Consider the following 56150-nt stretch of genomic DNA (forward strand, 5'->3'; position numbering starts at 1 on the left):
TCGTTCCCGAAGGACGCCGTCTCCGAGGTGAACCGGTCACCCGTGAGCTGCATGCCGTCACCCGAATCACCCGCGAAACGGATGACCACCCGGTCCAGACGGCGGACTTCCTTCTCACCGCTTCCCGCGGCTGCGGACTGGGGGGGACGCTGTCCCCCTACGAGCGCCTCGTCGGCCTGCTCGGCTGGGCTACTGACCTGGCTGGTCACTTACTGGACCTCCCTCGGCACGGCGGCTCGGAACCGTCCGGCCCGCCGGAGGTCCCCCGCCCACCCTACGTCCGTAAGGGTCGCCTACCTCCGGCAGATCACATGATGGACGGCAATATGAGACGCGATTCGGCACGTTGCGACAAGACGTCGCGCATCCGGATGCCGTGACGGTTCCCGGTGCTTGCCGGTCATGATTCACCAGCCGCCCGGTTCCCCGTCGGACCCGCGCCCGGGTGGGTGGCGCCGCGTCAGGAGTTCAGATACGTCAGCACCGCCAGCACCCGGCGGTGGTCGCCCTCGCTCGGGGCCAGGCCCAGCTTCTGGAAGATGTTGCTGACGTGCTTCTCGACGGCCCCGTCGCTCACCACCAGCTGCTTGGCCACCGCGGAGTTCGTACGCCCCTCCGCCATCAGGCCCAGCACCTCGCGCTCACGCGGCGTCAGCCCGGCCAGCACGTCCTGCTTCCGGCTGCGGCCCAGCAGCTGCGCCACCACCTCCGGGTCCAGCGCCGTACCGCCCTGCGCCACCCGGACCACCGCGTCCACGAACTCCCGGACCTCGGCGACCCGGTCCTTCAGCAGATACCCGACGCCCCGGCTGGACCCGGCCAGCAGCTCGGTGGCGTACTGCTCCTCCACGTACTGCGAGAGGACCAGGACCCCGATCCCCGGGTACTCCCGGCGCAGCCGCACCGCCGCCCGGACGCCCTCGTCGGTGTGGGTCGGCGGCATTCGCACATCCGCGACCACCACGTCCGGCAGCGCGTCCTGCCCGGCGAGGTCGCCGATCGTCTTGATCAGCGCCTCCGCGTCTCCGACGCCCGCGACGACGTCATGTCCGAGATCGGTCAGCAACCGGGTCAGTCCCTCCCGGAGCAGTACCGAATCCTCGGCGATGACCACGCGCACTCTGTCCTCCACCACGACGCTGTTCCCCCGCTGCTCACTCGCTGGCACGACCCGTACGCCGTCCAGCATCCCAGTAACGGCAGTGACGTCGCGAGCGTGCGCGGGGTTGACCTGAAAGGTGCCGTGCCGTGGATCCGCGGTCAGCCGCGCCAGGGCAGCTCCGCGGTGATCTTCGTCGGGCCGCCCGCCGGCGAGTCGACCACCAGGACCCCGTCGACGGCGTCCAGCCGCTCGGTCAGACCGGCGAGCCCGCTGCCCGACGCCGGGTCGGCGCCGCCGCGCCCGTCGTCGGTCACCTGGAGCAGGAGGCGGTCCTCCGTGCGCCACACGTCGACCGAGGCGCGGGTGGCACGGCTGTGCTTGCTGACGTTCTGGAGGAGTTCGGAGACGGTGAAGTACGCGATGCCCTCGATGGCCTGCGCGGGCCGGGACGGCAGGTCCACCTCCACGGTGACGGGCACGGTGCAGCGCGAGGCGACGGCGGAGAGCGCGGCGTCCAGGCCGCGGTCGGTGAGGACGGCGGGGTGGATGCCCCGGGCGAGGTCGCGCAGTTCCTGGAGGGCGACCTTCACTTCGCCGTGTGCCTCGTCCACCATGCGGGCCGCTGCCTCCGGGTCGTCCGTCAGCTTCTCCTTGGCGAGGCCCAGGTCCATGGCGAGGGCGACCAGGCGGGCCTGCGCCCCGTCGTGCAGATCGCGCTCGATGCGGCGCAGGTCCGCCGCGGCCGTGTCGACCACCACGCCCCGGTCCGACTCCAGCTCCGTGACGCGCTCCGCCAGCCGGGACGGGCTCAGCAGTCCCGCCACCATCACCCGGTCCACGGTCGCCAGACCCCGGATCACCCAGGGGGTCAGGAGGACGATGCCCAGGCCCAGCCCTGCGGTCAGCGCGAGGTCGACGCCCGAGTCGAGGTAGACCTCGTGCTGGGCGTCCCCGTACAGCTGGATGCCCGAGACGCCGGCGTGCGCGGGCACGGCCCAGTGCCACAGCGGGTAGGTGAGCGCCGCCCAGCCCCACGCCTGGAGTGTCAGCGCGACGCAGAACGCGAAGACCGCCCACGGGAAGTGCAGCAGCGCGTACAGCAGGTGGCGCCAGGACACCCCGCTCTTCAGGACCGCGCCGACCCAGGACATCAGCCCGCCCTTCCGGCCCCGCACCGGCGCCGGATCGGCCACGTCCACCCGCAGCAGCGCCCGCGCCCGGGTCCGCTCCAGCATCCCGAAGCCCCGGCACATGACCAGGCCCGCCGCCAGCACCGGAATGCCCAGGAAGGTCACGAGCAGGCCCGCGCCCAGCGAGACCATGGTGATCGCGAAGGTGAAGAGCACGATGCTGATCGGCAGGCTCAGCATGAGGTAGCTGAACTCGCGCCAGGTCCTGCCCTCCAGGGGCGCCCGCAGTGCGGCCGGCAGGACATGCCGCCGCGTGGGGCGGTTTCCGAGGCCGCTTCCCGACCGCTGAGGGTCCCGGGTGTCCGGTCCGTATGCCGTGGCCATGGGGTTCCGTCCGTTTCTTCCGCGTCCGTGAGGGTGCGTGCGTCTGTGTGTGCGCGTGCGTGAATCCGCGTGTGGTCTGTACGTCAAGGGTGCGGGGTGGTGCGCCGCCGCACCATGAGGGCGGTCTCCGTCTCGGAGCGGGGGTTTTCCCTACCCCTTGACGCGCTGCGGGCTCTTCTCGGCGCCCCGGTCGCGCCACGGCAGCTCCGCCGTGACGGTCGTCGGGCCGCCGGCGGGCGATTCGAGTACGAAGACCCCGTCCACGGCGTCCAGCCGCTCGGCGAGCCCCGCCATGCCCGTACCGCCGTCCATCGAGGCCCCGCCCCGCCCGTCGTCGCCGACCTGGATGAGCAGCCGGTCGCCGGAGCGCCACACGTCGACGGACGCGGTACGGGCCCCGCTGTGCTTGCTGACGTTCTGGAGGAGTTCGGAGACGGTGAAGTACGCGATGCCCTCGATGGCCTGCGCCGGGCGCCCCGGAAGATCCACCCGTACGGTGACGGGCACGGTGCAGCGCGAGGCGATCGCGGAGAGCGCGGCGTCCAGGCCGCGGTCGGTGAGGACGGCGGGGTGGATGCCCCGGGCGAGGTCGCGCAGTTCCTGGAGGGCGACCTTCACTTCGCCGTGTGCCTCGTCCACCATGCGGGCCGCTGCCTCCGGGTCGTCCGTCAGCTTCTCCTTGGCGAGGCCGAGGCCCATGGCGAGCGCGACGAGCCGGGCCTGCGCCCCGTCGTGCAGATCGCGCTCGATGCGCCGCAGGTCCGCCGCGGCCGTGTCGACCACCACACCCCGGTCCGACTCCAGCTCCGCGATGCGGCGTTCCAGGTCGTCGGAGGGGGAGAGCAGCCCGCGCACCATGGCCCGGTCCGCGTTGGCCATCAACCGCGCCGTATAGGGGAGCGCCGGCCACACGATGAGGCAGACGAGCGTCACGACGAAGGTGAGGATGCCCCACGGCAGCCGTACGAACGAGTACAGCGCCGCCCGCCAGGCGACCGGGTCGCGCAGACAGGTCCACAGCCACGCGAAGAACCCGTCGTCCTCGCGGCCCCGGGCCGGCGGGCTCGGCTCCTCGACCCGGACGCCCAGGAACTTGCGGGCGCGGGCCCGCTCGGCGCGCCCGATCAGCCGGGCCCCCTGGAGCCCGGCGGCCAGCAGCGGCAGACCGACGACGGTGACCGCGAGGCCCACGCCGATCGCGATCATCAACACGGTGTAAACAAATCCGATGATCGCCATCGGCAGGTTGGCGAGGAGGTGCGCGACCTCCTTCCACGTCCACCGCCCGAAGGCGAAGCGGACAGGAGGCGGCCCGTCGTGGGCGGGCACCGTGGGGCTCATGGTCATACGACCAGCCTGCCGGGCGCGCGAGGCGGATGCCATGGGGCTCGTGGGTGAGGTGAAGTAGGGATATCCCTACCCGTGGGCCCCCGTGGACCACTCGTTCCCCGTCCGTTGCCCGACGCAACTGCTTACCCCTCCTTTACAGGGCCTAGACTCCCGTGCGTACAGATCGTGGACGGGGCTAGGGAGCGAGGGGCGGACGTGACGGGCCTTCCCGGTGCGGCATCGACACCGGCGCGGACGGTGCTCGCGTCGTCGGACTACTTCCACAGCTACTCGGTGGTCGGACTGCTCGCCCTGGTCGGCGTCCTGTTCGTCGCCGTCGCCTTCGGCGCGGGCCGGCTGCTGCGGCCCGTGGTCCCGACGCCGGAGAAGCTGCTCACGTACGAGTGCGGTGTGGACCCGGTGGGGGAGGGCTGGGCGCACACCCAGGTCCGCTACTACGTGTACGCCTTCCTGTACGTGATCTTCGCCGTCGACTCGATCTTCCTCTTCCCCTGGGCGACGGTCTTCGCGGCGCCGGGCTACGGCGCGACCACGCTGGTCGAAATGTTCATCTTCCTCGGTTTCCTGGCCGTGGGACTGCTCTACGCATGGAAGAAGGGCGTCCTCGAATGGACGTGACGAGCCCGTCGTCGGCCGGGGCGGGGGACGAACCCGCCGCCGTACCCACGTTCCTCCCGGAACCGAAGCGCCTGGGCGTCCTGTCCCGGCTCGCACCGGAACCGATGAAGGTGGTCCTCAACTGGGGCCGCCGCTACAGCCTCTGGGTCTTCAACTTCGGACTCGCCTGCTGCGCCATCGAATTCATCGCCGCCTCCATGGCGCGTCACGACTTCATCCGGCTCGGCGTGATCCCGTTCGCGCCCGGCCCGCGGCAGGCCGACCTCATGATCGTCTCCGGCACGGTGACGGACAAGATGGCCCCGGCGGTCAAGCGCCTGTACGAGCAGATGCCCGAGCCCAAGTACGTCATCTCCTTCGGCGCCTGCTCCAACTGCGGCGGCCCGTACTGGGACTCGTACTCCGTCACCAAGGGCGTCGACCAGATCATCCCCGTCGACGTCTACGTCCCCGGCTGCCCGCCCCGGCCCGAGGCGCTGCTCCAGGGCATCCTGAAGCTCCAGGAGAAGATCGCGCGCGAGTCGCTGGGCGAGCGTTACGCCGAGGCCGCGGGCGGCCGCCCGTCGACGGACGCGCTGCGCAGCGGTCTGGTGACGTCGCCTCCGGCCGTGGGGGAGGACAAGTGACCGCCGCCTTCGACCGCCTCCCGGACGCCGTGACCGAGGTGTTCGGCGAGGACGCCACCGCCGAACAGGCGTACGACCTGCTGACGGTCGACGTCCCGCCCGCCGCGTGGATCACCGCCCTCGAAACCGCCCGTGACACCCTCGGCTGCACGTACTTCGACTGGCTGAGCGCGGTGGACGAACCGGGCACGGGCTTCCGGGTGTGCGCGCATGTGGCGGCGCTGCCCGGCTCCGTCGTCCGCCGCCTCCTCGTCCGTACGACGGTGCCGCACGAGGCCCCGTCCCTGCCGACGGCGACCGGTGTGTACGCGGGGGCCGCCTGGCACGAACGCGAGACGCACGAGATGTTCGGCGTCGTCTTCGAGGACCACCCGAACCTGGTCCCGCTCCTCCTCCCCGAGAACTTCGAGGGCCACCCCCTCCGCAAAGACTTCGTGCTGGCCGCCCGCGTGGCGAAGGCATGGCCGGGCGCGAAGGAACCGGGCGAGTCGGACCACGGCGGCCCGAAGCGCCGCACGATGCTCCCGCCCGGCGTCCCGGACCCGAACGAGTGGGGCCCGTTGAAGGGCCAGCTCCCGCCGGCCCCGTCGCGCCCGGCGCGGCGCGCCCGCACGGCAGGCGACGCGACCCCGACGACTCCGGCGGAACCCCGCCCGCGCCGCACTCGCAGCGCGTCCCAGGGCTCGGCGAGCCAGCAGGGGACGGACGCCCCGTGGCACACGGGGGGCGAGAATCAGCCCCTCCGGCGTTTGAGGAGCGGGGGCACGGGGGCGGAGCCCCCGGTTCGGGAAGGGGCGGGTAGGGGAGAGGCCCAGCGCAGCGACACCCCCACCCCCGACGACGCCCAGGACCACCGGACCCCCGACACCCCAGACAACGGAGGCGATCAAGCGTGAACGACGCCCTGGACGTCGCCCTCCGCATCGTCATCGTCTTCGCCGTCTTCATGGTCCTCCCCCTCATCGTCGGCCAGACCGAACACAAGGTCATGGCCCACATGCAGGGCCGCCTGGGCCCCATGTACGCGGGCGGCTTCCACGGCTGGGCCCAGCTCGTCGCCGACGGCGTCAAGTTCGCCCAGAAGGAGGACATCGTCCCCGCGGGCGCCGACCGCAAGGTCTTCCGCCTGGCGCCGGCCGTGGCCCTCCTCCCGTATCTGCTCGTCCTGGTCGCGATCCCGGTCGGCCCCGGAGAGGGCGCGGTCGGCCAGGCCGTCGACGCGGGCCTCTTCTTCGTGCTCGCCGTCATGGGTGTGGGCGTACTCGGCTCACTGATGGCCGGCTGGGCGTCGGCCAACAAGTTCTCCCTGCTCGGCGGCCTCCGCACCGCCGCGCAACTCCTCGCGTACGAGCTGCCGATGCTGCTCGCCGCCGCCTCGGTGGCGATGGCGGCGGGCACGGTCTCGCTGCCCGGCATCCTCGACGCGTTCGAGTGGTGGTGGCTGCCCTGGCAGATCACCGGCGCCCTGGTCTTCTTCGTGGCCGGACTCGCCGAACTCCAGCGCCCCCCGTTCGACATGCCGGTCGCCGACTCCGAGATCATCTTCGGCGCGTACACCGAGTACACCGGCCTCCGCTTCGCGCTGTTCCTGCTCGCCGAGTACGCCGGCATCGTCGTGCTCTGCGGGCTGACCACGGTCCTGTTCCTCGGCGGCTGGCACGGCCCGCTGGGCGCCGACGGACTCGGCTGGGTCTGGACCCTGCTGAAGACCGGCATCCTCGCGTTCGTCGTGATCTGGCTGCGCGTGAGCTACCCGCGCCTGCGCGAGGACCAGTTGCAGAAGCTCGCCTGGACGACCCTCATCCCGCTCGCTCTCGCGCAGATCGCGCTCACCGGCATCGTGAAGGTGGCGATCAACTAGTGCCCCCGATCCCCGGCTCAGGTCTGGCCAAGGGCCTCGCCGTCACCCTGCGGACGATGACGAAGAAGACCGTCACCGCCCAGTACCCGGACGTGCAGCCCGAACTGCCGCCCCGCTCGCGCGGCGTCATCGCGCTGTTCGAGGAGAACTGCACGGTCTGCATGCTGTGTGCCCGCGAGTGCCCCGACTGGTGCATCTACATCGACTCCCACAAGGAGACGGTGCCGGCCGCGGCCCCGGGCGGCCGCGAACGCAGCCGCAACGTGCTCGACCGCTTCGCGATCGACTTCTCGCTCTGCATGTACTGCGGCATCTGCATCGAGGTGTGCCCGTTCGACGCGCTGTTCTGGTCGCCGGAGTTCGAGTACGCGGAGACGGACATCCTGGACCTCACCCATGAGCGCGACAAGCTGCGCGACTGGATGTGGACGGTCCCGGAACCGCCCGCGCTCGACCCCCGCGCCGAGGAACCGAAGGAACTCGCCGCGGCCCGCAAGACGGCCGACAAGCTCCGCGCCCAGCAAGAGGCGGAAGCGGCGCAGCAGGCGCAGGGGGACGACGAGTGATCACCACCCTCGCCGCCGCGACGGCGGCCCCCGGCTTCCTCTCCCCGACGGGTGTGGAGATCGCCTTCGTGCTCGTCGGCATCGCCACTCTCGGCGCCGCCCTGGTGACCGTCACGACCAAGCAGCTGGTGCACGCCGCCCTCTGGCTGATCGTGGCGCTCGGCGGCCTCGCCGTCGAGTACCTCCTGCTCACGGCGGAGTTCATCGCCTGGGTGCAGGTACTGATCTACGTGGGTTCCGTCGTCGTCCTCCTCCTGTTCGGCCTGATGCTCACCAGGGCCCCGATCGGCCGCTCCCCGGACGCCGACTCGGAGAACCGGTGGGCCGCGCTCGTGGTGGCCGTCGCCTCCGCCGGCGCCCTGGTCTGGGTCGTCGTGGACGCCTTCCGCACGACGTGGATCGAGCTGGACGGGCCCGCTCAGGGCTCCACGAAGGTCACCGGCTCCTTCCTCTTCCGCAACTGGGTGCTGCCCTTCGAAGCGCTCTCCGTCCTGCTGCTCGCCGCCCTGGTCGGCGCGATCGTCCTCTCCCGCAAGGGCGGCCGGGCAGCGGACCGGGCCGGCGCCACCCCGCCCCGAGAGGACGCGCGCTGATGCACCTCGCCTATCCCGCGGTGCTCGCCGCCCTCCTCTTCTGCACCGGGCTGTACGGAGTCCTCGCCCGCCGCAACGCGATCCTCGTCCTGATGTCCGTCGAGCTGATGCTCAACGCCGTCAACCTCAACCTGGTCGCGTTCGACGTCTGGCTCCGCGACCGCCTCCACTCCGGCCAGGCCCTCACGCTGTTCACCATCGCCATCGCGGCGGCGGAGATCGGCATCGGCCTGGCGATCGTCCTCGCCGTCTACCGCAACCGGGGCAGCTCCGAGGTCGACCGCCTCCGCGACACCGCCGAGACCGACGAGGCCGAGACCGTCCCGGCCGGCGACGACGAGGCCGACGCCGTCACCGACCCCGAAGACCAGGCCACTGCTGCGGCAGGGAAGGCAAAGAAGGCAGAGGCCACCCCGTGACCACCACGACCCTCGCCGTCCTCGTCCCCCTCCTCCCGTTCCTGGGCGCGGTGGCCGGTCTGCTCACCGGCCGCACCGCGCCCGAGTACGTGCGCCCGCTCGCCGTACTGCCCTCCCTCGTCTCGCTGGTCCTCGCCGCCACCGTCGCCGCGCGCCAGGGCGGCGGCCGGGCCATCGACGCGGCGACCCAGCTCACCCCCACCGGCTCGGTCCCCATCGACCTCGCGCTGCACCTCGACGGCTTCGCCGTCCTCGTCGCCGTGCTGGTCGCCCTCGTCGCGAGCTGCGTGCAGATCTACTCGACCGCGTACCTCCGCGACGACCCCCGCTACCCCTCGTACGCGGCGCTGGTCTCCCTCTTCACCTCCGCGATGCTGCTCGTCGTCTACTCCGGCGACCTGATGGTGCTGCTGGTCGGCTGGGAGGTCATGGGCATCTGCTCGTACTTCCTGGTCGGCCACTACTGGGAGACGCCCGAGGCGCGCGCCGCGTCCCTGAAGGCGTTCCTGGTCACCAAGCTGGGCGACGTCCCCTTCCTCATCGGCCTGTTCGCGCTCGCCGCCGACACCGGCTCCTTCCGCATCACCCGCATCCTGGGCGCCGTCGCCCACGGCGGGCTCGATCACCCCACCCTCATCGCGCTCCTCCTCCTGGCCGGGGTCGCGGGCAAGTCCGCGCAGTTCCCCCTGCACACCTGGCTGCCCGACGCCATGGCCGGCCCCACCCCCGTCTCGGCGCTGATCCACGCGGCCACGATGGTCGCCGCCGGCGTCTACTTCGTCGCCCGCCTCCTCCCCGTCTTCGCCGAGTCCGGCGCGGCCCTGGTCGTCCTCGCCGTGATGGCGGCCGTCACGATGATCGGGTCCGGGCTCGCCGCACTCGCCCAGGACGACATCAAGCGCGTCCTCGCCTACTCGACCATCGGGCAGCTCGGCTACATGTCGGGCGCCCTGGCCGTCGGCGACCGCGGGGCCGCCGTCTTCCACCTCGTCTCGCACGGTGCCTTCAAGGCGGTCCTCTTCCTCGCGGCCGGCGTCGTCATCCACGCCGCCGGCACCAACTCACTGGCCGCCATGTCCCGGATGAGCGGCCTCGCCCGCCGCATCCCGGACGCCTACTGGACGATGACCGTCGCGCTGCTCGCGCTCGCCGCCATCCCCCCGTTCGCCGGCTTCTTCTCCAAGGAAGCCGTCCTCGTCGCCGCCGAGCAGACCGCACTCGGCCACCGGCACGTCGCCCCGGCCGCCGCCGGCTGGACGGTCCTCGTCGCCGGGCTGCTGGCGGCCGTGCTCACCGCCGCCTACGCCACCCGGCTCTGGCTCCTCGCCTTCCGGGGCCGGGGCGCCGAGGCCCCCGACCACGGCAGGCAGCCCGCCGCCATGACCGCCGTCCTATGGGTGCTGGCCGTCCCGACCATCGCCCTCGGGCTGAGCGTCGGCGTCATCGGCGACTGGTTCGACGGCCACCGCCTTGTCCCCTCCCTGACCACCGCCGTCCTGTCCACCGGCGTCGGCCTCGTCGGCGGACTGGTCACCTACGGGGCCTGGCGCCACACCACCGCGCTCGCCGCCCGCGTCCCCATGGGCTCGGTCGTCGCCCACCCGGACGCGGAACCGGCCCTCGTGGAGATCGAGGCCATCGAGGCCCGCACCGCCGCCTACGGCCCGGCCGGGGACGCCCCCGACCCCGCCGACCCCGGACGCCTGCTGCTCGGCCCGCTCCACCGCCACGCGGCCACCGGCTTCCACCTCGACGCCCTGTACGCGGCGCTGTTCGTCCGCCCCGTCCAGGCCGCGGCACGCCTCGTCCGCTTCCTGGACCGCGAGGTCGTGGAGACCTACGTACGCGGCTCCGCCACCGGCGCACGCTGGCTCGGCACGGCCGTCCGCCGCGCCCAGACCGGCAACGTGCAGACCTACCTCAGCGCACTGCTGGCCGGTTCCCTGGTCCTGGCGGCCGCCGCCGTCGTCTACGCCAACGTCAACGCGGGGTCCTGAGCCGTGATCGATATCAGCGCATCCGTGATGCAGTTCCTTCTGGCGTTCGTCGTCGTCGGCCCGCTCATCGGCGCCGTCGCCGCCCTGCTCCCCGCCCCGCCCGGGCTGAAGGGCCGCAGCCCCGACCAGGCCGTGCTCCGCCACGGCGTGACCGTCACCGGGGCCATCCTCCTGGCGACCCTGGTGCTGGCCGCCGGCTTCGACCACGACCACCCGTCGAAGATGCAGGCCACCACCGACATCAGCTGGATCCCGGCGCTGGACGTGCGCATCCACCTCGGCATCGACGGCATCTCGCTCCCCCTGCTCGTACTGACCGCGCTGCTGACCTTCCTCTGCGCGCTCTACAGCTACTTCAAGCTGCCCGAAGGCGCCTCCCCGAAGGCGTTCGTCGCGCTGGTCCTCCTCCTGGAGTCCGGCACCCTCGCCACCTTCGCCGTCCTCGACCTGCTCCTGTTCTTCCTGGCGTTCGAGATGGTGCTCATCCCGATGTACTTCCTGATCGCCCGATGGGGCGGTGCGGGGAGGCAGGCGGCCGCCTGGAAATTCATCCTCTACACACTGCTCGGCTCGGTCGTCATGCTGCTGGGCCTGCTCCTCATCGGACTGAAGAGCGGCACCTTCGACATGGTGGCACTCGCCACTGACAACGGCCGCGGGCTCACCTCGTCCGTGCAGGTCACCGCCGTTCTGGCGATCGGGATCGGGCTCGCCGTGAAGACCCCGATGTGGCCGCTGCACAGCTGGCTGCCCGACGCCCACACCGCTGCCCCGACCGTCGGCTCCGTGCTCCTCGCGGGCGTCCTGCTGAAGATGGGCACGTACGGGTTCGTCCGCATCCTGCTCCCGGTCGCCCCGGACGGGATGCACACCTTCGCCCCGTACCTCGCGGCCTTCGCCGTCGCCGGGATCGTCTACGGATCGCTCGCCTGCCTGGCCCTCGCCCGGCCCGGCGCCAAGGGTGACCTGAAGCGGCTCATCGCGTACTCCTCCGTCGGCCACATGGGCTTCGTCCTCCTCGGCATCGCGAGCATGACCCCCACCGGCGTCAACGGCGCGCTCTTCGCCAACATCGCCCACGGGCTCATCACCGGCCTGCTGTTCTTCCTGGTCGGCGCGGTCAAGGACCGGTACGGCACCGCCGACCTGGACACCCTCGCCGGGGCCACGGGCGCCGCCCTGTACGGCCGCGCGCCCCGCCTCGGCGGCCTCCTCGCGTTCGCCGCGGTCGCCTCCCTCGGGCTGCCGGGTCTCGCCGGGTTCTGGGGCGAGATGCTCGCCCTGTTCGGCGCGTTCGACCCGGCCGAGGGGCTGAGCCGGCCCGCCTTCCTGACGTTCATGTCCGTCGCCGCGTTCGGCACCCTGCTCACCGCCGCGTACCTCCTGATCGTGGTCCGCCGCGTCTGCATGGGCGCCCACCGCGACGAACCTCGGGCGATCGCCGACGTCCAGAGCTACGAATACGCCGCCTGGACCCCCCTCGCGGTCCTCACCGTCCTCGCCGGCCTGTGGCCCGCCGTCCTCCTCGGCCTCACCGACCCGGCCGTGCAGAAGCTCCTCGCAGGAGGCAAGTCGTGACCACAGCGGCCGAGAGCGCCACCAGCCTCGTCCAGTCCGTCGACTGGCTCGCCATCGCGCCCCCGCTCACCGCCGCGGCCGTCGCCCTCGTCGTCCTGGTCGCCGACCTCTTCGTCACCGAGGCCCGCAAACCGCTCCTCGGCTACGGGGCCGTCGCCGGGCTCGTCGCCGCGCTCGCCCTGATCATCCCGCTCCACGACGGCGACCGCTCCACCTTCTGCCTCACCACGGGCAGCCACGCGTGCAGCTACACCGCCGACCACTTCACCCTGGTCATCCAGGCCCTCGTGCTCGGCGGCGCGCTGCTCACCGCGCTGCTCTCGATCGGCGACACCCGCAAGCTCCCGGCCGGCGAGTTCTGGTTCCTGCTGCTGTCGTCCGCCGCCGGCGCCGCGCTCCTCCCGGCCTCCCGGGACCTCGCCACGCTGGTCATCGCCCTCGAAGTCGCCTCGCTGCCCGCGTTCGCGCTCGTCGGCATCAAGCGCGGCGACCGGCGCTCCTCCGAGGCCGCGCTGAAGTTCTTCCTGTCCTCCGTGACCGCCACCGCCGTGATGCTCCTCGGCGTCAGCTTCGTGTACGCGGCCACCGGCACGCTCCACCTCACCGACCTGGCCGGCCGCCTCGACCACGTCGACCCCCAGCTCTCCACCCTCGCCGGGGCGGGCGTCGCGCTGACCCTCGTCGGCTTCGCCTTCAAGACGGCCGCCGCGCCCTTCCACTTCTGGGTGCCCGACACCTACGTCGGCGCCCCCCTGCCCATCGCCGCCTACCTCTCGGTCGTCGGCAAGGCGGTCGGCTTCACCGGCCTCATCCTCGTCACCGTGATCGCCTTCCCGGCGTACGCGGACGTGTGGGGCCCCGCCCTCGCGGTCCTCGCCGCGCTCACGATGACCGTCGGCAACGTGGCCGCGCTGCGCCAGAGCGCTTCCCGCGCGCACGGCGCCGTACGCCTGCTCGCCTGGTCCTCCGTCGCCCAGGCCGGGTACCTGCTCGTCCCCGTAGCCGCCGCCGCGTACGCGGGGGAGCGCAGGATCGGCTCCACCGTCGCGTACGCCCTGATGTACGCCGTCGTGAACCTCGGCGCGTTCGCGGTGGCCGCCCTGGTCGCCCGTACCCGCCCCGGCAACCGTCTCGACGACTACCGCGGCCTGTACGCCACCCGGCCGCTCACCGCGCTCGCGCTGGCGTTCTTCCTGCTCTGCCTGGCCGGGCTGCCGCCGGGCATCATCGGGCTCTTCGCCAAGGTCACGGTGTTCTCCGCAGCCGTCGACGCGGGCCTGGGCTGGCTCGCCGTCGTGATGGCCGTCAACGTCGTCATCGCGCTGTACTACTACCTGCAGTGGACGGCCGTCCTGTTCCGCGCGCCCGCGGACGGGGAAGAGGCCGCGGAAGGGGAAGAGACCGCGCCCGCCGTACGGCACCGCGTTCCGGCGCCCCTGACCGCCGCGATCGTCCTCACCGCCGCCGCGGGAGTCGTCCTGTCGGGCGCTCCGCAGACCGTCCTGAGATTCGCCGCCGTCAGTCTTTTCTGACGCCGTTCACCTGTTCGACGGATGGCAAGATCGGTTTGCCCCCGGCCACCCGCACAGGGCAGGGTCGGTGCCTCGGAACGCGTACGACGTTCTCATCACCACAAGGAGCCACAGCAGTGCTGAGCGGGTTCAAGGACTTCATCCTGCGCGGGAACGTCATCTCCATGGCGGTCGGTCTCGCCGTCGGAGCCGCCTTCACCGCGGTCGTCACCGGGTTCAGCAACGCCTTCATCGTGCCGCTGATCGGCATCTTCACGCGCGGCACCGGCGACTTCGGCAAGGCTCACTTCAAGGTCGACGGTGTCGACTTCCCGTACGGCCTGTTCATCAGCGCCGCGATCGCCTTCATCATCACCGCCGCCGTCCTCTACTTCTGCGTCGTCATGCCGATGGCCAAGGTCCAGGACCGCTTCACCGCCAAGAAGGGCGACGAGCCGGTCGACATCAAGGCCGCCCTGCGTGACTGCCCCCGCTGCTACAGCCAGATCCCGGCCATCGCCTCCCGCTGCGCCCACTGCACCAGCGAGGTCGAGCCCGACCCCGAGGCCGTGGAACTCGCGAAGCTCCCCGCCCCGCGCTGAGCGCGCCGCGCACCTCCACCCGGACGGCCCAGAGCCGGACCCCACGCCTACAGCGGGGCCCGCCTGGGCCGTCGGGCCGTCCGCACCAGGGAACTCGCTCCCGCCGCCTGGCGTTGACCAGTACGGGAGGCTCCACTGAGCGGTGGGGCCCCACCCGCCAAGGGCTCCCCTGCTGCATGATTTGGAGGGCGTACCGTGCACCGCCGGCACAACGGGCTGAAAACCGCCGTACTCCTCGGGGGCCTGTCCGCACTCATCATCCTCATCGGCAGCTTCTTCGGGCGTACGGGCCTGATCGTCGCCCTCCTGGTGGCGATCGGCACCAACGCGTACGCGTACTGGAACAGCGACAAGCTGGCGCTGCGGGCCATGCGCGCCCGTCCCGTGAGCGAGTTCGAGGCGCCCCAGCTCTACCGCATGGTCCGCGAGCTCTCCACATCGGCGCGCCAGCCCATGCCCCGGCTCTACATCTCCCCGACCCAGGCCCCCAACGCCTTCGCGACCGGCCGCAACCCGCGCAACGCGGCGGTCTGCTGCACCGAGGGCATCCTGAGCCTCCTGGACGAGCGCGAGCTGCGCGGCGTCCTCGGCCACGAGCTGAGCCACGTCTACAACCGGGACATCCTCATCTCGTCCGTCGCCGGAGCGCTGGCCTCCGTCGTGATGTTCCTGGTCAACTTCGCCTGGCTGATACCGGTCGGCCGCTCCAACGACGACGAGGGCCCGGGCCTCCTCGGCATGCTGCTGATCATGATCCTGGGTCCGCTCGCCGCGTCCGTCATCCAGCTGGCCGTCAGCCGTTCCCGGGAGTACGAGGCGGACGCCTCGGGCGCCCGGCTCACCGGCGACCCGCTGGCCCTCGCCGGTGCCCTGCGGAAGCTGGAGGCCGGGACGCAGCAGCTCCCGCTGCCCCCGGAGCCCAGGATCGAGACCGCGAGCCACATGATGATCGCCAACCCCTTCCGCGCGGGGCAGGGGATGTCCAAGATGTTCTCGACCCACCCGCCGATGGCGGAGCGTATCGCCCGACTCGAGCAGATGGCAGGTCCTCGCCCGTGAAAACCATTCTGAACGTCATTTGGCTGGTCCTCTGCGGATTCTGGATGTTCCTCGGCTACCTGCTCGCGGGACTCCTGCTCTGCATCACGATCATCGGCATCCCCTTCGGCCTGGCCGCCTTCCGGATCGGTGTCTACGCCCTGTGGCCCTTCGGGTACCGGGTGGTCGACCGCCGGGACGCGGGCGGGCCGTCCTGCGTGGGCAACGTGCTCTGGCTGATCCTCGCCGGCTGGTGGCTGGCGCTCGGCCACATCACCACGGGCATCGTCCTGTGCGTCACGATCATCGGGATTCCCCTGGGCATCGCCAATTTCAAGCTCATCCCGGTGTCCCTCATGCCCTTCGGCAAGGAGATCGTGCGCACCGACGAGCAGTTCGCCGGCTGGTAGGCCCCCCGGCCCGCAGGCCGCCGCACGCAACCACCCGCCCGTCCCCGGCGTCTTGGAGTCCAGGACAGAGGGACGGGTAGGTTCGCACGCATGACCATTATCGGCTGGATCATTCTCGGGCTCGTCGCGGGCGTCATCGCCAAGATCCTGCTGCCGGGGCGCGACCCCGGCGGCCTGGTGGGCACGACGCTCATAGGGATCGTCGGCGCGTTCCTCGGGGGCTGGATATCGTCGCGCTTCCTGGACCGCGAGATCACCAAGGACTTCTTCGACCCGGCGACCTGGGTCGCGGCCATCGGCGGCTCACTGGTCCTGCTGATCGCCTACCGGCTGCTCTTCGGCAACTCCCGCGAACGGCGCTGAGGTCAGCCGTTCAACCCCGTCTCACGCAACGTCACATTGAGCCGCCCACCGCTCATCCCCGTACCGGGAGGGGCGGTGCCGGGCCGGACCACCGGCACCCCGTGGTACGCCCGGCGCGCCGGGCCGCCGAACACGAACAGGTCGCCGGACGCCAGCTCCAGGTCGGTCCACGGCCTGCCCCGGCCCTCCGTGTTGCCGAACCGGAAGACGCACGTGTCCCCGATGCTGAGCGACACCACAGGCGCATCGGACCGCTCCTCGGCGTCCCGGTGCATGCCCATCCGGGCCGTACCGTCGTAGAAGTTCACCAGTGCGGCATCCGGCGCGTACGCCTCCGAGCCGCCCCCCGGCCCGTACGCCTCCGCCACCCCCGCCCGCCCCAGCTCCGCGAGCCAGGCGGGAAACGGGACCACCGGAGCGCCGTTCACATCGTCCGCCGTACGCGCATAGCGATACGGCTGCCAGTGCCACCCGAGGCAGACCGTCCGCACCGACATGACCCCGCCACCCGGCAACGCCGTGTGCCGCAGCGGCACCGGCCCCCGTGCCCACTCCCGGCACGCCGCCACCAACTCCCGCTGCCGCTCGGGCGGCAGCCAGTCGGGCACATGCACGGCCCCTGGCGCGATGACGGCCCGTGACCTGGGGAAGAGCCCGTCCATCAGCGGAGCCCCGTCAACGCCCCGCCAGGGCCCCTTCGAGCCCCAGCAGCCGTTCCTTGCGCTCAAGGCCGCCCGCGTACCCGCGCAGCGCACCGTCCGCACCGATCACCCGGTGGCACGGCCGCACGACCAGCAGCGGATTGCGCCCGATCGCCGTACCCACCGCCCGCACCCCGGCACCGCTCGCGCCGACGCGCGCGGCGATCTGCCCGTACGAGACCGTCTCGCCGTACGGAACGGCGTCCAGCGCCGCCCAGACCCGCCGTTGGAACTCGGTGCCCCGCCCCTGCGCGTACACCAGGTCGAAGCGCGTCCTGCGCCCCTCGAAGTACTCCCGCAGCTGGGCGGCGGCCCCCGCGAACGCCTCGGGCGCGTACACCCAGCCGCCCTGGACGACGGTGCCGCCCTTCTGGCCCGGCACGGAGAGCGAGAGGAGCGCGGTACCCGCTGCTCCGGGGGCCTCTTCCCCGACCAGCAGCAGTGCGCCCAGCGGGCTGTCGACCGTCGCGTACATGGTCATGACCGGTCCCTCTCCTCGTCCGTACGACCGACCGGAACGCCGGCCGCCACGGACCAGTCTGCTGCGCCCGAACCGCCGGGACCGGCGGTATTCGGACATGCAGTCCGGGTGCGGAACGAGAAGTTCCGCACCCGGACCACGATGCTCTAGCGGTAGTTCGCGAACTGCACGTCGAAGTCGAAGTCCTGGGCCTTCAACAGCGCCTGCACGGCCTGGAGGTCGTCCCGGCTCTTCGAGGTGACCCGCAGCTCCTCGCCCTGGACCTGGGCCTTGACGCCCTTGGGGCCCTCGTCGCGGATGATCTTCGCGACCTTCTTGGCGTTCTCCTGGGAGATGCCCTCCTGGATCGAGGCGAACAGCTTGTACTCCTTGCCGGACAGCTGCGGCTCACCGGCGTCCAGCGACTTCAGCGAGATCCCGCGCTTGATCAGCTTGGACTGGAAGATGTCGAGGATGGCCTTGACCCGCTCCTCGCCGTTCGCCTGCATCAGGATCTTCTCGCCGGACCACGCGATCGACGCGTCCGTGCCCTTGAAGTCGTAACGGGTGGAGATCTCCTTGGCGGCCTGGTTGAGGGCGTTGTCGACCTCCTGCCGCTCGACCTTCGAGACGATGTCGAAACTGGAGTCGGCCATGACGTGTGGCTCCTTGGATCGGGGGTGCTGGAAAGTGCGTACCTGGCGCGGCGGCCGCGTCAAGCCTAGCCACCCGAGACCGCACGGGCCTCCGAACAATCCGGTGGCGTAGCACCCCCGGTCATCAGGTATTGTTTACGTCGTTGCCAGAGAGCACCACGGGAAACCGGGACTCGAAGGCGGCATCCCTTGGCGGTGTGCCCGAGTGGCCAAAGGGAGCAGACTGTAAATCTGCCGGCTCAGCCTACCCAGGTTCGAACCCTGGCGCCGCCACAAGCAAGGCCCCCGTTCGAAGAACGGGGGCCTTCTTCGTGCGTGCCGGTCAGTTGCCCGCGATGTCCTTCACCGCGACCGCCAACGGCACGTTGCCCGAGATCAGCTCCAGGGTCAGGCCCGCCGTGGCCGGGGTGTCCAGGAGTTCGACCAGGGCCGCCGCCACGTCGTCGCGGGGGACCGGGCCCCGGCCCGTGGACGCGGCGAGGAGGACCTGGCCGGTGCCGGCGTCGTTGGTGAGCATCCCGGGGCGCAGGATCGTCCAGTCCAGGGCGGAGCGGGAGCGTACGTCCGCGTCCGCCGCGCCCTTGGCCCGCAGGTACACGTCGAACACCTCGTCCCCGGCGTGGTCCGGGTCGGCGCCCATGGACGAGACCACGACGTAACGCCGCACCCCCGCCCGCTCCGCCGCGTCCGCGAAGAGCACGGCCGCGCCCCGGTCCACAGTGTCCTTGCGAGCCGTGCCGCTGTTGGGGCCCGCGCCGGCCGCGAAGACCGCCGCGTCGGCGCCGCGCAGCACCTCGGCGACCTCGTCGACCGTGGCCGATTCCAGGTCCAGCACCACCGGCTCGGCGCCCACCGCTCTGAGGTCCTCGCTCTGTCCGGGGTTGCGGATGATGCCGGCCGCCTCGTCCCCGCGCGCGGCGAGCAACCGCTCCAGCCGCAGCGCGATCTGACCATGTCCACCTGCGATGACAATGCGCATACGACCGACGGTACGCCGGAGCGCGCCGCGACGCTCACGGCCCGCCGGTGGATTCCGGCCGTCCCTGGCGGGGAAGCCCCGGCCCGCCGCCGGCCTCCGAGTCGCAGTACTCGCGCACCGCGCTGGTCCGGGCCACCACCCGCCCCCGGTGCACCACGATCCGGCTGTACGCCAGCGACAGCGCCCCGGCCAGCCCTTCCCCGCGTACGGCGAGCAGCTCGGCCGGGAAGCCCGCCTCGACGCGGAGCTCGGGGAGCCCCATGACGTGCCGGGCCTCGGCGGACACCGCCGCGTAGGCGTGCTCGGGGCGCAGGCCGCCCTGCGAGGACAGCAGGAACGCCGCCTCCAGCGGGTCGCCGCGCCCGACCGGATTGGCCGGATCGCGCAGGGCCCCGCTGCCCGCCGCGACCCGCACCCCGGCCTCGCGCAGCAGCCGTACGGGGGCGGCGCCCCGGTGTTCCGTACCGCAGCAGCCGCCCTGGGGGAGGCAGGTGACGCCCACCCCGGCGGCCGCCAGCTGTCCGGCCGCCCGGGCGGCGACATCGGCGGGGAGGCGGGCCAGCCCGGCGCAGGGGCCGATGGTGACCCCCTGGCGCATTCCGCCGGCCAGCGCGGCGAACCGGGCCAGCCGGGCGGGGTCGTCGCCGTCCGTGTGCAGGTCCACGGGGCAGCCGTGCTCGGCGGCGACCTCCAGGACGGCCTCGACGTATCCGGACGGGTCCGGGTCGAGGTCCGGGCGACCGCCGACCGCGCCGGCGCCCATTTTCACCGCGTCGCGGAGCATCGCCAGGTTGTCCGCCCCGGCGACGCCGGTGAGCAGCCGGGGGACGGCGACCGGGATCAGGTCGGTCAGGCCGCGCAGCGAGCGCCGGGCCCGGAGGACGGCTTCGAGCGCCGCCAGGCCCTGGGGGTCGCCGATCCGCACGTGCGAGCGCAGGGCCGTCGCGCCGTGGCCGAGCTGGAGCAGCGCGGCCTCCGTGGCGCGCCGCCGGATGTCCTCGGGCCGCTCGGACGCGGGGCCGGCACCGTCCGCGGTGAGGGCGGTGTCGCTGTGGGCGTGCGGCTCGGCGGGCGCGGGGAGCAGGAGGTGGCCGCGCAGGTCGAGGCGGGGTCCGGGGGCGGTGAGGCTGCCCGCGGTGCCGACGGCCTCGATACGGCCGCCGCAGACCCGTACGTCCACGACGCGGCCGTCGGTGAGGCGGGCGCCGCAGAGCGTCAGGGCGGAGGTCTCCGGCCCGCCGGTGGTGTCGGCCGCGTGGTCGTCGGGCTGCCGCGGCTGGCTGTCGGGCATCGCGCTCCTGGGAAGGGGTCAAGATCACGCAGAGTGAGTAGAGCCTAGGGGCGGACGCGGCCCGGCCGGAGGAGGAGCGCAATAGTCGTACCGGTGCCGCCTTGCTGATCAGCGGTGTGGGGAGGCCCGGAGCGGGGTACGGGCCCGGGTTGGCCGGGTGCCGGGAAACGGATTTGGGCGATCGGCGACCGAGCGTGTAATGTCTTCATCGCTCGCCCCAATAGCTCAGTCGGTAGAGCGTCTCCATGGTAAGGAGAAGGTCTGCGGTTCGATTCCGCATTGGGGCTCTGGTGATCGGAAACCCCGCTTCGGCGGGGGGCCCAGTCATCAAAGCGGTGTAGCTCAGTCGGTAGAGCAAGCGGCTCATAATCGCTGTGTCACCGGTTCAAGTCCGGTCACCGCTACTAAAAGTAGCCGATTGTTGGGTCGGTCCTTCGATCGGCTACTCTTTTCTGCGTTCATCCGTCCATCGTCCGTCCAAGGAGCACTCACGTGGCTGCCACCGACGTCCGCCCGAAGATCACGCTGGCCTGCGTGGAGTGCAAGGAGCGGAACTACATCACCAAGAAGAACCGGCGTAACAACCCGGACCGTCTTGAGATGAAGAAGCACTGCCCGCGCTGCAACTCGCACACTGCGCACCGCGAAACGCGCTGAATCAGGCTCGTACACGAGGCCGTCCCCTTCGGGGGGCGGCCTCGTGTCGTTGTGCGGCAGGTTTGGCGTTGAATGGGGCCGGACGCCGCCACAGGCCGGCCCAGTCGTTCTTTCATCAGGAGGTTGCGAGTTCATGGCGCTCGACCAGTCCTTCGTGGGACGGACCTATCCGCCCACCGCGCCGTACGAGGTCGGACGGGAGAAGATCCGCGAGTTCGCCGAGGCCGTGGGCGACGCCCATCCCGCGTACACCGACCCCGAGGCCGCAGCGGCGCTCGGCCACGCCGATGTGATCGCGCCGCCGACCTTCGTGTTCTCCATCACCTTCAAGGCCGCCGGCCAGGTCATCGAGGACCCCCAGCTCGGTCTGGACTACAGCCGGGTCGTGCACGGCGACCAGAAGTTCGTCTACGTCCGCCCTGTGCGCGCCGGCGACCGGCTGACGGTCGTCTCGACCATCGAGGCCGTGAAGTCGATGGCGGGCAACGACATCCTGGACGTCCGCGGTGACGTGCACGACGAGTCCGGTGAGCTGGTCGTGACCGCCTGGACGAAGCTGGTGGCGCGCGCCGCCGAGGAGGCGTGATGACGGCCAAGGTGAGTTACGAGTCGGTCGAGGCCGGGACGGAGCTGCCGGCGCGGTCCTTCCCCGTCACCCGGGCGACGCTCGTGCGGTACGCGGGTGCGTCGGGCGACTTCAACCCGATCCACTGGAACGAGCGCTTCGCGCGCGAGGTCGGGCTGCCCGATGTGATCGCGCACGGAATGTTCACCATGGCCGAGGCGATCCGCGTGGTCACGGACTGGGCCGGCGACCCGGGCGCGGTGGTCGAGTACGGGGTGCGCTTCACCAAGCCCGTCGTGGTCCCGGACGACGACAAGGGTGCGCGGATCGAGGTCAGCGGCAAGGTGGGCGCGCTGCTGGACGACCGGCGGGTGCGGGTCGACCTGACCGTCATGAGCGACGGCAAGAAGGTCCTGGGCATGTCCCGGGCCGTGGTGCAGCTCGCCTAGGGTGAGCGGGCGATACGACGCGATGTAGCGGGCGATACGACGCGATGTAAGGGGCACGGTCCATGGGGCCGTGCCCCTTTCGCGTACCCCCCGATCGCAACTCCGCCCGGCACCCCGCTTGACGAAGTTAGTGATTGAGCACTAACTTAACGGCATGGCAAGGATGAGTGCAGATGAGCGGCGCGAAAGCGTCATCCGTGCGGCGGTCACCGAGTTCGCCCGCAGCGGGTACAGCGCGACCTCCACCGCGGTGATCGCCCAGCGGGTGGGTGTCTCGCAGCCGTACCTGTTCCGTCTCTTCCCCAACAAGGAAGCGATGTTCCTCGCGGCGTCCGAGCGCTGCCTCCGGGAGACCCGGCAGGTCTTCGCCGAGGCGGCCGACGGGCTGGGCGGTGAAGAAGCGCTGCACGCCATGGCCCGCGCCTACCAGCAGCTGATCGCCGACGACCCCGAGAAGCTGCTCATGCAGATGCAGGTGTACGCGGCCGTCGCCGCCGCGGAAGCCGCCGGGGATCACGAGTTCGGCGAATCGGTGCGGACCGGCTGGCTGGAGCTCTTCGACTCCGTCAACCTCGCGCTCGGCGCCGAGGTCGGCGACGCCACCCAGTTCCTCGCGTACGGCATGCTCGCCAACACGCTGACCTCGCTCGGCTTCCCGGCCGGACACCGGATCTGGTCCGGTTTCTACGCCTCCGCCCAGCCGGTCTCCTGAACGCGTACGACGCCGGGCTCGGCCCGGTTTTCTGCCCAGAAAAGTTAGTAATCAATAACTAACCCTCAGGGGGAGCAGTGGACCAGCACAAGACAGGCCGCGCGGGTGCGGCCTGGGCCCTCGTCATCACCAGCGTCGCCGGCTTCATGGCGGCTCTCGACAACCTCGTCGTCACCACCGCCCTGCCGTCCATCCGCGAGAGCCTCGGCGGAGAGATGGAGGAGCTGGAGTGGACGGTCAACGCCTACACGCTCACCTTCGCCGTCCTGCTGATGTTCGGCGCCGCCCTCGGTGACCGCTTCGGCCGCCGCCGGCTCTTCCTCACCGGTCTCACCGTCTTCACCGGCGCCTCCGCCGCGGCCGCCCTCTCGCCCGGCATCAACGAACTCATCGCCTTCCGCGCCGTCCAGGGCGTCGGCGCCGCGATCATGATGCCGCTCACGCTCACCCTGCTCACGGCCGCCGTGGAACCCGCCCGCCGGGGCATGGCGCTCGGCATCTTCAGCGCCGCGACCGGCCTCGCCGTGGCCAGCGGACCCCTGATCGGCGGCAGCCTCACCGAGCACATCTCCTGGCAGTGGATCTTCTGGCTCAACGTCCCGATCGGCCTGCTCCTGCTGCCGCTCGCCCGCTTCCGCCTCGCGGAGTCCTACGCCCCCGGCGCCCGGCTCGACATCCCCGGCACCCTCCTCGTCAGCGGCGGTCTCTTCGGCATCGTCTACGGACTCGTCAACGCCAACGCCGACGGCTGGACCAGCCCCACCGTCCTGACCTCCCTCATCGCCGGCACCGCGCTCATGGCGGCCTTCGTCCGCCACGGTTTCCGGGGCCGCAAGCCCATGCTCCCCATGCGGCTCTTCCGGGACCGCGGTTTCTTCGGGATCAACATCGCCAGCATGCTGATGTACCTCGGGATGTTCGGCGCGATCTTCCTCCTCAGCCAGTACCTCCAGGGCGTCCTGGGCTACTCGCCCACCGAGGCCGGACTCCGGATGCTGCCCTGGACCGGAATGCCGATGCTCGTCGCCCCCATCGCCGGGATGCTCTCCGACCGGTTCGGCGGCCGCCCGGTGGTCGTGACCGGACTCGCCCTCCAGGCGCTCGGCCTCGCCCTGTTCGCCCTGGTCATCGCCCCGGACGCCTCCTACGCCTCGCAGTTGCCCGCGCTGATCATCGGCGGCATCGGGATGGCCCTGTACTTCGCGCCGGCCGCCAGCCTGGTGATGTCCAGCGTCCGCCCCGGTGACCAGGGCATCGCGTCCGGCGCCAACAACGTCCTCCGCGAGGTCGGCGGCGCCCTCGGGGTCGCCGTGCTCACCACCGTCTTCGCCTCGCAGGGCGGCCTCGAATCCGCCCGGTCCTTCACCGACGGCACCGTGCCCGCCGTCTGGATCGGCTCCGGAGTCGTCGCCCTGGCCGCGCTCGTCGCCCTGGTGATCCCCGGCCGCCGCGCCGCCGGTACGCAGGAGCCCGCCGCCGGGACGGCCCAGACCGCGGCCCACGCCGAGGAGCCGGTCTCCGTACCCGCCTGACACACCCCGCACACGCCACACGGTCCGTGGCCCCGCCCAGACGGCGGGGCCACGGACCGTACCCTTGTCCCCGTGCAGGAACTCCACGACGCCCCCCTCGCCCCCCTGACCACCTTCCGGCTCGGCGGCCCCGCCACCCGGCTCCTCACGGCCACCACGGACACCGAGGTGATCGACGCCGTGCGCGAGGCCGACGACAGCGGCACCCCGCTCCTGATCATCGGCGGCGGCAGCAACCTGGTCATCGGCGACAAGGGCTTCGACGGCACCGCCCTGCGCATCGCCACCAAGGGCTTCGTCCTCGACGGCGGTTCCCTGGAACTGGCCGCCGGCGAGGTCTGGACCGACGCCGTCACCCGCACCGTGGAAGCCGGCCTCGCGGGCCTCGAATGCCTGGCCGGTATCCCCGGCTCGGCGGGTGCGACGCCGATCCAGAACGTCGGGGCGTACGGACAGGAGGTGTCCGCCACCATCACGGAGGTCGTCGCCTACGACCGGCGCACCCGGGAAACGGTCGTCCTGCCCAACTCCGAGTGCGCGTTCTCCTACCGGCACAGCCGCTTCAAGGCCGAGCCCGACCGCTACGTGGTGCTGCGCGTCCGCTTCGGCCTGGAGGAGGCCGGCGGGCTCTCGGCACCCCTGAAGTACCCGGAGACGGCGCGGGCCATGGGCGTCCAGGAGGGGGATCGCGTTCCCGCCGCCGAGGCCCGCGAAACGGTGCTACGGCTGCGCGCCGGCAAGGGCATGGTGCTGGACCCCGGGGACCACGACACCTGGTCGGCCGGGTCCTTCTTCACCAACCCGATCCTGGAACAGGCCGAGTTCGACGCGTTCCTCGCCCGGGTCGCCGACCGGCTCGGCCCCGACGTGACGCCCCCCGCCTTCCCCGCCGGTGAGGGGCGCACCAAGACCTCCGCAGCCTGGCTCATCGACCGGGCCGGCTTCACCAAGGGCTACGGCACCGGACCCGCCCGCATCTCCACCAAGCACACGCTCGCCCTCACCAACCGGGGCGCGGCGACCACGGAGGACCTGCTCGCCCTGGCGCGCGAGGTCGTGGCCGGGGTGCACGCGGCCTTCGGCGTCACCCTGGTCAACGAACCGGTGACGGTGGGCGTCAGCCTGTAGAGCGTCCGGGTCCGCCGCCCCCGGGCCCGCGGCCCCCCGGACCCGCCGCCCCCGGGGCCTCAGTACGCCACGCCCACGCCCTGCTTCACCGACGCCGGGTCCCCGATCAGCGCCAGCATCGCGTGGGCCACGTCGGCCCGGGAGATGGACCGGCCGCTGCGCGGGTTACCGCCGACGACCGTCCGGTAGGTGCCCGTCAGGGGCCCGTTCGTCAGCTTGGGCGGCCGCACCGACGTCCAGTCCGTGGCCGAGGCCGCCAGCGCCGCCTCCATCGCGGAGAGATCCGCGTACACCTCCTTGAGGACCGCGCCGATCACCGAGAGCATCATCCGGTCGAGCAGCGGCTCGTCGGCGGGCGTGGGGGCGACCGGGGCGGCGCTGACCACCAGCAGCCGCCGGGTGCCCTCCGCCTCCATGGCCGTCAGCACGGCGCGGGTCAGCCGCTCGGCGATGCCGTCGGCCTTCCGGCCCCGGGACCCGAGGCCGGAGAGGACCGCGTCCCGGCCCGCCACCGCCTCCCGCAGCGCCTCCGGGTCGTCCACCCGGGCAACGGTGTGCACCGTGACGTCCGAGAGCGGCACCGCGAGCCGGGCGGGGTCGCGGACGACCGCCGTCACCTCGTGCCCCGCCGCCACCGCCTGGCGGACGATCTCCTGCCCGATACCGCCGGTCGCACCAAAAACCGTGAGCTTCATGGCACACCCCTTCGAGGTGGGTAAGTGTTCACTCACCTCTAGAGTGGGTGGGTAATCACTCACCCGTCAAGCCTTATCGGAGTGCCCATGGAGCAGAAGCCGGCCCGCGTCCGCCTCATCGACGCCGCCCACCAGCTCATGCTCACCAAGGGCCTGGCCCGGACCACCACCAAGGAGATCGCCAAGGCCGCCGGCTGCTCGGAGGCCGCGCTCTACAAGAACTTCCTCAGCAAGGAGGAGCTGTTCGTGGTGGTCCTCCAGGAACGGCTGCCCAAGGTCGACCTGCGCGAGCTCATCGCCGACCCGGGCGCGGGCGAGCGGTCGGTCGAGGAGAACCTCACCGAGATCGCCCGCCAGGCCGCCCTGTTCTACGAGCAGAGCTTCCCGATCGCCGCCTCCCTGTACGCCGAACCGAGGCTCAAGGAGCGCCACGACGCGGCCATGCGCGAACTCGGCACCGGTCCCCATCTGCCGATCCGCGGCGTCGACACGTATCTGCGGGCCGAGCAGACCGCCGGCCGCGTCCGGCCCGACGCCGACACCTACGCGGCCGCCTCGCTGCTCCTCGGCGCCTGCGCCCAGCGCGCGTTCGCCTACGACGCCACGGACACCGGCGAACCGCCCCAGCCGCTGGACGACTTCGCGGCGTCCCTGGCCCGCACCCTGCTCAACGGCCTCGCGGGCTGAGGCTCAGGCCACCGGCCCCGCCAGCCACGCGTCGACCCCCGCCAGCAGCTCCGCCCGCACCGGCTCCGGCGCCGTGGAACCGCGCACCGACTGGCGGGCCAGCTCCGCCAGTTCCTCGTCGGTGAACGCGTGGTGGCGGCGCACCAGGTCGTACTGCGCGGCCAGCCGGGAACCGAAGAGCAGCGGGTCGTCCGCGCCGAGGGCCATCGGCACCCCGGCGTCGAACAGAGTGCGCAGGGGGACATCGGCGGGCTTCTCGTAGACGCCGAGCGCCACATTGGACGCGGGACACACCTCGCAGGTCACCCCCGCCTCAGCGAGCCGGCGCAGCAGCCGGGGGTCCTCGGCGGCGCGCACGCCGTGCCCCACGCGGGCCGCGTCGAGGTCGTCCAGGCAGTCCCGGACGCTGGACGGGCCCGACAGCTCGCCGCCGTGCGGAGCGGCCAGCAGGCCGCCCTCCCGAGCGATGGCGAACGCCCGGTCGAAGTCGCGGGCCATGCCGCGCCGTTCGTCGTTGGAGAGGCCGAAGCCGACGACGCCCCGGTCCGCGTACCGCACGGCGAGCCGCGCGAGGGTCCTGGCGTCCAGCGGGTGCTTCATCCGGTTCGCCGCGATGACCACCCGTATCGGCAGCCCGGTCTCGCGCGAGGCGGCGTCCACCGCGTCCAGGATGATCTCGATCGCCGGAATCAGCCCGCCGAGCAGGGGCGCGTACGAGGTGGGGTCGACCTGGATCTCCAGCCAGCGGGACCCGTCCGCCACGTCCTCCTGGGCGGCCTCGCGCACCAGGCGCTGGATGTCCTCGGGGGCCCGCAGACAGGACCGGGCGATGTCGTACAGCCGCTGGAAGCGGAACCAGCCCCGTTCGTCCGTGGCGCGCAGCTTGGGCGGCTCGCCGCCGGTCAGGGCCTCGGGCAGCCGCACCCCGTACTTGTCGGCGAGCTCCAGCAGCGTCGTGGGGCGCATCGACCCGGTGAAGTGCAGGTGCAGGTGGGCCTTGGGCAGCAGCCGTACATCACGTTCCATTGCAAGATCCTGCCGCACGGACGGGGCGGCGCGGTAGCCGCTTTCCCCATCGAGTTGCCCCTCGAACGCGAAAGCGACCCCCGGTCCGTGAACCGGGGGCCGCTTTTACGGGAAGGGGCGGGGGTTACGCCTTCGCCTCGCCCAGCAGCTTCTGGAGCCGCGAGACGCCCTCGACCAGGTCGTCGTCGCCCAGCGCGTACGACAGGCGCAGGTAGCCCGGCGTGCCGAACGCCTCGCCCGGGACGACCGCCACCTCGGCCTCGTCCAGGATCAGCGCGGCCAGCTCCACCGAGGTCTGCGGGCGCTTGCCGCGGATCTCCTTGCCGAGCAGCTCCTTGACCGACGGGTACGCGTAGAACGCGCCCTCGGGCTCCGGGCAGAACACGCCGTCGATGTCGTTGAGCATCCGCACGATGGTCTTCCGGCGCCGGTCGAAGGCGGTGCGCATCTCGGCGACCGCGTCCAGGTCCCCGGAGACGGCGGCCAGGGCGGCGGCCTGCGAGACGTTGGCGACGTTGGACGTGGCGTGCGACTGGAGGTTGGTCGCGGCCTTCACGACGTCCTTGGGGCCGACGATCCACCCGACACGCCAGCCGGTCATGGCGTACGTCTTGGCGACGCCGTTGACCACGATGCACTTGTCGCGCAGCTCGGGCACGACCGCCGGCATCGAGGTGAACTTCGCGTCCCCGTAGACCAGGTGCTCGTAGATCTCGTCGGTCAGCACCCACAGGCCGTGCTCGACGGCCCAGCGGCCGATGGCCTCGGTGTCGGCCTCGCTGTAGACCGCGCCGGTCGGGTTCGACGGGGAGACGAACAGGACGACCTTCGTACGCTCGGTACGGGCCGCCTCCAGCTGCTCCACGGAGACCCGGTAACCGGTGGTCTCGTCGGCCACGACCTCCACCGGGACACCGCCGGCCAGCCGGATCGACTCGGGGTAGGTGGTCCAGTACGGGGCCGGGACGATGACCTCGTCGCCCGGGTCGAGGACCGCGGCGAACGCCTCGTAGATCGCCTGCTTGCCGCCGTTGGTCACCAGGATCTGGGAGGCGTCGACCTCGTAACCGGAGTCGCGCAGCGTCTTCTCCGCGATGGCGGCCTTGAGCTCGGGGAGCCCGCCCGCCGGGGTGTAGCGGTGGTACTTCGGGGTGCGGCACGCCTCGACGGCGGCGTCCACGATGTAGCCGGGCGTCGGGAAGTCGGGCTCGCCGGCACCGAAGCCGATCACCGGGCGGCCGGCGGCCTTGAGGGCCTTGGCCTTGGCGTCGACGGCGAGGGTGGCGGACTCGGAGATGGCACCGATGCGGGCGGAGACCCGGCTCTCGGACGGAGAAGTAGCAGCGCTCATGGCCCCCATGCTCGCAGACCGTTTTCCGCGTCGGCACGGGGGTTTCAGGGACCGGACAGCAGCCGGACAGCATGCGGACACGAAGCGACCAGGAGCGATCAGCAGCTGTCTGTTCGACGCCGGGCCGCCGAGCACGTACACTCTCCTGTCGTTGGCCTTCACCAGCCGCACCGTTCCTGCACTCGGGTCATCCGGGAACATGCGGTAGGTTGGTGGAATCCACAAAGGGTCGTAGCTCAATTGGTAGAGCACTGGTCTCCAAAACCAGCGGTTGGGGGTTCAAGTCCCTCCGGCCCTGCTACACACTCCTTCGCCAGGATGTGTGCGCATGTACGTACTTCAATGCACCGCCGTGCGGCTCCACCGGGCGCGGCACGGCCACGACCCGGAATCAGGTGAGAAGCGTGACGGACGCCGTGGGCTCCATCGACAAGCCTGATGCCGAGGACGAGGCGCCCGAGTCGAAGAAGAAGACCCGGAAGGGCGGCAAGCGCGGGAAGAAGGGCCCTCTGGGCCGTCTCGCGCTCTTCTACCGTCAGATCGTCGCGGAGCTCCGCAAGGTCGTCTGGCCGACGCGCAACCAGCTGACGACGTACACCACTGTGGTGATTGCGTTCGTCGTCGTCATGATCGGCCTCGTAACCGTGATTGACTTCGGTTTCGCGCGGGTCGTCAAGTACGTCTTCGGCTGATCCACGCGAAGGGCGCCTGATGGGCGCCCCTTTCGCATGTTCCACCCATATGTAGCCAGGAAGAAGCCACCGTGTCTGACCCGAACCTGAACGACGCCGTTGAGCCGACGGCGGGCGCCTTCGAGTCCGCCGAGGACGAGCTCGACATCGTCGAGGCGGCGGACGCCGAGGAGTCGGACCAGGCCGAAGCCGCCGACGCCGACGAGGCCCCCGAGGCCGGCGACGAGGCGTCCGAGGACACCGCCGAGGAGACCGCGGACGCGGCCGACGAGGAGGAGGCCGAGCCGGCCGAGCCCGTCGACCCCGTCACGGCCCTGCGTGAGGAGCTCCGCGGGCTGCCGGGCGAGTGGTACGTCATCCACACGTACGCCGGTTACGAGAAGCGTGTGAAGGCCAACCTGGAGCAGCGCGCCGTCTCGCTGAACGTGGAGGAGTTCATCTATCAGGCCGAGGTGCCTGAGGAGGAAATCGTCCAGATCAAGAACGGCGAGCGCAAGAACGTCCGCCAGAACAAGCTTCCTGGCTATGTCCTGGTGCGCATGGACCTGACGAACGAGTCCTGGGGCGTCGTCCGCAACACCCCCGGCGTCACCGGCTTCGTGGGCAACGCCTACGACCCGTACCCGCTGACGCTGGACGAGATCGTCAAGATGCTCGCTCCGGAGGCCGAGGAGAAGGCCGCCCGTGAGGCCGCCGAGGCCGAGGGCAAGCCGGCTCCGGCCCGCAAGGTCACCGTCGAGGTCCTCGACTTCGAGGTCGGCGACTCGGTCACCGTCACCGACGGCCCGTTCGCGACGCTGCAGGCGACGATCAACGAGATCAACGCCGACTCGAAGAAGGTCAAGGGCCTGGTCGAGATCTTCGGTCGCGAGACCCCGGTCGAGCTGAGCTTCGACCAGATCCAGAAGAACTGAGCTTTCCGCCCGCTTCTGGACACATGCCTACCGAGCAGGTCAGACAGGCTCTCGCAGCCGGTCTGACCTGCTTGGTTTTTGGTCGCACAGCTATACCCGTTATCGTTGTGCGGTATGCCTGCATCCGGATGACCGGATGACGGCGAAAACTCTCACTAGGACCCGGAGAGAGCACATGCCTCCCAAGAAGAAGAAGGTCACGGGGCTTATCAAGCTCCAGATCAACGCCGGTGCGGCCAACCCGGCCCCGCCGGTCGGCCCCGCACTGGGTCAGCACGGCGTCAACATCATGGAGTTCTGCAAGGCCTACAACGCCGCGACCGAGTCGCAGCGTGGCATGGTCGTGCCGGTGGAGATCACGGTCTACGAGGACCGCTCCTTCACCTTCATCACCAAGACTCCGCCGGCCGCCAAGCTGATCCTCAAGGCCGCGGGTGTGGAGAAGGGCTCCGGCGAGCCGCACAAGACCAAGGTCGCCAAGCTGACGGCCGCCCAGGTCCGCGAGATCGCCACGACGAAGCTCCCCGACCTGAACGCCAACGACCTCGACGCCGCGTCGAAGATCATCGCTGGCACCGCCCGTTCCATGGGCATCACGGTCGAAGGCTGATTCAGCCCCACGCCCTCAGTGGTAGGACCGGCGCTGGTCCGCACCACGACTCCACACTCTGAAAACCACCAGGAGTAGAAGTGAAGCGCAGCAAGAACCTCCGCGCTGCGGACGCCAAGATCGACCGGGAGCGCCTGTACGCCCCCCTCGAGGCCGTCCGTCTCGCCAAGGAGACCGCCACCACGAAGTTCGACGGCACCGTCGAGGTCGCCTTCCGCCTGGGTGTTGACCCGCGCAAGGCCGACCAGATGGTCCGCGGCACCGTGAACCTCCCGCACGGCACCGGCAAGACCGCCCGGGTCCTGGTCTTCGCGACCGGTGACCGTGCTGCGGCCGCGGAAGCCGCCGGCGCCGACATCGTCGGCTCCGACGAGCTCATCGACGAGGTGGCGAAGGGCCGTCTGGACTTCGACGCCGTCGTCGCGACCCCGGACCTCATGGGCAAGGTCGGCCGCCTCGGCCGCGTGCTCGGTCCGCGTGGTCTGATGCCGAACCCGAAGACCGGTACGGTCACCCCCGATGTCGTGAAGGCTGTCAACGACATCAAGGGCGGCAAGATCGAGTTCCGCGTCGACAAGCACTCGAACCTGCACTTCATCATCGGCAAGGTCTCCTTCGACGAGACCAAGCTGGTGGAGAACTACGCAGCGGCGCTGGACGAGGTCCTCCGTCTGAAGCCGTCCGCGGCGAAGGGGCGCTACATCAAGAAGGCCGCCCTGGCGACCACGATGGGCCCCGGCATCCCGCTGGACTCCAACCGCACCCGTAACCTCCTCGTAGAGGAGGACCCGGCCGCCGTCTGAGCCTTCGCGCTCGTACGACCGCCGCGTCACGTGTGACATGGACGGGCCCCGCAACCTTTCGAGGTGCGGGGCTCGTCCTCGTTCGTACGTGGACATGACTGTCGGGGCCCTGCGTTAGCGTGGGTGACCGAGAGTCGAACGAGGGGTGGAGTCAAAGATGTTGACCAATACCGTACGGCGCGTGGGTCTGTCCGTCGCTGTGGTGGCGGCGCTGACCTCGGTGGCAGCCTGTGGCGGATCGGACGACGGGGGTACGAGCAAGAGCTCCGGCAAGACCGGGAGCCACGGCGGTTCCGTGGTGAAGGTCGACCCGATCGCCGCGCTGGTCGCCGTACAGAAGAAGACCGGCCAGGCGCACTCGGCCCGGGTCGAGGGCGACACCACCATGGGCAGCGCGATGTCCATGAAGCAGACGGGTGTCATGGACTGGTCCGACGGGATCACCGGCACCATGCAGATCACGTACACCGGCGGCACCATGGCCGACACCCTGAAGCAGGCCGGCAGCAACGGCACGATGGAGGCCCGTTACTTCAAGGACGGGTACGCGGCGGACATGGGCGAGGCCATGGCCCAGCAGACCGGCGGCAAGCGCTGGATCCACTACGGCTACGACGACCTCGCGAAGCTCGCCGGAGCCTCGGGCGCGGTGATGAAGGACCAGATGCAGAACAGCACCCCCGAGCAGGGGGTGAAGTCCCTGCTGGCCTCCGGTGACGTCAAGAAGGTCGGCCAGGAGGACGTCCGTGGCGTCAGCACCACGCACTACTCGGGCACGGTCGACGTGGCCGATCTGACCGCCAGGAGCAGCAACCTCGACGCCGACGAGGTGGCCGCCCTCAAGAAGCAGCTGGCCGACGCCGGGATCACCACGGAGACCATCGACATCTGGGTCGACAAGGACGACCTGCTGGTGAAGAAGACCGAGCGCGGTGAGATGAAGACCGGCGAGCTGAACTCGACGGTGTTCTACAGCGACTACGGCACGAAGGTGTCGGTCGAGCGCCCGCCGGCCGCCGAGACCGTCGACTTCGCCGAGATGATGGAGCAGCAGCAGGGCGCCACCGCGGGAGCGGCCTCCTGACCTGGTTCCGGTGAGTTCAAACCTCCCGGCACCACCCGAAGCGGGACGGATTTGCCCGGCGCGACCCGAGTCGCGTACTCTTCTGCAGAAGCCAAAGACCGCTGGTCGTTGTTCTGAATCCCTCCGGGGTTCGGGCAACCGAAGGCTCCGTTGATGCGGACGACCTGCGCAGGTGACTGTGGAAAGCTCCCGGACTTCGTTTCGGTCGAGCTACGCCCTGGCGCCTGCGCCGGGGCGTTTCGTCTTTCCGGTCCCTTTCGAGCGGTCCTCATCACCCGGAAGGAGGCCGACGCTATGGCTAGGCCCGACAAGGCTGCTGCGGTAGCCGAGCTCGCGGACCAGTTCCGCAGCTCGAACGCCGCCGTGCTGACCGAGTACCGGGGTCTCACCGTGGCACAGCTCAAGCAGCTGCGCCGTTCGCTCGGTGAGAACGCCCAGTACGCCGTGGTGAAGAACACGCTGACCAAGATTGCGGCCAACGAGGCCGGGATCGACACGCTGGACGACCTGTTCGCAGGTCCGACGGCGGTTGCCTTCGTCACCGGTGACCCGGTGGAGTCGGCGAAGGGTCTTCGTGACTTCGCCAAGGACAACCCGAACCTGATCATCAAGGGCGGTGTCCTTGACGGCAAGGCGCTGTCCGCCGATGACATCAAGCAGCTCGCGGACCTCGAGTCCCGCGAGGTTCTGCTCGCCAAGCTGGCCGGTGCCATGAAGGGCAAGCAGACTCAGGCTGCGCAGCTCTTCCAGGCGCTGCCGTCGAAGTTCGTCCGCACCGCGGAAGCGCTTCGCGTCAAGCTGGAGGAGCAGGGCGGTGCCGGTACGCCGGCTCCCGCCGAGGCCGCCGAGTAATCACGCTCAGCGGTCCAGCGGGCACCGTGTACGCCCGCCGACACATACATCCGGCACCTGCCGAATAGTGGAAGGACGCCTGTCATGGCGAAGCTGTCCCAGGAAGACCTGCTCGCTCAGTTCGAGGAGCTCACCCTCATCGAGCTCGCCGAGTTCGTGAAGGCCTTCGAGGAGAAGTTCGACGTCACCGCCGCCGCGGCCGTCGCCGTCGCGGGCCCGGCCCAGGGTGGCCCGGCTGCCCCGGCCGAGGAGGAGAAGGACGAGTTCGACGTCATCCTCACCGCCGCCGGTGACAAGAAGATCCAGGTCATCAAGGTCGTGCGCGAGCTGACCTCCCTCGGCCTGAAGGAGGCCAAGGACCTCGTCGACGGCGCCCCGAAGCCCGTCCTCGAGAAGGTCGCCAAGGACGCCGCGGACAAGGCTGCCGAGTCCCTCAAGGGCGCCGGCGCCTCCGTCGAGGTCAAGTGACCCAGGGAGTCATCTGACTCCTCAGGACCCCCGTGCCGCGAGGCGCGGAGTCACATCGCGAAAGGCGATCACCCGTTCGGGTGGTCGCCTTTCGGCGTACCGGAGGCGGGTGCCTTGCCCTTCGCGCGTTGACGAGTATGGTGATCTTCGCCGTGCGCCTCTCGTGGGGCGTCCGGGCGGTGGTCCGCGGGGCCCGAGGACGGGTGGGGCCGAGAGGGCCCTTGACGAACCGCACGCGGCGCGCAATTCTCAAGGCGCGTCGCCGAATCGATCCGAATCCGAGGCATGGATCGACGGCGAAGCGGGCAGTAAAGAAGGGCGCACCTCGCGCAGGGCTGGACATAGGTGTTGAGAAGAGCTGTTGAGAGCAACGTGGGTCTCTGAAAACCCCGACTGGACATCAGTGTGGCACTTGGCTACACTGACCCTTTGCGCTGCCTGTTAGCTGCCTCCTGCCCGTCACCAGGGGCATACCCATCTTGAGCATCGTCGGCCGAGCATCCCTGATCTGGGATTTTCTGCCCTCATGTCCAGTTTGGGACCGGTACGCGCGTAGTGAGTCCGAGCCCTCGGAAGGACCCCCTCTTGGCCGCCTCGCGCAACGCCTCGACCGCGAATACGAACAACGGCGCCAGCACCGCCCCGCTGCGCATCTCTTTTGCAAAGATCAAGGAGCCCCTCGAGGTTCCGAACCTCCTCGCGCTGCAGACCGAGAGCTTTGACTGGCTCCTCGGCAACGCCGCCTGGAAGGCTCGCGTCGAGGCTGCTCTGGACAGTGGACAAGACGTCCCCACCAAGTCCGGCCTGGAGGAGATCTTCGAGGAGATCTCTCCGATCGAGGACTTCTCCGGGTCGATGTCGCTGACGTTCCGCGACCACCGCTTCGAGCCCCCGAAGAACTCGATCGACGAGTGCAAGGAGCGCGACTTCACGTACGCCGCCCCGCTCTTCGTCACGGCCGAGTTCACCAACAACGAGACCGGCGAGATCAAGTCCCAGACGGTCTTCATGGGCGACTTCCCGCTCATGACCAACAAGGGCACCTTCGTCATCAACGGCACCGAGCGTGTCGTGGTGTCGCAGCTGGTCCGCTCGCCGGGTGTCTACTTCGACTCCTCGATCGACAAGACGTCCGACAAGGACATCTTCTCCGCCAAGATCATCCCCTCCCGGGGTGCCTGGCTGGAGATGGAGATCGACAAGCGCGACATGGTCGGTGTCCGCATCGACCGCAAGCGCAAGCAGTCGGTCACCGTCCTCCTGAAGGCGCTCGGCTGGAGCACCGAGCAGATCCTTGAGGAGTTCGGCGAGTACGAGTCCATGCGCGCCACCCTGGAGAAGGACCACACCCAGGGCCAGGACGACGCGCTGCTCGACATCTACCGCAAGCTCCGCCCGGGCGAGCCGCCCACCCGCGAGGCCGCTCAGACGCTGCTCGAGAACCTCTACTTCAACCCGAAGCGCTACGACCTCGCGAAGGTCGGCCGCTACAAGGTGAACAAGAAGCTCGGCGCCGACGAGCCGCTGGACGCCGGCGTGCTCACCACCGACGACGTCATCGCGACCATCAAGTACCTGGTCAAGCTGCACGCCGGTGAGACCGAGACGGTCGGCGAGTCCGGCCGGACGATCGTCGTCGAGACCGACGACATCGACCACTTCGGCAACCGCCGCCTGCGCAACGTCGGCGAGCTCATCCAGAACCAGGTCCGTACGGGTCTCGCCCGTATGGAGCGCGTCGTGCGCGAGCGCATGACGACCCAGGACGTCGAGGCGATCACGCCGCAGACCCTGATCAACATCCGGCCGGTCGTCGCCTCCATCAAGGAGTTCTTCGGCACCAGCCAGCTGTCCCAGTTCATGGACCAGAACAACCCGCTGTCGGGTCTCACCCACAAGCGCCGTCTGTCGGCTCTTGGCCCGGGTGGTCTCTCCCGTGAGCGGGCCGGCTTCGAGGTCCGAGACGTGCACCCGTCCCACTACGGACGCATGTGCCCGATCGAGACTCCCGAAGGCCCGAACATCGGTCTGATCGGTTCGCTCGCCTCGTACGGCCGCGTCAACGCGTTCGGCTTCATCGAGACGCCGTACCGCAAGGTGGTCGACGGCCAGGTCACCGACGAGGTCGACTACGTCACCGCCGACGAGGAAGACCGTTTCGTCATCGCCCAGGCGAACGCGACGCTCTCCGACGACCTGCGCTTCACCGAGCCCCGCGTGCTCGTCCGCCGCCGTGGCGGCGAGGTCGACTACGTCCCCGGTGACGAGGTCGACTACATGGACGTCTCGCCGCGCCAGATGGTGTCCGTCGCGACCGCGATGATCCCCTTCCTGGAGCACGACGACGCCAACCGTGCCCTCATGGGCGCGAACATGATGCGCCAGGCCGTTCCGCTCATCAAGAGCGAGGCGCCGCTCGTCGGCACCGGCATGGAGTACCGCTGCGCCACCGACGCCGGTGACGTGCTGAAGGCCGAGAAGGACGGTGTGGTCCAGGAGGTCTCCGCGGACTACATCACCGCCACGAACGACGACGGTACGTACACCACGTACCGCATCGCCAAGTTCATGCGCTCCAACCAGGGCACCTCGGTCAACCAGAAGGTCGTCGTCTCCGAGGGCGACCGCGTCATCGAGGGCCAGGTCCTCGCCGACGGCCCGGCCACCGAGTTCGGTGAGATGGCGCTCGGCAAGAACCTGCTCGTGGCGTTCATGCCCTGGGAGGGTCACAACTACGAGGACGCGATCATCCTGTCGCAGCGCCTCGTGCAGGACGACGTCCTCTCCTCGATCCACATCGAGGAGCACGAGGTCGACGCCCGTGACACCAAGCTCGGCCCCGAGGAGATCACCCGGGACATCCCGAACGTCTCCGAGGAGGTCCTCGCCGACCTGGACGAGCGCGGCATCATCCGTATCGGTGCCGAGGTCGTCGCCGGCGACATCCTCGTCGGCAAGGTCACGCCCAAGGGCGAGACCGAGCTGACCCCCGAGGAGCGCCTGCTCCGCGCGATCTTCGGTGAGAAGGCGCGCGAGGTCCGCGACACCTCGCTGAAGGTGCCGCACGGCGAGATCGGCAAGGTCATCGGCGTCCGCGTCTTCGACCGCGAAGAGGGCGACGAGCTGCCGCCGGGCGTGAACCAGCTGGTCCGCGTCTACGTCGCGCAGAAGCGCAAGATCACCGACGGTGACAAGCTCGCCGGCCGTCACGGCAACAAGGGCGTCATCTCGAAGATCCTGCCGATCGAGGACATGCCGTTCCTGGAGGACGGCACCCCGGTCGACATCATCCTCAACCCGCTGGGTGTCCCGTCCCGAATGAACCCGGGACAGGTCCTGGAGATCCACCTCGGCTGGCTCGCCAGCCGCGGCTGGGACGTCTCCGGCCTCGGTGACGAGTGGGCCAAGCGCCTGCAGGTCATCGGCGCCGACCAGGTCGCCCCCGGCACCAACGTCGCCACGCCCGTCTTCGACGGTGCGCGCGAGGACGAGATCTCCGGTCTCTTCGAGGCCACGATCCCGAACCGCGACGGCATGCGTCTGGTGCAGCCCTCCGGCAAGGCCAACCTGTTCGACGGCCGCTCCGGCGAGCCGTTCCCGGACCCGGTCTCGGTCGGCTACATGTACATCCTCAAGCTGCACCACCTGGTCGACGACAAGCTCCACGCCCGCTCGACCGGCCCGTACTCCATGATCACGCAGCAGCCGCTGGGTGGTAAGGCGCAGTTCGGTGGGCAGCGATTCGGCGAGATGGAGGTGTGGGCCCTTGAGGCTTACGGCGCCGCTTACGCCCTCCAGGAACTGCTGACGATCAAGTCCGACGACGTCACCGGCCGCGTGAAGGTCTACGAGGCGATCGTCAAGGGCGAGAACATCCCCGAGCCGGGCATTCCCGAGTCCTTCAAGGTGCTCATCAAGGAAATGCAGTCGCTCTGCCTCAACGTGGAGGTGCTGTCCTCGGACGGCATGTCCATCGAGATGCGCGACACGGACGAGGACGTCTTCCGCGCGGCGGAGGAGCTCGGTATCGACCTGTCCCGGCGCGAGCCGAGCAGCGTCGAAGAGGTCTGACGGGTTGGCCGGCCGGATCCCCGTGATCCGGCCGGCTCTCCCCGGACCCGTTCAGACCATTGCTGAAGTGCCCCGATTTCTCGCGTGACGCGAGGGGGCTCGAACCCCCGAAAGAGGGATTGACGACAAGTGCTCGACGTCAACTTCTTCGACGAGCTGCGGATCGGCCTTGCCACCGCGGACGACATCCGGACCTGGTCCCACGGCGAGGTCAAGAAGCCGGAGACCATCAACTACCGCACCCTCAAGCCCGAAAAGGACGGACTCTTCTGCGAGAAGATCTTCGGTCCGACCCGGGACTGGGAGTGCTACTGCGGCAAGTACAAGCGTGTCCGCTTCAAGGGCATCATCTGTGAGCGCTGCGGCGTCGAGGTCACCCGCGCCAAGGTGCGCCGCGAGCGCATGGGCCACATCGAGCTCGCCGCTCCCGTCACCCACATCTGGTACTTCAAGGGCGTCCCGTCGCGCCTGGGCTACCTGCTGGACCTCGCGCCGAAGGACCTCGAGAAGGTCATCTACTTCGCCGCGTACATGATCACGTTCGTGGACGAGGAGCGCCGCACCCGCGACCTCCCCTCCCTGGAGGCCCACGTCTCCGTCGAGCGCCAGCAGATCGAGAACCGCCGCGACTCCGACCTGGAGAACCGCGCCAAGAAGCTCGAGACCGACCTGGCCGAGCTGGAGGCCGAGGGCGCCAAGGCCGACGTGCGCCGCAAGGTGCGCGAAGGTGCCGAGCGCGAGATGAAGCAGCTGCGCGACCGTGCGCAGCGCGAGATCGACCGCCTCGACGAGGTGTGGAGCCGCTTCAAGAACCTCAAGGTCCAGGACCTGGAGGGCGACGAGCTGCTCTACCGCGAGCTGCGTGACCGCTTCGGCACGTACTTCGACGGCTGCATGGGCGCCGCCGCGCTGCAGAAGCGGCTTGAGTCCTTCGACCTGGACGAGGAGGCCGAGCGCCTCCGCGAGATCATCCGTACCGGCAAGGGCCAGAAGAAGACCCGTGCGCTCAAGCGCCTCAAGGTCGTCTCCGCGTTCCTGCAGACCAGCAACAAGCCCAAGGGCATGGTGCTCGACTGCGTGCCGGTCATCCCGCCGGACCTGCGTCCGATGGTGCAGCTGGACGGTGGCCGCTTCGCGACCTCCGACCTGAACGACCTGTACCGCCGCGTGATCAACCGCAACAACCGCCTGAAGCGGCTTCTCGACCTCGGCGCGCCCGAGATCATCGTGAACAACGAGAAGCGCATGCTCCAGGAGGCCGTGGACGCCCTCTTCGACAACGGTCGTCGTGGCCGTCCGGTCACCGGACCGGGCAACCGCCCGCTGAAGTCCCTCAGCGACATGCTGAAGGGCAAGCAGGGCCGCTTCCGTCAGAACCTGCTCGGCAAGCGTGTGGACTACTCCGCGCGTTCCGTGATCGTCGTCGGTCCGCAGCTCAAGCTGCACCAGTGCGGTCTGCCGAAGGCGATGGCGCTGGAGCTCTTCAAGCCGTTCGTGATGAAGCGCCTGGTCGACCTGAACCACGCGCAGAACATCAAGTCGGCCAAGCGCATGGTCGAGCGCGGCCGCACCGTGGTGTACGACGTCCTCGAAGAGGTCATCGCCGAGCACCCGGTGCTGCTGAACCGTGCGCCCACGCTGCACCGCCTCGGCATCCAGGCCTTCGAGCCGCAGCTGGTCGAGGGCAAGGCCATCCAGATCCACCCGCTCGTCTGCACCGCGTTCAACGCGGACTTCGACGGTGACCAGATGGCCGTGCACCTGCCGCTGTCCGCGGAGGCGCAGGCCGAGGCCCGCATCCTGATGCTGTCCTCGAACAACATCCTCAAGCCGGCCGACGGCCGCCCGGTCACGATGCCGACCCAGGACATGGTGCTGGGTCTGTTCTTCCTGACCACCGACGGCGAGCTCCGCGACACCAAGGGCGAGGGCCGCGCGTTCGGCTCCACGGCCGAGGCGATCATGGCGTTCGACGCCGGCGAGCTGGCGCTCCAGTCGTCCGTCGACATCCGCTTCCCGGTGGGCACCATCCCGCCGCGTGGCTGGGTGCCGCCGGTCGCCGAGGAGGGCGAGCCCGAGTACCAGCCGGGTGACACCTTCCGGCTGCGGACGAGCCTGGGCCGCGCGCTCTTCAACGAGCTGCTGCCCGAGGACTACCCGTTCGTGGACTACTCGGTCGGCAAGAAGCAGCTCTCCGAGATCGTCAACGACCTCGCCGAGCGCTACCCCAAGGTCATCGTGGCGGCGACGCTCGACAACCTGAAGGCGGCCGGCTTCCACTGGGCGACCCGTTCGGGCGTCACCGTGGCCATCTCCGACGTCGTCGTGCCCGAGGCCAAGAAGGCCATCGTCAAGGGCTACGAGGAGCAGGACGAGAAGGTCCAGAAGCAGTACGAGCGCGGTCTGATCACCAAGGACGAGCGCACGCAGGAGCTCATCAACATCTGGACCAAGGCGACCAACGAGGTTGCCGAGGCGATGAATGAGAACTTCCCCAAGACGAACCCCATCTTCATGATGGTTGACTCGGGTGCCCGAGGAAACATGATGCAGATGCGTCAGATCGCCGGTATGCGCGGTCTGGTGTCCAACGCCAAGAACGAGACGATCCCGCGTCCCATCAAGGCGTCCTTCCGTGAGGGCCTCACCGTTCTGGAGTACTTCATCTCCACGCACGGTGCCCGTAAGGGTCTGGCGGACACCGCCCTGCGTACCGCCGACTCGGGTTACCTGACCCGTCGTCTGGTGGACGTCTCGCAGGACGTGATCATCCGCGAGGAGGACTGCGGCACCGACCGCGGCCTCAAGCTGAAGATCGCCGTCAAGGGTGCCGACGGTGTCCTCCGCAAGACGGACGACGTCGAGACCTCGGTCTACGCCCGCATGCTCGCCGAGGACGTCGTGGTGGACGGCAAGGTCATCGCGCCTGCCAACGTCGACCTCGGTGACGTCCTGATCGACGCCCTGGTGGGCGCCGGCGTCGAGGAGGTCAAGACCCGCTCGGTCCTGACCTGTGAGTCCGCGGTCGGCACGTGTGCCTTCTGCTACGGGCGCTCGCTCGCCACCGGCAAGCTGGTCGACATCGGTGAGGCGGTCGGCATCATCGCCGCCCAGTCCATCGGTGAGCCCGGTACCCAGCTGACGATGCGTACCTTCCACACCGGTGGTGTGGCCGGTGACGACATCACCCAGGGTCTGCCGCGTGTCGTCGAGCTCTTCGAGGCGCGTACGCCCAAGGGTGTCGCCCCGATCTCCGAGTCCGCGGGCCGGGTCCGCATCGAGGAGACCGAGAAGACCAAGAAGATCGTCGTCACCCCGGACGACGGCAGCGACGAGATCGCCTTCCCGATCTCGAAGCGCGCCCGTCTCCTGGTCGGCGAGGGCGACCACGTCGAGGTGGGCCAGAAGCTCACCGTGGGTGCCACCAACCCGCACGACGTGCTCCGGATCCTCGGTCAGCGCGCGGTCCAGGTCCACCTGGTCGGCGAGGTCCAGAAGGTCTACAACTCGCAGGGCGTGTCGATCCACGACAAGCACATCGAGATCATCATCCGGCAGATGCTCCGCCGCGTGACGATCATCGAGTCCGGCGACGCGGAGCTGCTGCCGGGCGAGCTCGTCGAGCGCTCGAAGTTCGAGACCGAGAACCGTCGTGTGGTCACCGAGGGCGGTCACCCCGCCTCCGGCCGTCCGCAGCTGATGGGTATCACCAAGGCGTCGCTGGCGACGGAGTCGTGGCTGTCCGCGGCCTCCTTCCAGGAGACGACCAGGGTCCTGACGGACGCGGCGATCAACGCCAAGTCCGACTCCCTGATCGGCCTCAAGGAGAACGTCATCATCGGTAAGCTCATCCCGGCCGGTACGGGCCTGTCCCGCTACCGCAACATCCGGGTCGAGCCGACCGAGGAGGCCAAGGCCGCGATGTACTCGGCCGTCGGCTACGACGACATCGACTACTCGCCGTTCGGCACGGGCTCCGGCCAGGCCGTCCCGCTGGAGGACTACGACTACGGTCCGTACAACCAGTAAGCGAGTCGCTTGATACGCCCGGAGGGCGGTCACTCCCACATGTGGAGTGGCCGCCCTCCGGTGTGTGATACGTCACAGCGCCGCGCCCGGGCGACGGGGACCTGGGCCCCCAGCAGGGGGCGTACGGGCCTCAGAGGCGCCCTCAGGGGGCCGTGGGGCATGCGTACGGGTCGGGACAAGCCGGGCGCGCGAGCCGGGCCCCTTGGCCGGCCGCCATTTGTTTTGACCCAGGTCCGTGAGGTAGGTACGCTCAGACCTTGTGCCTGGGGTGTGCCTGGGTTCGTGTGCGTGTCCTCAACCGCATGGCGAGCCTGTCTTCGGCCACCGTGATCCGTGCTCCTCATGCCGTTCCGGTACGGGCTCGCAGGATTCGACACACCCGACCGCGTGGGTCGGCGACGTTCCAGGTTAGTTTCACCGACGGCACACAGAAACCGGAGAAGTAGTGCCTACGATCCAGCAGCTGGTCCGGAAGGGCCGGCAGGACAAGGTCGAGAAGAACAAGACGCCCGCACTCGAGGGTTCGCCCCAGCGCCGCGGCGTCTGCACGCGTGTGTTCACGACCACCCCGAAGAAGCCGAACTCCGCGCTCCGGAAGGTCGCACGTGTGCGCCTGACCTCGGGCATCGAGGTCACGGCCTACATCCCGGGTGAGGGACACAACCTGCAGGAGCACTCCATCGTGCTCGTGCGTGGTGGCCGTGTGAAGGACCTGCCGGGTGTTCGTTACAAGATCATCCGCGGCTCGCTCGACACCCAGGGTGTCAAGAACCGCAAGCAGGCCCGCAGCCGCTACGGCGCCAAGAAGGAGAAGTAAGAATGCCTCGTAAGGGCCCCGCCCCGAAGCGCCCGGTCATCATCGACCCGGTCTACAGCTCTCCTCTTGTCACGTCGCTGATCAACAAGATCCTGCTCGACGGCAAGCGTTCCACCGCCGAGCGGATCGTGTACGGCGCCATGGAGGGTCTTCGCGAGAAGACCGGCGCCGACCCGGTCATCACGCTGAAGCGCGCGCTGGAGAACGTCAAGCCCTCGCTCGAGGTCAAGTCCCGCCGTGTCGGTGGCGCCACCTACCAGGTGCCGATCGAGGTCAAGCCCGGTCGTGCCGCCACCCTGGCGCTCCGCTGGGTCGTGGGTTACTCCCGCGCCCGCCGCGAGAAGACGATGACCGAGCGGCTCATGAACGAGCTGCTCGACGCCTCCAACGGTCTTGGCGCTGCCGTCAAGAAGCGTGAGGACACCCACAAGATGGCCGAGTCCAACAAGGCCTTCGCGCACTACCGCTGGTAGTCGCTACCCCCATCGAGACCGAGAGAAGACTGAGCCTTATGGCCACCACTTCGCTTGACCTGGCCAAGGTCCGCAACATTGGGATCATGGCCCACATCGACGCGGGCAAGACGACCACCACTGAGCGGATCCTGTTCTACACCGGCGTTTCGTACAAGATCGGTGAGGTCCACGACGGCGCTGCCACGATGGACTGGATGGAGCAGGAGCAGGAGCGCGGCATCACCATCACGTCCGCCGCGACGACCTGCCACTGGCCGCTCAACGATGTTGACCACACCATCAACATCATCGACACCCCGGGTCACGTCGACTTCACCGTCGAGGTGGAGCGTTCGCTCCGCGTCCTCGACGGCGCCGTCACCGTGTTCGACGGTGTGGCCGGCGTCGAGCCGCAGTCCGAGACCGTCTGGCGTCAGGCGGACCGCTACGGCGTGCCGCGTATCTGCTTCGTCAACAAGCTCGACCGCACCGGCGCCGACTTCCTGCGCTGCGTCAACATGATCGTGGACCGCCTCGGCGCGACCCCGATCGTCATGCAGCTGCCGATCGGTGCCGAGGCGGACTTCACGGGCGTCGTCGACCTGGTGTCGATGAAGGCCTTCGTGTACCCCGAAGAGGCCGCCAAGGGCGAGATGTACAACGTCGTTGACATCCCGGCCGAGCTCCAGGAGCAGGCGGACGAGTGGCGCGGCAAGCTCCTTGAGGCCGTCGCCGAGAACGACGACGCCATGATGGAGCTGTACCTGGAGGGCACCGAGCCCACCCAGGAGCAGCTGCACGAGGCGATCCGTCGCATCACCCTGGCCTCCAAGGGCGGCGCCGACTCCGTCACCGTCACCCCGGTGTTCTGTGGCACCGCGTTCAAGAACAAGGGCGTCCAGCCCCTGCTCGACGCGGTCGTCCGCTACCTGCCTTCCCCCCTGGACGTCGAGGCCATCGAGGGCCACGACCCCAAGGACCCCGAGACCGTCGTGAAGCGCAAGCCTTCGGACGACGAGCCGCTGTCGGCTCTGGCGTTCAAGATCGCGAGCGACCCGCACCTCGGCAAGCTCACCTTCGTCCGGATCTACTCCGGTCGCCTGGACGCCGGCACCGCGGTGCTGAACTCCGTCAAGGGCAAGAAGGAGCGCATCGGCAAGATCTACCGTATGCACGCGAACAAGCGTGAGGAGATCGACTCGGTGGGCGCCGGCGACATCATCGCCGTCATGGGCCTGAAGCAGACCACCACCGGTGAGACGCTGTGCGACGACAAGAACCCGGTCATCCTGGAGTCCATGGACTTCCCGGCGCCGGTCATCCAGGTCGCCATCGAGCCCAAGTCCAAGGGTGACCAGGAGAAGCTGGGTGTCGCCATCCAGCGCCTCTCCGAGGAGGACCCGTCCTTCCAGGTGCACTCCGACGAGGAGACCGGCCAGACCATCATCGGTGGTATGGGCGAGCTTCACCTCGAGGTGCTCGTCGACCGCATGAAGCGCGAGTTCCGCGTCGAGGCGAACGTCGGCAAGCCGCAGGTCGCGTACCGCGAGACGATCCGCAAGGCCGTCGAGCGCATCGACTACACGCACAAGAAGCAGACTGGTGGTACCGGCCAGTTCGCGAAGGTGCAGATCGCCATCGAGCCCCTCGAGGGCGGCGACGCGTCGTACGAGTTCGTCAACAAGGTCACCGGTGGCCGCATCCCCCGTGAGTACATCCCCTCGGTGGACGCGGGTGCCCAGGAAGCCATGCAGTTCGGTGTCCTGGCCGGTTACGAGATGGTGGGCGTCCGCGTCACCCTGATCGACGGTGGTTACCACGAGGTCGACTCCTCGGAGCTCGCCTTCAAGATCGCCGGTTCGCAGGCGTTCAAGGAGGGTGCCCGCAAGGCGTCCCCCGTGCTCCTGGAGCCGATGATGGCCGTCGAGGTCACCACGCCCGAGGACTACATGGGCGATGTCATCGGCGACCTCAACTCCCGCCGTGGCCAGATCCAGGCCATGGAGGAGCGCAGCGGCGCTCGCGTCGTGAAGGGCCTCGTGCCCCTCTCGGAGATGTTCGGCTACGTCGGAGACCTCCGCAGCAAGACCTCGGGTCGCGCAAGCTACTCGATGCAGTTCGACTCCTACGCCGAGGTTCCGCGGAACGTCGCCGAGGAGATCATCGCGAAGGCCAAGGGCGAGTAACTCTTCGGAGCACACGCTTTAGGCTTATCACCGGAGCCCGGTCGGGCATTCGTCGCAGCGCGTAAGCAGCGTGGCGAATGCCCCCGGCACCGGCATCCCAGCAAAGATCACCTGGCGCCGATGAAGCAAGGCGTACAGAACCACTCAGGAGGACCCCAGTGGCGAAGGCAAAGTTCGAGCGGACTAAGCCGCACGTCAACATCGGCACCATCGGTCACATCGACCACGGTAAGACGACCCTCACGGCCGCCATTACCAAGGTGCTGCACGACGCGTACCCCGACCTGAACGAGGCCTCGGCCTTCGACCAGATCGACAAGGCTCCCGAGGAGCGCCAGCGCGGTATCACCATCTCGATCGCGCACGTCGAGTACCAGACGGAGTCGCGTCACTACGCGCACGTCGACTGCCCGGGTCACGCGGACTACATCAAGAACATGATCACCGGTGCCGCGCAGATGGACGGCGCCATCCTCGTGGTCGCCGCCACCGACGGCCCGATGCCGCAGACCAAGGAGCACGTGCTCCTGGCCCGCCAGGTCGGCGTTCCGTACATCGTCGTCGCCCTGAACAAGGCCGACATGGTGGACGACGAGGAGATCCTGGAGCTCGTCGAGCTCGAGGTCCGCGAGCTGCTCTCCGAGTACGAGTTCCCGGGCGACGACCTGCCGGTCGTCAAGGTCTCGGCGCTCAAGGCGCTCGAGGGCGACAAGGAGTGGGGCCAGACCGTTCTCGACCTGATGAAGGCCGTGGACGAGAACATCCCGCAGCCCGAGCGCGACGTCGACAAGCCGTTCCTGATGCCGATCGAGGACGTCTTCACGATCACCGGTCGTGGCACCGTCGTCACCGGCCGCATCGAGCGTGGTGTCCTCAAGGTCAACGAGACCGTTGACATCGTGGGCATCAAGCAGGAGAAGACCACCACCACGGTCACCGGCATCGAGATGTTCCGCAAGCTGCTCGACGAGGGCCAGGCCGGTGAGAACGTCGGTCTGCTCCTCCGTGGCATCAAGCGCGAGGACGTCGAGCGCGGCCAGGTCATCATCAAGCCCGGTTCGGTCACGCCGCACACCGAGTTCGAGGCCCAGGCCTACATCCTGTCGAAGGACGAGGGTGGCCGTCACACCCCCTTCTTCAACAACTACCGCCCGCAGTTCTACTTCCGTACCACGGACGTGACCGGCGTCGTGACCCTCCCCGAGGGCACCGAGATGGTCATGCCGGGCGACAACACCGTCATGTCGGTCCAGCTGATCCAGCCGGTCGCCATGGAGGAGGGCCTGAAGTTCGCCATCCGTGAGGGTGGCCGGACCGTGGGCGCCGGCCAGGTCACCAAGATCAACAAGTAAGTCCTTGTTGGTTTGACCTGGTAGCTCCGCACAGAGCACCAAGAAGGGCCCCGTCCCACCGTTCACGCGGTGGGGCGGGGCCCTTCGCTTTTACGGTTACGAGACGGCCGGGGGCCACCTGACCATGAACACGTCCACCGGGTCCTCCCGCTCGGTCACGAAGCCGTGCCGCTCGTACAGCCGCCGCGCGGCGCTGCCCTGGAGCACGTTGAGCCGCACCGGCACCGCTTCGGCGTCCGTACGCTCCAGCAGGCGTCGCAGTACGCCGGAGCCGATGCCGCGCCCCTGCAAGGTCTCGTCCAGGAAGAAGCTCTCCAGGCACCACCCGTCCTCGTACGGCCGCAGCGTCACGCTCCCCGCGAACCGGCCGTCCACCACGACGACCGAGGTGTGCTCGGGGACGTACGAGTCGCGCATCCGCTGACGGACCCGGTGCTCGTCATAGCGCCCGAGGCGGACCAGGTCGGGCCGCATCACGACGGCCCGGAGCTCGACGATGTCGTCGAGGTCGGAGGCGGTGGCGGGACGCAGGTCCCAGGCCTGAGTGGTACGTACATGCATGGCGGGAGTCTGTCAGAGGGCGTCAGGCCCGGCGATCCGGTAACCCACTCCGGGGGTGGTGGTGATGACCCCCGGATCGCCGAGCTTGCGGCGCAGGCGGCTGATGGTCACGGCGACCGTGTTGGTGAACGGGTCGGCGTTCTCGTCCCAGACCTGTTCGAGCAGGTCCTCCGCACTGAGGAAGGCCGGGCTGGCGGCCAGGAGCGCTTCGAGGACCGCGAACTCCTTGACGGAGAGGTCGAGCCGGCGGCCGTCGCGGCCGGCGGTCCGGTGCGTCGGGTCGAGCTCGATGCCCGCCGCGCTCAGGGTGCGGGGGCGTGCGGCGGGGCGGCGGCGGGCCAGTGCCCGGATGCGCAGGACGAGCTCGGGGAAGTGGAACGGCTTGCCCAGATAGTCGTCGGCGCCCAGGGTCAGGCCGCTGACCCGGTCCCCGGGGGAGCCGGCGGCGGTGAGCATCAGCACCATCGCACGGTCGTCCCGCTCGGTGATCATCCGGCAGAGGGTGTCGCCGTGGATGCCCGGCAGGTCCCGGTCGAGCACGACGACGTCGTACGCGTGGACGTCCAGCCTGGCCGCGGCGTCGAGCCCGTCGTGGGCCACGTCCACGGCCATGCCCTGGTCGCGCAGGCCCTCGGCGACGACCTCGGCGAGGGCGCGGGCGTCCTCGACGACCAGGACCCTCACTGCGCCGCCTCCGTGTCCGCAGCGGGCAGGGTGAGCGTGACGCGCAGTCCGCCTTCGTCGCGGGCGCACAGGTCCAGGGTGCCGTGGTGGGCCCGGGCGATGGCCGAGACGATGGAGAGCCCGAGCCCGCTGCCCCGGCCGGGGCCCGTCCGGTCGCCGCCCAGCCGCCGGAAGGGCCGGACGAGGTCCGCCACCCGCCGCTGGTCCAGGATTGGCCCGCCCGACTCCACGACCAGGGACACCGCGTCCTCCCCGGCCGTTACGGCGACACCGATCCAGCCGCCGGGGCCGTTGTGCACGACGGCGTTGTCGACCACGTTGTCGACCGCGCGGCGCAGCAGCGTCGGGCTGCCGGACACCCACCCGGTCGCATCGGCCCGGTCCGCGCGCACGGTCAGGCCCCCGGCCGCGATGTCGTCCGCGCGGTCCGCCAGGGCGGCCCGGGCGAGCGGGGCGATAGCGAGACGTGTCGTGTCGGTGAACTCGCCCTGCCGGCTGCGGGCCAGGACGAGGAAGTTCTCCAGCAGCCGGTCCACCTGGTCGAGTTCCGCGCGCATCCGGGCGGCAAGCGTGGCCGTGGTCCCGGGGACCGGGCCCGGCTTGGCGAGGGCCACGTCCAGGGACGCCCGCATCGTGGTGAGCGGGGTGCGCAGTTCGTGGGAGGCGTTCGCGACGAAGAGGCGCTGGCCCTCGAAGGAGCTCTCCAGGCGGCCGAGGAGATCGTCGATCGTGTCGGCGAGCTCCTTCACCTCGTCGCCGGGCCCCTCCATGGCGAGGCGTTCGTGCAGGCCGTCGGCGGTGATCCGGCGGGTGGCCGCGGTCATCACGCGCAGCGGACGCAGCACCCGGCCGGCGACGAACCAGCCGAGTCCGGCCGAGACGACCATCATGACGCCGAGGGCGATGGCACAGCCGATCAGGATCTGCTGGGTCTGGGTGTCGTGCGCCTGGGCGAGCTGCCGCTCCAGGTCCTCGACGCGGGCCCGGGCCGCCGTCGCGGGATGCCCGGTGCCGCCACCGGGGGCGGTCCGGGTCTCCCGCGAGCCGCCGGAGGCCACCACGGCCGCGATGGTGAGCAGTGCTGTCCCCGACAACAGGAAAAGCGTCACGTAGAGGGCGGTGAAGCGGGTGCGGGCGGTGGTGCGGCGCAGAAGGGCGAGCCGTCGGGGAGGACCCCATGTCATCCGCGTACTCCCCTCTCGCCACGGCCGGTACGGGCCAGGTTAGGCCGAGGCGCATAACAGCGGGATGACAGCGTCCGTTCGGCCCCTGTGACGCGGTCCCGCCCAGGGTGGGGCCATGAGTGATGAGAGTACGAGCGCGACGATCGAGGTCATCGGTCTGCGCAAACGATTCGGGCCCGAACTGGCCCTGGACGGGATGACGTTCACCGTGCGCCCCGGGCGGGTGACCGGCTTCGTCGGGCCGAACGGCGCGGGCAAGTCCACCACCATGCGCGTCATCCTGGGCCTCGACGCGGCCGAGGAGGGGGAGGCTCTGGTCGGCGGGGTGCCGTACCGCACCCTGCGCCGGCCGCTCCGGCATCTGGGGGCCCTGCTCGACGCCTCCGCGTTGCAGCCGGGCCGCACCGCCCGCAACCACCTGCTGTGGCTGGCCCATTCCCAGGGCCTGCCGGCCCGGCGCGTGGACGAGGTGGTCGAACAGGCGGGGCTGGGCCCGGCGGCCCGGCGCGGGGCGGGCGGCTTCTCGCTGGGGATGCGCCAGCGCCTGGGCATCGCTGCGGCACTCCTCGGTGATCCGCCGGTCGTCATGCTGGACGAGCCCTTCAACGGCCTCGATCCCGACGGCATCGTGTGGATGCGCGGGTTCCTGGCTTCGCTGGCGCGGGAGGGGCGTGCCGTCCTGGTCTCCAGCCACCTGATGGGCGAACTGGAGGACTCCGCCGACCACCTCGTGGTGATCGGGCGCGGCCGGGTCCTCGCGGACACCAGCGTCTCCGGCCTGCTCGCCGAGGCGTCCGGCGACCGGGTCGTCCTGCGCACTTCCGCGCCGGAGCGCGCCGCCGAGGTCCTGCGCGGCGCGGGCGCCACCGTGCTCGCCACCGGCCCCGGTGCCCTCGGTGTCACGGGCCTGGCCGACGAGGCGGTGGTGGCCCTGCTCGCGCGGGCCGGGGTGCCGTTCTCCCAGGTGTCCGCGCACCGGGCGACGCTGGAGGAGGCGTACATGGAGCTCACCCGGGACGTGGTGGAGTACCGGGGCGTTCCGGCGGGGGAGGGCACGCGATGACCGCCATCCGCACGGGAGGCACCGGCTTCCTCGCGACGCTGCACGCGGAATGGACGAAGTTCCGTACGGTGCGGGGCTGGGTCCTCACCATGGCCGGTGCGCTGCTGGCGACGATCGTGGTCGGTCTGCTCGGCACGGCCGCCCCCGGCCCCGGCGGCGACGCCTCGTACCCGAAGGGTCCCGGCGGCGAGGCCGTCAACGACAGCTTCTCCTTCGTGTACCGGACGCTCACCGGCGATGGCACCCTCACCGTCCCCCTGCGGTCGCTGACCGGTGCGGCCGACACCGGGACCGGGAAGACGGCTCGCGGCGTCCAGCCCTGGGCGAAGGCCGGGATCATCGTGAAGGAGAGCCTGTCCCAGGGGTCGCCGTACGCGGCGCTCATGGCCACCGGTGCTCACGGCGTCCGCATGCAGGACGACTACACGCACGACACGGCGGGCCCCCGGGCGCAGCAGGGGTGGCTGCGTCTGGTCCGCTCCGGCGACCGCCTCACGGGTTACGCCTCCGCCGACGGCTCCCGCTGGACCGAGGTCGGCCGCGCGAGGCTGCCCGGGCGGGCGCACACCGTGCGGGCCGGGCTCTTCGCCACGTCACCGCAGGCCAAGCAGGACACCGGGGCCGGTGCGGGCTTCAGCCCCGCCGTGGCCACCGGCACCTTCGGCCGTCCCGAGCTCACCGGCGACTGGTCCCGGACCCCGTGGCGCGGCACGCAAGTGGGCGGCGACGCGGGCACCTCGGGCAGCTACACGAACACCCTCAAGGGCGGCTTCACCCGGACCGCCGGCGGTGGGTTCACCGTGACCGGGGCGGGTGACATCGCACCTGTCGTCGGCGGACCCGCGATGGGTGTCGGCTTCGCCGTCGAGGACTTCCTCGTCGGCACGTTCGCCGGGCTGATCGCGGTGATCGCCGTGAGCGCGCTCCTCATCACCGGCGAGTACCGGCGGGGTCTGCTGCGTACGACCATGACGGCAACGCCCCTGCGGGGCAGGGTGCTCGGCGCCAAGGCGCTGGTGGCCGGGGGCGTCGCGTGCGCGGTCGGCCTGGTGGCCGCAGCGGTCGCGCTTCCTCTCGGTGCGAGCGGTGCGCGCGGCCGGGGTTTCCTCGTCCTCCCCGTCACGTCGGCGACCGAAATGCGGGTCGTGGCCGGGACCGGCCTGCTCTGCGCGGCCGCCGCCGTGCTCGCTCTGGGCGTCGGTGTGCTGCTGCGGCGCGGCGGTACGGCGGTCGCGCTGGTCGTCGCGTCGCTCGTGCTGCCGTTCCTGCTGGCCAGTTCCGGCGTGCTGCCTCCGGGCGTCTCGGAGTGGCTGTTGCGGGTGACCCCGGCCGCGGGCTTCGCCGTGCAGCAGACGCTGCCGCGGTACGCGCAGGTGCTGAGTGTGTACGAGCCGTCGACCGGGTACTTCCCGCTCGCGCCGTGGGCGGGGCTCGCCGTGCTGTGCGGGTACGCGGCGCTCGCCCACGGGCTGGCCGTGGTGCGGCTGCGGGGGAGGGACGTATGAGTGCCCTGCACGCGGAGTGGACGAAGCTGCGCACGGCGGGCGACCTGGGCAGGCTGCTCCTGCTCGCCGTCGCGCTGACCGCGGCCGTGGGCTGCGGCACCGTGAAGGCCGTGAAGTGCCCGGACACGGGATGCGGCCAGGACGCCGTGCGGCTGGCGCTGACCGGTGTCACTGTCGGCCAGGCCGTCGTCGCCATCCTCGCGGTGCTGGCCGTCAGCGGCGAGTACGGGACCGGGATGATCCGCACGACGCTCATGGCGATGCCGGACCGGACGACCGTGTTCGCGGCCAAGGCGGCGGTCCTCACGGCGGTCGTCCTGGCCGCTGGGACGGCTGCCGTCGCGGCCTCGCTGCTCGGCGGCCGCCTCATTCTGCCCGGCAGCGGATTCACCGAGGCGCACGGCTACGCCCCGTTGTCCCTGGCCGACGGCCCGACCCTGCGCGCGGCCGTGGGCTCGGTGCTCTATCTCGTCCTCGTCGCCCTGCTCGGTCTCGGCGTGGCGACGGCGGTACGGGAGGCGGCGACCGCCATCGGGATCGTGCTCGGGCTGCTCTACGTGTTCCCGGTCGTCGCCCAGGTGGTCAACGACCCGGAGTGGCAGCGCCATCTCCAGCAGCTTTCGCCCATGCCCGCGGGCCTCGCGGTGCAGGCCACGGTCCATCTGGACGCGCTGCCCATCGGTCCCTGGGCCGGTCTGGGCGTGCTCGGGGCATGGGCCGCGACCGCGCTGCTGGTGGGCGGCCTGCTGCTGCGCGGGCGCGATGCGTAGCCGCTCACCCATGTGGCAAAGTGCCCCTTATGTGCCACTACTGCGGCTGCCGTGAGATTCCGCTGATCAAGGAGTTCATCGCGGAGCACGAGTCCGTGACGGACGCGGCGGGCGCGGCCCTGCGCGCGCTGGACGACGGGGACCACGGTGTCGTCGGCGAGCTGGTCGCCCGGATGGAGCGCGAGCTCGTGGCGCACTGGCGGGGCGAGGAGCAGGGCCTCTTCGCGGTGATGAGCGCCGACCCGGAGTACGCGGACTACATCGACGCGCTCGTACGCGAACACCGTGAACTCGGCGCGTTCCTCCGGGATATCGACCTCACCCGCGACGCGGACGTCGTCCGGCTGCGGGCGGCGGTGGACGAGTTGCACCACCACATCGCCAAGGAGGAGGACGGCCTGTTCCCGGCGTCGCTCACGGCGTTGACGGGGGACGAGTGGGACCGGTCGATGCGGGCGTGGCGGGAGGCGCATCCGGCGTAGTCGTGAGGGCGTCGCGTCGGCAGGATGGCGATGCGAGGCAACGATCACGGGTTTCCCGTTCGGAATCCGTCCGATGGGCCGGACCCTACGATGACCGCATGCCTACGACAAAGCGCCACTGGGCTTCCCTCGCCGCGCTGCTCACCCTGCTTGTCCCCTTGGCGGGTTGCGGGACAGGAGGGGACGGCGGGACCGGAATCGGAAAGCGTGCCGGTGCGTCGGGCGGCAAGTCGCGTGACGACGAGCAGTCGATACCAAGGCCCCCGAAGGCCGGGCTGGGCGACATCATCGTCGGGAACCGGGCGATCACCGGTTCCCGGCCGTCGGGGAACCGAAAGGTCCCGTATCGACGTACCTACGCGGATGGCGAGCTGTACGCGACCGTTACGGGATACCGGTCGCTGGTATACGGGCGCAATGAGCTGGAATCGGCGTACGACGATGTCCTGAACCCCGGCGCGTCCTCCCCCGGCAGTCGGCCGGGCAACGTGGTGACGGCCATTTCGCCGGCCGTCCAGCGCGCCGCCATGGACGCGTTGGACGGCCGGGAGGGTGCCGCGGTCGCTGTAGACGTGCGCACCGGGCACATCCGGGCACTGGTCAGCACTCCGTCGTACGACCCCGCCACCTTCAGCGGCAATTCGATGGAAGACAGCCGCGGCTGGATCGAACTGACCGGCAACAGGCACAAGCCGTTGTTGAACCGGACCAGGAAGGAATCGACGCCGCCGGGTGAGACCTTTCATCTCGTCGTCGCGGCGGCGGCTCTGGAGAAGGGGCTCTACTCCTCGGTGGACGAGGCGACGGACACTCCGGCGTCCTACACCCCTCCCGGCAGCAGCAAGGCGCTGACCGGTGACCCCGCCCATTGCGGGAACGCCTCGATCCGCACCGCGCTGCGCTATGCGTGCGGGAACATCTTCGCACGGTTGGCGGTCGACGTGGGGGAGGCACAACTCGCTGCGACGGCACAGTCGTTCGGATTCAACGACGACGAGCTGCTCATACCGACGCCCGTCAATCCGAGCGACTACCCTCGTGGACGGAACGCGGCGGACCTGGCCGCTGCGGCCAACGGGTCCGGAGGAGTCACCGCGACGCCCGTCCAGATGGCACGGGTGATGGCCGTCATCGCGGGCGGCGGCAAGCAGGTGCATCCGCAACTGGTCACGAAGGTGGTCAGGGCCGACGGCAGCGTGGAGCAGCCGAAGGATCTCGCCGAGGACGACGGCCGCCGGGTGGTGGGGCAACGAACCGCCGCACAGTTGCAGTCGGCTCTGCGGACTTCGGCCGACGGTGTGACGGGGTGGGTGCGGCAGTGGGACGTGAACAGCGGCGGTGAATCGGTCTCCTGGTCCGTTTCCCTGGCCCGCTCGGGGGACGAGGGCCCGATGGCCATCGCGGTGTACCTCTCCAATCCCCGAGCGTCGAGTGACCGTGCGGACGATGTGGCATTGACCGAGCGCGTCGTGGAACGCATGCGCAGGGCCGCTGCTGCGTCGCATTGACCGACCCGCCCGGTTGACGCAGGCGGCGATGGCCTCAGCAGGGCGACCCGCAGTCGCTCGCCGCCTGCGGCTCCGCCAGGACGTCGAGGCCGTAGCCGAGGGCCGCGAGGGCGGTGGTGGCCGCCGCCAGGGCGAGGGCGGTGCGCCACCGTCCGCGTACGGCGGCGAAGGCGGCCAGGGCCGTGAGGGTGCCGCCGAGCAGCAGGAGTGGGAGGCCCAGGAACAGGATGTCGGTGTTGCGCTCGCTCTCGAAGGCGCCGGAGAGGCCGCTCCGGGCGTACGGAAGCCAGACCGCGAGGCCCGCGAGGGCGCCGATCGCCGCGGTGAGGAGCCCTGCGGCGCCGGTGAGGGCTTCGCGTCGGGGGGTCGTGTGTGCTGCGGTGTCCATGAGGGGAGAGACGTCCGGCCGGGGCGGGAAGTTTCAATCCTCAACGATCGGGCGCGACAGGGCCTGGATCGCGGGGCGGAGCAGCGCGGCGATGTGCTCCGCTGACGCCTCGCGGAGCACGGCCAGGCCGAGGAGCTGGTGGCCGACGGTCACGCCGAGCAGCGCGGTGACCATCAGCGCGGCACGCAGTTCGGCCGCGAGGCCGTGCGCGCCGGATACCGGGCGGCCTGGGGTGCCAGTCCCGCCGAGGTGCGCGAGGTGCGGAGGGTCGCGGTCCTCGAGACCGCCGAAACGGGCGTGATCGTCGCGGAGCATGGCGTGGTGGGGGCTTTGCCGGGCAGGGACGCCGCGTTCACCGTCCCCGGTCTCCTGGTCCTCCAACGTCCACGACGGGCTGCTCACGCGCGTGCGTGACTACATGGACAGCGCGGGGGTCGCCGACGCCAGGGGGTGAGGGTCCGGCCGTCCGGGGTGGCGTTGCCCTTCAAATCGATTGACACCCGGGAGCGGAATGCCGGACGTTCGGCCGTGATCCACCCGTGCGCCGCAGGGACAGAGAGGGCAGCGGATGACTTCCGGAAGAGGGGGCCTGCGGCAATCGGCCCCCGTACGGCGCGTCTTGGAGCAGGTGCACA

Annotated in this window: 56 protein-coding genes, 4 tRNA genes and 1 pseudogene (1 of these 61 running past the window's edge); 44 read left to right on the plus strand and 17 right to left on the minus strand. The window is 70.1% G+C overall.

Annotated elements, in window-relative coordinates:
* From ABZ565_RS10845 to ABZ565_RS10860, 4 genes and pseudogenes are all read right to left on the minus strand, one after another.
* A pseudogene (locus ABZ565_RS10845) lies at positions 1 to 209 on the minus strand (2-oxoglutarate ferredoxin oxidoreductase subunit alpha); the annotation flags it as partial.
* Positions 210 to 460: 251 nt separating this feature from the next.
* A complete protein-coding gene (locus ABZ565_RS10850) occupies positions 461 to 1120 on the minus strand; it encodes a response regulator transcription factor (RefSeq protein ID WP_361024065.1) in 660 nt (219 codons plus the stop codon).
* 140 nt (positions 1121 to 1260) lie between these two features.
* On the minus strand, positions 1261 to 2616 hold the full coding sequence (locus ABZ565_RS10855) for a sensor domain-containing protein (RefSeq protein ID WP_361023430.1): 1356 nt from the start codon (positions 2614 to 2616) through the stop codon (positions 1261 to 1263).
* Between the two features lie 150 nt (positions 2617 to 2766).
* The gene (locus tag ABZ565_RS10860; protein ID WP_361023434.1) at positions 2767 to 3963 is read right to left on the minus strand and encodes a sensor domain-containing protein; all 1197 of its coding nucleotides are present in this window, start codon (positions 3961 to 3963) and stop codon (positions 2767 to 2769) included.
* Positions 3964 to 4203: 240 nt separating this feature from the next.
* Between ABZ565_RS10860 and ABZ565_RS10865 the strand changes: the two genes are divergently transcribed.
* The 14 genes from ABZ565_RS10865 to ABZ565_RS10930 all read left to right on the plus strand — a co-directional run bounded on the left by ABZ565_RS10865 (position 4204) and on the right by ABZ565_RS10930 (position 16148).
* Positions 4204 to 4584 (plus strand): NADH-quinone oxidoreductase subunit A, encoded by a 381-nt coding sequence (locus ABZ565_RS10865; protein WP_018101291.1) that lies wholly within the window; start codon positions 4204 to 4206, stop codon positions 4582 to 4584.
* Complete coding sequence (locus ABZ565_RS10870; RefSeq protein WP_361023437.1) at positions 4575 to 5210, plus strand: NADH-quinone oxidoreductase subunit B family protein; 636 nt, start codon at positions 4575 to 4577, stop codon at positions 5208 to 5210. The genes ABZ565_RS10865 and ABZ565_RS10870 overlap by 10 nt, the downstream gene beginning before the upstream one ends.
* Positions 5207 to 6106, plus strand: coding sequence for an NADH-quinone oxidoreductase subunit C (locus ABZ565_RS10875; RefSeq protein WP_361023440.1), 900 nt, complete (start codon positions 5207 to 5209; stop codon positions 6104 to 6106). The genes ABZ565_RS10870 and ABZ565_RS10875 overlap by 4 nt, the downstream gene beginning before the upstream one ends.
* Positions 6103 to 7071 (plus strand): complex I subunit 1 family protein, encoded by a 969-nt coding sequence (locus tag ABZ565_RS10880; RefSeq protein ID WP_361023442.1) that lies wholly within the window; start codon positions 6103 to 6105, stop codon positions 7069 to 7071. The genes ABZ565_RS10875 and ABZ565_RS10880 overlap by 4 nt, the downstream gene beginning before the upstream one ends.
* A complete protein-coding gene (locus ABZ565_RS10885) occupies positions 7071 to 7637 on the plus strand; it encodes an NADH-quinone oxidoreductase subunit I (RefSeq protein ID WP_361023445.1) in 567 nt (188 codons plus the stop codon). The genes ABZ565_RS10880 and ABZ565_RS10885 overlap by 1 nt, the downstream gene beginning before the upstream one ends.
* A complete protein-coding gene (locus ABZ565_RS10890; RefSeq protein ID WP_361023448.1) occupies positions 7634 to 8230 on the plus strand; it encodes an NADH-quinone oxidoreductase subunit J in 597 nt (198 codons plus the stop codon). The genes ABZ565_RS10885 and ABZ565_RS10890 overlap by 4 nt, the downstream gene beginning before the upstream one ends.
* The gene (gene nuoK / locus ABZ565_RS10895; RefSeq protein WP_361023451.1) at positions 8230 to 8649 is read left to right on the plus strand and encodes an NADH-quinone oxidoreductase subunit NuoK; all 420 of its coding nucleotides are present in this window, start codon (positions 8230 to 8232) and stop codon (positions 8647 to 8649) included. The genes ABZ565_RS10890 and nuoK overlap by 1 nt, the downstream gene beginning before the upstream one ends.
* Positions 8646 to 10646 carry an NADH-quinone oxidoreductase subunit L gene (locus ABZ565_RS10900; protein WP_361023454.1) on the plus strand — a complete coding sequence of 667 codons (2001 nt, stop codon included), beginning with the start codon at positions 8646 to 8648 and terminating at the stop codon, positions 10644 to 10646. The genes nuoK and ABZ565_RS10900 overlap by 4 nt, the downstream gene beginning before the upstream one ends.
* A 27-nt stretch (positions 10647 to 10673) precedes the next feature.
* Positions 10674 to 12224, plus strand: a complete 1551-nt coding sequence (locus ABZ565_RS10905; RefSeq protein WP_361024068.1) for an NADH-quinone oxidoreductase subunit M — start codon at positions 10674 to 10676, stop codon at positions 12222 to 12224.
* Positions 12221 to 13756, plus strand: coding sequence for an NADH-quinone oxidoreductase subunit N (locus ABZ565_RS10910; RefSeq protein ID WP_361023457.1), 1536 nt, complete (start codon positions 12221 to 12223; stop codon positions 13754 to 13756). The genes ABZ565_RS10905 and ABZ565_RS10910 overlap by 4 nt, the downstream gene beginning before the upstream one ends.
* A 116-nt stretch (positions 13757 to 13872) precedes the next feature.
* Positions 13873 to 14337, plus strand: coding sequence for an MscL family protein (locus ABZ565_RS10915; RefSeq protein ID WP_361023461.1), 465 nt, complete (start codon positions 13873 to 13875; stop codon positions 14335 to 14337).
* A gap of 195 nt (positions 14338 to 14532) precedes the next feature.
* Positions 14533 to 15396, plus strand: coding sequence for a zinc metalloprotease HtpX (gene htpX / locus ABZ565_RS10920; RefSeq protein WP_361023464.1), 864 nt, complete (start codon positions 14533 to 14535; stop codon positions 15394 to 15396).
* The gene (locus ABZ565_RS10925) at positions 15393 to 15785 is read left to right on the plus strand and encodes a YccF domain-containing protein (RefSeq protein ID WP_361023467.1); all 393 of its coding nucleotides are present in this window, start codon (positions 15393 to 15395) and stop codon (positions 15783 to 15785) included. The genes htpX and ABZ565_RS10925 overlap by 4 nt, the downstream gene beginning before the upstream one ends.
* A gap of 90 nt (positions 15786 to 15875) precedes the next feature.
* The gene (locus tag ABZ565_RS10930; RefSeq protein ID WP_143626001.1) at positions 15876 to 16148 is read left to right on the plus strand and encodes a GlsB/YeaQ/YmgE family stress response membrane protein; all 273 of its coding nucleotides are present in this window, start codon (positions 15876 to 15878) and stop codon (positions 16146 to 16148) included.
* A 2-nt stretch (positions 16149 to 16150) separates the two neighbouring features.
* On the opposite strand, the gene ABZ565_RS10935 is transcribed toward ABZ565_RS10930, so the two are convergent.
* From ABZ565_RS10935 to ABZ565_RS10945, 3 genes are all read right to left on the minus strand, one after another.
* A complete protein-coding gene (locus ABZ565_RS10935; protein WP_361024071.1) occupies positions 16151 to 16810 on the minus strand; it encodes an alpha-ketoglutarate-dependent dioxygenase AlkB in 660 nt (219 codons plus the stop codon).
* Between the two features lie 13 nt (positions 16811 to 16823).
* Entirely contained in the window at positions 16824 to 17330 is a 507-nt protein-coding gene (locus ABZ565_RS10940) for a methylated-DNA--[protein]-cysteine S-methyltransferase (protein ID WP_361023472.1), read from the minus strand.
* 146 nt (positions 17331 to 17476) lie between these two features.
* On the minus strand, positions 17477 to 17965 hold the full coding sequence (locus tag ABZ565_RS10945; protein WP_018519335.1) for a YajQ family cyclic di-GMP-binding protein: 489 nt from the start codon (positions 17963 to 17965) through the stop codon (positions 17477 to 17479).
* Between the two features lie 191 nt (positions 17966 to 18156).
* On the opposite strand from ABZ565_RS10945, the gene ABZ565_RS10950 reads away from it, so the two are divergent.
* A tRNA-Tyr gene (locus ABZ565_RS10950) sits at positions 18157 to 18238 on the plus strand.
* 49 nt (positions 18239 to 18287) lie between these two features.
* Here the strand turns inward: ABZ565_RS10950 and ABZ565_RS10955 are convergent.
* Positions 18288 to 18944 (minus strand): SDR family oxidoreductase, encoded by a 657-nt coding sequence (locus tag ABZ565_RS10955; protein ID WP_361023475.1) that lies wholly within the window; start codon positions 18942 to 18944, stop codon positions 18288 to 18290.
* A 34-nt stretch (positions 18945 to 18978) separates the two neighbouring features.
* Entirely contained in the window at positions 18979 to 20235 is a 1257-nt protein-coding gene (locus ABZ565_RS10960) for an amidohydrolase family protein (protein ID WP_361023478.1), read from the minus strand.
* A 214-nt stretch (positions 20236 to 20449) separates the two neighbouring features.
* Between ABZ565_RS10960 and ABZ565_RS10965 the strand changes: the two genes are divergently transcribed.
* The 8 genes from ABZ565_RS10965 to ABZ565_RS11000 all read left to right on the plus strand — a co-directional run bounded on the left by ABZ565_RS10965 (position 20450) and on the right by ABZ565_RS11000 (position 25278).
* Positions 20450 to 20522: transfer RNA gene (locus ABZ565_RS10965), tRNA-Thr, on the plus strand.
* 44 nt (positions 20523 to 20566) lie between these two features.
* Positions 20567 to 20639: transfer RNA gene (locus ABZ565_RS10970), tRNA-Met, on the plus strand.
* A gap of 88 nt (positions 20640 to 20727) precedes the next feature.
* Entirely contained in the window at positions 20728 to 20892 is a 165-nt protein-coding gene (rpmG, locus tag ABZ565_RS10975) for a 50S ribosomal protein L33 (RefSeq protein WP_003956487.1), read from the plus strand.
* Positions 20893 to 21025: 133 nt separating this feature from the next.
* Positions 21026 to 21478, plus strand: a complete 453-nt coding sequence (locus tag ABZ565_RS10980; RefSeq protein WP_361023481.1) for a MaoC family dehydratase N-terminal domain-containing protein — start codon at positions 21026 to 21028, stop codon at positions 21476 to 21478.
* Complete coding sequence (locus ABZ565_RS10985; RefSeq protein WP_361023484.1) at positions 21478 to 21906, plus strand: MaoC family dehydratase; 429 nt, start codon at positions 21478 to 21480, stop codon at positions 21904 to 21906. The genes ABZ565_RS10980 and ABZ565_RS10985 overlap by 1 nt, the downstream gene beginning before the upstream one ends.
* A gap of 163 nt (positions 21907 to 22069) precedes the next feature.
* Positions 22070 to 22618 carry a TetR/AcrR family transcriptional regulator gene (locus tag ABZ565_RS10990; RefSeq protein WP_361024074.1) on the plus strand — a complete coding sequence of 183 codons (549 nt, stop codon included), beginning with the start codon at positions 22070 to 22072 and terminating at the stop codon, positions 22616 to 22618.
* A 77-nt stretch (positions 22619 to 22695) separates the two neighbouring features.
* Positions 22696 to 24150 (plus strand): DHA2 family efflux MFS transporter permease subunit, encoded by a 1455-nt coding sequence (locus tag ABZ565_RS10995; RefSeq protein WP_361023488.1) that lies wholly within the window; start codon positions 22696 to 22698, stop codon positions 24148 to 24150.
* A gap of 72 nt (positions 24151 to 24222) precedes the next feature.
* Positions 24223 to 25278 (plus strand): UDP-N-acetylmuramate dehydrogenase, encoded by a 1056-nt coding sequence (locus tag ABZ565_RS11000; protein ID WP_361023491.1) that lies wholly within the window; start codon positions 24223 to 24225, stop codon positions 25276 to 25278.
* A 59-nt stretch (positions 25279 to 25337) separates the two neighbouring features.
* Here the strand turns inward: ABZ565_RS11000 and ABZ565_RS11005 are convergent, their stop codons facing one another.
* Complete coding sequence (locus ABZ565_RS11005; protein ID WP_361023494.1) at positions 25338 to 25973, minus strand: NAD(P)H-binding protein; 636 nt, start codon at positions 25971 to 25973, stop codon at positions 25338 to 25340.
* A gap of 87 nt (positions 25974 to 26060) precedes the next feature.
* Here ABZ565_RS11005 and ABZ565_RS11010 point away from each other — a divergent pair, with 87 nt between their 5' ends.
* Entirely contained in the window at positions 26061 to 26660 is a 600-nt protein-coding gene (locus ABZ565_RS11010) for a TetR family transcriptional regulator (RefSeq protein WP_361023497.1), read from the plus strand.
* A gap of 3 nt (positions 26661 to 26663) precedes the next feature.
* On the opposite strand, the gene ABZ565_RS11015 is transcribed toward ABZ565_RS11010, so the two are convergent.
* Positions 26664 to 27686, minus strand: coding sequence for an adenosine deaminase (locus ABZ565_RS11015; protein ID WP_361023500.1), 1023 nt, complete (start codon positions 27684 to 27686; stop codon positions 26664 to 26666).
* Positions 27687 to 27810: 124 nt separating this feature from the next.
* Positions 27811 to 29037: a pyridoxal phosphate-dependent aminotransferase gene (locus tag ABZ565_RS11020; protein ID WP_361023503.1), complete on the minus strand. Its 1227-nt coding sequence runs from the start codon at positions 29035 to 29037 to the stop codon at positions 27811 to 27813.
* A gap of 225 nt (positions 29038 to 29262) precedes the next feature.
* Here ABZ565_RS11020 and ABZ565_RS11025 point away from each other — a divergent pair.
* From ABZ565_RS11025 to tuf, 14 genes are all read left to right on the plus strand, one after another.
* Positions 29263 to 29335: transfer RNA gene (locus ABZ565_RS11025), tRNA-Trp, on the plus strand.
* Positions 29336 to 29441: 106 nt separating this feature from the next.
* Complete coding sequence (secE, locus tag ABZ565_RS11030; protein ID WP_361023506.1) at positions 29442 to 29729, plus strand: preprotein translocase subunit SecE; 288 nt, start codon at positions 29442 to 29444, stop codon at positions 29727 to 29729.
* A 71-nt stretch (positions 29730 to 29800) separates the two neighbouring features.
* Positions 29801 to 30643 (plus strand): transcription termination/antitermination protein NusG, encoded by an 843-nt coding sequence (nusG, locus tag ABZ565_RS11035; protein ID WP_018101262.1) that lies wholly within the window; start codon positions 29801 to 29803, stop codon positions 30641 to 30643.
* Between the two features lie 175 nt (positions 30644 to 30818).
* Positions 30819 to 31253 (plus strand): 50S ribosomal protein L11, encoded by a 435-nt coding sequence (gene rplK, locus ABZ565_RS11040; RefSeq protein WP_018101261.1) that lies wholly within the window; start codon positions 30819 to 30821, stop codon positions 31251 to 31253.
* 80 nt (positions 31254 to 31333) lie between these two features.
* Positions 31334 to 32056 carry a 50S ribosomal protein L1 gene (gene rplA / locus ABZ565_RS11045; protein WP_361023510.1) on the plus strand — a complete coding sequence of 241 codons (723 nt, stop codon included), beginning with the start codon at positions 31334 to 31336 and terminating at the stop codon, positions 32054 to 32056.
* Positions 32057 to 32213: 157 nt separating this feature from the next.
* Positions 32214 to 33140, plus strand: a complete 927-nt coding sequence (locus tag ABZ565_RS11050) for a hypothetical protein (protein WP_361023513.1) — start codon at positions 32214 to 32216, stop codon at positions 33138 to 33140.
* Positions 33141 to 33434: 294 nt separating this feature from the next.
* Entirely contained in the window at positions 33435 to 33992 is a 558-nt protein-coding gene (gene rplJ / locus ABZ565_RS11055) for a 50S ribosomal protein L10 (RefSeq protein WP_018101258.1), read from the plus strand.
* 84 nt (positions 33993 to 34076) lie between these two features.
* On the plus strand, positions 34077 to 34460 hold the full coding sequence (gene rplL / locus ABZ565_RS11060) for a 50S ribosomal protein L7/L12 (RefSeq protein ID WP_073964461.1): 384 nt from the start codon (positions 34077 to 34079) through the stop codon (positions 34458 to 34460).
* A gap of 585 nt (positions 34461 to 35045) precedes the next feature.
* Complete coding sequence (rpoB, locus tag ABZ565_RS11065; protein ID WP_361023516.1) at positions 35046 to 38531, plus strand: DNA-directed RNA polymerase subunit beta; 3486 nt, start codon at positions 35046 to 35048, stop codon at positions 38529 to 38531.
* 129 nt (positions 38532 to 38660) lie between these two features.
* Positions 38661 to 42560 carry a DNA-directed RNA polymerase subunit beta' gene (locus ABZ565_RS11070; RefSeq protein WP_361023519.1) on the plus strand — a complete coding sequence of 1300 codons (3900 nt, stop codon included), beginning with the start codon at positions 38661 to 38663 and terminating at the stop codon, positions 42558 to 42560.
* Positions 42561 to 43005: 445 nt separating this feature from the next.
* A complete protein-coding gene (gene rpsL / locus ABZ565_RS11075; protein WP_003948652.1) occupies positions 43006 to 43377 on the plus strand; it encodes a 30S ribosomal protein S12 in 372 nt (123 codons plus the stop codon).
* 2 nt (positions 43378 to 43379) lie between these two features.
* Positions 43380 to 43850 carry a 30S ribosomal protein S7 gene (rpsG, locus tag ABZ565_RS11080; protein ID WP_018101248.1) on the plus strand — a complete coding sequence of 157 codons (471 nt, stop codon included), beginning with the start codon at positions 43380 to 43382 and terminating at the stop codon, positions 43848 to 43850.
* 38 nt (positions 43851 to 43888) lie between these two features.
* On the plus strand, positions 43889 to 46018 hold the full coding sequence (gene fusA / locus ABZ565_RS11085) for an elongation factor G (protein ID WP_164398913.1): 2130 nt from the start codon (positions 43889 to 43891) through the stop codon (positions 46016 to 46018).
* Between the two features lie 158 nt (positions 46019 to 46176).
* The gene (tuf, locus tag ABZ565_RS11090) at positions 46177 to 47370 is read left to right on the plus strand and encodes an elongation factor Tu (protein ID WP_093707149.1); all 1194 of its coding nucleotides are present in this window, start codon (positions 46177 to 46179) and stop codon (positions 47368 to 47370) included.
* 96 nt (positions 47371 to 47466) lie between these two features.
* On the opposite strand, the gene ABZ565_RS11095 is transcribed toward tuf, so the two are convergent.
* Genes ABZ565_RS11095 through ABZ565_RS11105 form a run of 3 tightly spaced genes read right to left on the minus strand, consistent with a single transcriptional unit; the run spans position 47467 to position 49799 of the window.
* Positions 47467 to 47931: a GNAT family N-acetyltransferase gene (locus ABZ565_RS11095; protein ID WP_361023524.1), complete on the minus strand. Its 465-nt coding sequence runs from the start codon at positions 47929 to 47931 to the stop codon at positions 47467 to 47469.
* A 12-nt stretch (positions 47932 to 47943) separates the two neighbouring features.
* A complete protein-coding gene (locus tag ABZ565_RS11100) occupies positions 47944 to 48615 on the minus strand; it encodes a response regulator transcription factor (RefSeq protein ID WP_361023527.1) in 672 nt (223 codons plus the stop codon).
* Positions 48612 to 49799 carry a HAMP domain-containing sensor histidine kinase gene (locus ABZ565_RS11105; RefSeq protein WP_361023530.1) on the minus strand — a complete coding sequence of 396 codons (1188 nt, stop codon included), beginning with the start codon at positions 49797 to 49799 and terminating at the stop codon, positions 48612 to 48614. Before ABZ565_RS11105 ends, ABZ565_RS11100 begins: the two co-directional genes overlap by 4 nt.
* A gap of 115 nt (positions 49800 to 49914) precedes the next feature.
* On the opposite strand from ABZ565_RS11105, the gene ABZ565_RS11110 reads away from it, so the two are divergent.
* The 5 genes from ABZ565_RS11110 to ABZ565_RS11130 all read left to right on the plus strand — a co-directional run bounded on the left by ABZ565_RS11110 (position 49915) and on the right by ABZ565_RS11130 (position 55127).
* Entirely contained in the window at positions 49915 to 50862 is a 948-nt protein-coding gene (locus ABZ565_RS11110) for an ATP-binding cassette domain-containing protein (RefSeq protein WP_361023533.1), read from the plus strand.
* The gene (locus tag ABZ565_RS11115) at positions 50859 to 52367 is read left to right on the plus strand and encodes an ABC transporter permease subunit (protein ID WP_361023536.1); all 1509 of its coding nucleotides are present in this window, start codon (positions 50859 to 50861) and stop codon (positions 52365 to 52367) included. Before ABZ565_RS11110 ends, ABZ565_RS11115 begins: the two co-directional genes overlap by 4 nt.
* A complete protein-coding gene (locus ABZ565_RS11120; RefSeq protein WP_361023539.1) occupies positions 52364 to 53137 on the plus strand; it encodes an ABC transporter permease subunit in 774 nt (257 codons plus the stop codon). The genes ABZ565_RS11115 and ABZ565_RS11120 overlap by 4 nt, the downstream gene beginning before the upstream one ends.
* Before the next feature lie 29 nt (positions 53138 to 53166).
* On the plus strand, positions 53167 to 53619 hold the full coding sequence (locus tag ABZ565_RS11125; protein ID WP_361023542.1) for a hemerythrin domain-containing protein: 453 nt from the start codon (positions 53167 to 53169) through the stop codon (positions 53617 to 53619).
* 98 nt (positions 53620 to 53717) lie between these two features.
* On the plus strand, positions 53718 to 55127 hold the full coding sequence (locus ABZ565_RS11130) for a penicillin-binding transpeptidase domain-containing protein (RefSeq protein ID WP_361023545.1): 1410 nt from the start codon (positions 53718 to 53720) through the stop codon (positions 55125 to 55127).
* Positions 55128 to 55161: 34 nt separating this feature from the next.
* Here ABZ565_RS11130 and ABZ565_RS11135 read toward each other — a convergent pair whose 3' ends face one another.
* Both ABZ565_RS11135 and ABZ565_RS11140 read right to left on the minus strand, forming a co-directional pair.
* The gene (locus ABZ565_RS11135) at positions 55162 to 55515 is read right to left on the minus strand and encodes a hypothetical protein (RefSeq protein WP_361023548.1); all 354 of its coding nucleotides are present in this window, start codon (positions 55513 to 55515) and stop codon (positions 55162 to 55164) included.
* A 33-nt stretch (positions 55516 to 55548) separates the two neighbouring features.
* The gene (locus ABZ565_RS11140; protein ID WP_361023551.1) at positions 55549 to 55917 is read right to left on the minus strand and encodes a hypothetical protein; all 369 of its coding nucleotides are present in this window, start codon (positions 55915 to 55917) and stop codon (positions 55549 to 55551) included.
* Positions 55918 to 56143: 226 nt separating this feature from the next.
* On the opposite strand from ABZ565_RS11140, the gene ABZ565_RS11145 reads away from it, so the two are divergent.
* A protein-coding gene (locus ABZ565_RS11145) for a GDSL-type esterase/lipase family protein (protein WP_361023554.1) crosses the window boundary here: on the plus strand, positions 56144 to 56150 show its beginning. 974 nt of this gene lie beyond the right edge of the window; the window shows 7 of its 981 coding nt (coding positions 1-7); its start codon is at positions 56144 to 56146; the stop codon falls past the right edge of the window.

The sequence above is a fragment of the Streptomyces sp. NPDC016469 genome (genome assembly GCF_040632905.1).
GTDB lineage: Bacteria > Actinomycetota > Actinomycetes > Streptomycetales > Streptomycetaceae > Streptomyces.

Excerpts from the sequence above, each read along its gene's own strand:
- ABZ565_RS10855 (WP_361023430.1), bottom strand. The coding sequence starts at position 2,616 with ATGGCCACGGCATACGGACCGGACACCCGGGACCCTCAGCGGTCGGGA.
- ABZ565_RS10860 (WP_361023434.1), bottom strand. The coding sequence starts at position 3,963 with ATGACCATGAGCCCCACGGTGCCCGCCCACGACGGGCCGCCTCCTGTC.
- ABZ565_RS10870 (WP_361023437.1), top strand. The coding sequence starts at position 4,575 with ATGGACGTGACGAGCCCGTCGTCGGCCGGGGCGGGGGACGAACCCGCC.
- nuoK (WP_361023451.1), top strand. The coding sequence starts at position 8,230 with ATGCACCTCGCCTATCCCGCGGTGCTCGCCGCCCTCCTCTTCTGCACC.
- ABZ565_RS10905 (WP_361024068.1), top strand. The coding sequence starts at position 10,674 with ATGCAGTTCCTTCTGGCGTTCGTCGTCGTCGGCCCGCTCATCGGCGCC.
- ABZ565_RS10930 (WP_143626001.1), top strand. The coding sequence starts at position 15,876 with ATGACCATTATCGGCTGGATCATTCTCGGGCTCGTCGCGGGCGTCATC.
- ABZ565_RS10935 (WP_361024071.1), bottom strand. The coding sequence starts at position 16,810 with ATGGACGGGCTCTTCCCCAGGTCACGGGCCGTCATCGCGCCAGGGGCC.
- ABZ565_RS10940 (WP_361023472.1), bottom strand. The coding sequence starts at position 17,330 with ATGACCATGTACGCGACGGTCGACAGCCCGCTGGGCGCACTGCTGCTG.
- ABZ565_RS10945 (WP_018519335.1), bottom strand. The coding sequence starts at position 17,965 with ATGGCCGACTCCAGTTTCGACATCGTCTCGAAGGTCGAGCGGCAGGAG.
- ABZ565_RS10955 (WP_361023475.1), bottom strand. The coding sequence starts at position 18,944 with ATGCGCATTGTCATCGCAGGTGGACATGGTCAGATCGCGCTGCGGCTG.
- ABZ565_RS10960 (WP_361023478.1), bottom strand. The coding sequence starts at position 20,235 with ATGCCCGACAGCCAGCCGCGGCAGCCCGACGACCACGCGGCCGACACC.
- ABZ565_RS10980 (WP_361023481.1), top strand. The coding sequence starts at position 21,026 with ATGGCGCTCGACCAGTCCTTCGTGGGACGGACCTATCCGCCCACCGCG.
- ABZ565_RS10985 (WP_361023484.1), top strand. The coding sequence starts at position 21,478 with ATGACGGCCAAGGTGAGTTACGAGTCGGTCGAGGCCGGGACGGAGCTG.
- ABZ565_RS10990 (WP_361024074.1), top strand. The coding sequence starts at position 22,070 with ATGAGTGCAGATGAGCGGCGCGAAAGCGTCATCCGTGCGGCGGTCACC.
- ABZ565_RS11005 (WP_361023494.1), bottom strand. The coding sequence starts at position 25,973 with ATGAAGCTCACGGTTTTTGGTGCGACCGGCGGTATCGGGCAGGAGATC.
- ABZ565_RS11010 (WP_361023497.1), top strand. The coding sequence starts at position 26,061 with ATGGAGCAGAAGCCGGCCCGCGTCCGCCTCATCGACGCCGCCCACCAG.
- ABZ565_RS11015 (WP_361023500.1), bottom strand. The coding sequence starts at position 27,686 with ATGGAACGTGATGTACGGCTGCTGCCCAAGGCCCACCTGCACCTGCAC.
- ABZ565_RS11020 (WP_361023503.1), bottom strand. The coding sequence starts at position 29,037 with ATGAGCGCTGCTACTTCTCCGTCCGAGAGCCGGGTCTCCGCCCGCATC.
- rplK (WP_018101261.1), top strand. The coding sequence starts at position 30,819 with ATGCCTCCCAAGAAGAAGAAGGTCACGGGGCTTATCAAGCTCCAGATC.
- ABZ565_RS11050 (WP_361023513.1), top strand. The coding sequence starts at position 32,214 with ATGTTGACCAATACCGTACGGCGCGTGGGTCTGTCCGTCGCTGTGGTG.
- rplJ (WP_018101258.1), top strand. The coding sequence starts at position 33,435 with ATGGCTAGGCCCGACAAGGCTGCTGCGGTAGCCGAGCTCGCGGACCAG.
- rplL (WP_073964461.1), top strand. The coding sequence starts at position 34,077 with ATGGCGAAGCTGTCCCAGGAAGACCTGCTCGCTCAGTTCGAGGAGCTC.
- rpsG (WP_018101248.1), top strand. The coding sequence starts at position 43,380 with ATGCCTCGTAAGGGCCCCGCCCCGAAGCGCCCGGTCATCATCGACCCG.
- fusA (WP_164398913.1), top strand. The coding sequence starts at position 43,889 with ATGGCCACCACTTCGCTTGACCTGGCCAAGGTCCGCAACATTGGGATC.
- ABZ565_RS11095 (WP_361023524.1), bottom strand. The coding sequence starts at position 47,931 with ATGCATGTACGTACCACTCAGGCCTGGGACCTGCGTCCCGCCACCGCC.
- ABZ565_RS11105 (WP_361023530.1), bottom strand. The coding sequence starts at position 49,799 with ATGACATGGGGTCCTCCCCGACGGCTCGCCCTTCTGCGCCGCACCACC.
- ABZ565_RS11110 (WP_361023533.1), top strand. The coding sequence starts at position 49,915 with ATGAGTGATGAGAGTACGAGCGCGACGATCGAGGTCATCGGTCTGCGC.
- ABZ565_RS11115 (WP_361023536.1), top strand. The coding sequence starts at position 50,859 with ATGACCGCCATCCGCACGGGAGGCACCGGCTTCCTCGCGACGCTGCAC.
- ABZ565_RS11120 (WP_361023539.1), top strand. The coding sequence starts at position 52,364 with ATGAGTGCCCTGCACGCGGAGTGGACGAAGCTGCGCACGGCGGGCGAC.
- ABZ565_RS11125 (WP_361023542.1), top strand. The coding sequence starts at position 53,167 with ATGTGCCACTACTGCGGCTGCCGTGAGATTCCGCTGATCAAGGAGTTC.
- ABZ565_RS11130 (WP_361023545.1), top strand. The coding sequence starts at position 53,718 with ATGCCTACGACAAAGCGCCACTGGGCTTCCCTCGCCGCGCTGCTCACC.
- ABZ565_RS11135 (WP_361023548.1), bottom strand. The coding sequence starts at position 55,515 with ATGGACACCGCAGCACACACGACCCCCCGACGCGAAGCCCTCACCGGC.